Below are 57,671 nucleotides of genomic sequence, written 5' to 3'. Positions count from 1 at the left end.
CCAATACTTTGATTATTAATGATACAGCCCAAAAAATTGATCAAATTCGTAAGATGATTGATTTATTAGATGTGTCTGTTAAACAAGTGATGATTGAAGCTCGAATTGTTCGTGCAACCACGGACTTTACCAAAGAGATGGGGGTGAAGTGGGGTATTTTATCGCAAGGAATTACTCGTAATAATGATTTGTTAGTCGGTGGTAGTGAGACCACTTTATGGGATTTAAGAGAACCTGATGATAAAGGTAAATATACTATTAATCGTCCAGATAATCTGAATGTAGATTTAGGCGTGACAGGTGCAGGTGCAAGTAAAATTGCCTTTGGTCTTATTAGTCTTTCTGATTTCATGCTGGATTTAGAACTTTCAGCATTACAAGCCGATGGCTATGGTGAAGTGATTTCGACACCAAAAGTGATGACGGCGGATAAACAGCAAGCAAAAGTGGCATCAGGTCAAGAAATTCCTTACCAGAGTACGACCAATTCTGCTGCAGGCTCAACAGCAACGACTTCATTTAAACAAGCATTATTGAGTTTGGATGTGACACCAAGTATTACGCCAGATGGCAAAGTACAAATGCAGTTAAATATTACCAGCGACTCCCGTGGTGGAGTTGCACCAAATGGTGAAATCATTTTAAATAAAAATGAAATTAATACCAATGTATTGGTTGATAATGGAGAAACTGTAGTACTTGGCGGAATTTTTGAGCAGGAAACTGCAAATAAACAGACTAAAGTGCCATTCTTTGGCGATCTTCCTTACTTAGGGCGTTTATTCCGCAAAGATACTAAATTGGAAAACAAGCGTGAACTATTAATCTTTGTTACACCTAGAATTGTTAATGACACACAATCGAGAAATCATTAATATAGGTGCAATGAAAGCAATTCAATAGGTGACTCCTTGCCAAGCAAAGAGTTTAATACCCTACCAAATATATATTTGGTAGGGCCCATGGGAGCGGGGAAAACTACTGTTGGTCGGCATCTTGCTGATCTTTTGGGGCGTGAATTTTTAGACAGCGATCATGAGATTGAGCGAAAAACTGGGGCCACGATTCCTTGGATATTTGAGAAGGAAGGTGAGCAAGGTTTTCGCAGTCGTGAATCTATGGTTATCAATGAATTAACAACAAAAAAAAATTTAGTCATCGCCACGGGTGGTGGTGCTGTTACCCAAGCTTTAAATCGAGAATATTTAAAACAACGTGGTATCGTTGTTTATTTGTATACCCCTGTCGAAATTCAATTGCAACGTACCTATCGTGATAAGAATCGTCCACTATTGCAAGTTGCAAATCCAGAGCAAAAGTTGAGAGACTTATTGCAAGTGAGAGATCCTTTTTATCGTGAAGTTGCACATTATGTGATTGAAACAAATCAAGGTGCTGCACGGGATTTAGCACAACATATTTTACAACTTATCGTGTCAAAACGTGATGTTGAATAAAGGTTTTATGGATAGTTAATCAAATGCAAACATTATATGTTGAACTGGGTGATCGCCGTTATCCAATTTTTATTGGTAGTCATTTAAATCCACAACAATTACTCGAACCTTATATTCATGGTCAACAAGTGATGATTGTAACCAATACAACAGTTCAACCTTTGTATTTAGATCATTATGTTGCTGCGCTTGAAAAGCTCGGTAAAAAAGTTGCAGTATGCGTTTTACCAGATGGTGAACAATATAAAAATATTGAGCATTTAACTTTAATTTTTGATGCATTACTTGAAGCAGGCTTTAACCGAGATTGTACCGTTTTAGCACTCGGTGGTGGCGTGATTGGTGATATGGCTGGTTTCGCAGCAGCATGTTTTCAACGTGGGGTCTATTTTATTCAGGTACCGACTACACTGTTATCTCAAGTAGACTCCAGTGTTGGTGGAAAAACGGGAATTAATCATCCGTTGGGTAAAAATATGATTGGTGCATTCCAGCAACCTCAAGTGGTTTTAGCGGATATGGCACAATTAAAAAGCCTGCCAGCTCGTGAACTTTCTGCAGGTCTAGCTGAGGTAATTAAATATGCGCTATTGGCTGACATAGAGTTTTTGGTTTGGCTAGAAGAACATATGGAGGGTCTGGTTGCCGGTGATTCAGCATTATTGGCTGAGGCTGTCTATCGTTCTTGTGCGCATAAAGCGCGTATTGTAGCGAATGATGAAAAAGAGCAAGGCGAGCGTGCCTTACTGAATTTAGGCCATACCTTTGGCCATGCCATTGAATCCTATATGGGATATGGCGTGTGGCTACACGGTGAAGCCGTTGCAACAGGTATGGTGATGGCCGCAGATTTATCGCAACGTATGGGGTGGATTAGTGCAGCAGATTTGGAGCGTACAAAAAAAATTATTCAACGAGCAAATTTGCCTGTAGCATGTCCAAAAATTCCGTTGGAAGAATTTTTGGCATACATGTCGCATGATAAAAAAGTACTGAATGGTCAATTACGCTTGGTATTGATGAAGCAGTTAGGTCAGGCCATTCTTACTAAAGACTTTGATGTGGAATTGATGACGCAGACGATTCTTGCGAATCAAAATTAATTGAAATGGGTATAGGTATGACAGCAACTCAAGTAAATTGGCAAAAAATTCGACAATATATTTGGTTGATTGGTGGTCTGCTATGCCTATTTATTGCCTTAATTTTTTGGGCAATAACTGATACGAAAGATTTGGTGAGTGTTGAAAATCCGATTGAAGAAAATCAAGTACAGATTCAACCTGAAAAAGTGGCAGCAACTATACATTTAGGTAGTTTGATGGATGAGGTTCGTCCTTTAGAGTTAACCACGCGAGTGGTTACTTCCGGAAACCACGAAGCTGAATTTCGAGGCACGAAGTTTATTCAAGAAAATCAGAAAAATTGGACACTTGAATTGTTCCGAGCCAATAAAGAAGATGTGATTAAAGCATTTTTATTGAAGCAGCCAGATCAAAAAAATTTGATTTATTTTCGTTTAAGTGGCGAGAATAAATCTGAACAGTATGTGGTTGTGTACGGTGTTTTTAAAAATGAAGATGTTGCGAAAGCACAATTAACCCAGTTCAAAATTATACTGCCAGCATCTATTCAACCGAAAGCGATACAATTTGGTCAATATAGTGATTCGATTAATGATTTGGGTTCGGAGGAATTGCAAGGCAGTAATAAGCTTTATGAGGTAAAGTTGAAAGCTGCTGCATTACCGATTATTGATGAAATGCCAATTGCTCAGGCCAAACCTACTGCTAAAACAGCAACAAATAATCATGCAATAAATGCGACGACGAACACTACAATTACACGTAAAGATCAGCAAGGTAATGTGGTTGATGTACAAAAATCACACTCAACACTGAGCGTACCTGATAAAGTGAAAGAAAATAATGCAAGTCCTGAAAAGAAATCTCCACAGCGTGAAATAAGTGATCCATTTAACTAAATAATGGTTCTAAAATAGAGCGATTTAGGTTATAAAAATAAAATATCGCACAATAATGGTGCGATTAATCGGTTGTGAAGTTTTGATTAAATTTTGTTGAACGATCGAAATAACTATATTTGAATCATTTGGTGATAAAAATAAAAGATGGCATATTTTTTGCTTTAATCATGTGCTAATTGAATGTGTTGTCCTATTTTGGAGCGGCGGATTTAATTGGTGCGATTTTAATGAATCAATTTGCTTTAAATAAGTGCGAAATATCCAAATGCTTTTTGCAATTAGATTGAGCGCTAGAGCTTAATAATTCTAAAGCGATTGTCTGAGGATCTTATTAAGTTGTAATTTAGATTTCGAATGTATTTTGCCCATAAGGGCCTTTGTAGAAAGAAGGGTACGCTATGCACATGCCATCGCCTAATACTGTAGCTCCCACTCAAGGTTTATATCAACCTGATGAGTTTAAAGATAACTGTGGTTTCGGTTTAATTGCCCATATGCAGGGTGATGCCAGTCATGACTTAGTCAAGACGGCCATGCACAGTTTAAGTTGCATGACACACCGTGGTGGTATTGCGGCAGATGGTAAGACTGGAGATGGCTGTGGCTTACTTTTAGCAATGCCAAAAAAATTCTTCCGTGAAGAAGCGAAGAAACTCAGTGACATTACATTGAGCGAAATTTTTGCAGTAGGTACAGTATTTTTAAACTTAGACCCTGCCATTGCTGCGCATGCAAAACAAATTTTAACGAAAGAAATTGAAGCGGACGGTTTAAAAGTTCTCGCTTGGCGTGTGGTTCCAACCAATGTTGAAGCCTTAGGTGAGATTGCACTGCAATCTATGCCAGCTTTTGAACAAGTCATTGTAAATTGCCCAATGGGTGTCACAGAAGTTGAATTTAATCGTAAGTTATTTTTAGCACGTCGTCGTGCTGAGCAGCTTTTAATCAATGACTCATCTTTTTACGTAACCACGCTGTGTTCTACTGTGATTACCTATAAAGGCTTGATGATGCCTGAGGCGATTGCAGACTTCTACACCGATCTTGCTGATCCACGTTTAGAGTCACATATTGTGGTCTTCCATCAGCGCTTTTCAACCAATACTTTACCACGTTGGCCTTTGGCGCAACCCTTCCGTTATCTTGCACATAATGGTGAGATTAATACCATTACTGCGAATCGTAACTGGGCTATGGCACGTGCACCAAAATTCGAAAATCCACTCTTGCCTGGCTTAGCCGATTTAAAACCAATTGTGAACCGCACCGGTTCAGATTCTTCAAGTTTAGATAATATGCTTGAAATCTTGGTCGGTGGGGGTATGGATCTCTTCCGTGCGTTGCGGATGTTGGTTCCGCCTGCTTGGCAAAACGTTGAAACGATAGATGCTGATTTACGTGCATTCTATGAATTTAACTCAAAACATATGGAAGCATGGGATGGTCCTGCGGGCTTAGTGATCCAAGATGGTCGTCATGCCATTTGTATGTTGGATCGTAATGGCTTACGTCCAGCCCGTTGGGTGATTACTAAAAATGGCTACATTACACTGGCTTCTGAAATTGGTGTGTGGGGCTATGAACCTGAAGATGTGATTTCTAAAGGCCGTGTCGGTCCAGGTCAAATTTTGGTGATTGATACCTTAACGGGTAAGTTGCTCGATACTAAAGATGTTAGTAACCATTTGAAAAAAATGCGTCCTTACCGTGAATGGTTACGTGAAAATTCAATTCGCGTACAAGGTAGCCCAGAACTTGAAGAATATTTATGTGACCAAGGCTTAAAAGGTGATGACCTCAAAGCAGCACAGAAAATGTTCTTGGTGACCTTTGAAGAGCGTGATCAGTTGCTGCGTCCAATTGCAGAAAGCGGTCAGGAAGCCGTTGGTTCGATGGGTGATGATACGCCGATGGCAGTATTATCTCGCCAAGTTCGTCATGTATCCGATTTCTTCCGTCAACAGTTTGCTCAAGTGACTAATCCACCGATTGATCCATTACGTGAATCGATTGTGATGTCTTTGGAAACCTGTTTGGGACGTGAACAAAATGTCTTTGAACAAAGTGCAGAACATGCTGATCGTTTGATTATTTCAAGTCCAGTATTGTCAAATTCTAAAATGCATCAAATCCGTACTTTGGGTCGTAAAGGTTATGAAATTGCCGATATCGATTTAAACTACGTCGAAACTGAAGGTTTACAAGCGGCGATTACGCGTATTTGTGAAGAAGCTGCGCAAGCGATTCGCGATGGTAAAACGTTATTGGTGCTTTCAGATAAGAAAATTCGCCAAGGCTATTTACCAGCCAATGCATTGATGGCAACCGGTGCAATTCACCATTATTTAATCCAAGTGGGTTTACGTACCGATGCCAATATTATTGTCGAAACAGGTCTAGCACGTGATGCACATCAGTTTGCCGTAATTTTAGGTTTTGGTGCTACAGCCATTTATCCATACCTTGCTTATGATGTGATCAATGATTTGATTGCGAAGGGTGAATTGTTGGGTGATCCAATTCATGCCCAAGCCAACTTCCGTAAAGGCATTGAAAAAGGCTTACTCAAAGTTCTGTCTAAAATGGGCATTTCAACGGTTGCTTCTTATCGTGGTGGCCAGTTGTTTGAAGCAGTGGGTTTATCCAATGAAGTGGTAAATCAATGTTTCTTAGGTGTGCCAAGTCGTATTCAAGGTGCAACTTTTGTTGACCTTGAAAATGATTTGAAAAAATTGGCTGAAAATGCATGGAAAGCACGTAAACCGATTGATCAAGGTGGTTTACTGAAATTTGTATTCGATAAGGAATATCATGCATTTAACCCAGATGTGATTAATGCACTGCACAAAGCGGTACGTTCGGGTAATTATGCTGACTTTAAAGAATACGCTGAATTGGTTAATAATCGCCCTATTGCAACGATCCGTGATTTATTCAAATTAAAAACCGATCATCCAACACCAATCGAAGCAGTTGAATCAGTTGAAGAAATTCTGCCACGTTTTGACTCAGCGGGCATGTCTTTAGGTGCGCTTTCTCCAGAGGCACATGAGGCGATTGCAATCGCTATGAACACCATTGGTGGTCGTTCAAACTCCGGTGAGGGCGGTGAAGATCCAGCGCGTTATGGCACCATTCGTAACTCAAAAATCAAACAAATTGCTTCAGGTCGTTTTGGGGTAACACCAGCCTATTTAATGTCGGCTGAAGTTTTACAGATTAAAGTTGCGCAAGGTGCAAAACCAGGTGAGGGCGGTCAGTTACCGGGTGGTAAAGTGAATGGCTTAATTGCACGTTTGCGTTATTCAGTACCAGGTGTGACGCTGATTTCACCACCACCACATCATGATATTTATTCTATTGAAGATTTATCACAATTGATTTTTGACTTAAAACAAGTCAATCCTCAAGCGATGGTTTCGGTGAAACTGGTATCAGAGCCGGGTGTTGGAACCATTGCCGCGGGTGTAGCAAAAGCGTATGCCGATTTCATTACCATTTCTGGTTATGACGGCGGTACGGCGGCATCGCCATTGTCTTCAATCCATCACGCAGGTTCACCTTGGGAACTCGGTCTTGCTGAAGCGCATCAAGCCCTTCGCGTGAATGACTTACGTGGCAAAGTTCGTGTTCAAACCGACGGTGGTTTAAAAACCGGTCTTGATGTGGTGAAAGCAGCAATTCTAGGGGCAGAAAGCTTCGGTTTTGGTTCTACTCCGATGATCGCATTGGGTTGTAAATACCTACGTATTTGCCACTTAAATAACTGTGCAACCGGTGTTGCAACGCAACAAGACCATTTACGTCAAGAGCATTATATTGGCGAGCCAGAAATGCTGATTAATTTCTTCCACTTTATTGCAGAAGAAACCCGTGAATGGTTAGCGGCTTTAGGCATTGCATCATTGAAAGATTTGATCGGTCGTACCGATTTACTAGAAGTTTTACCAGGTGAAACAGATAAACATGCACATTTAGATTTAAGTGCTTTATTAACTTCACATCCTTCTGCGGAAGGTAAGGCGCAGTATTGCCAAGTTCAAGGCAATGCACCATTTGATAAAGGCATACTGGCTGAAAAAATGGTCAGCCAAATGTTACCAGCGATTGAAGCGGGTACTGGTGGTGAATATCACTTTAAAGTAGGCAACTGTGACCGCTCCATTGGTGCACGTATTTCAGGTGAAATTGCGAAACGCTATGGCAACCTCAGTATGGAAGCTCATCCAGTTGTGATGAACTTAACAGGTACTGCTGGTCAGTCATTGGGTGTTTGGAACGCGGGTGGTTTACATATTAAACTTGAAGGTGATGCTAATGATTATGTCGGTAAAGGCATGGCGGGTGGACGGCTTTCTATTTTCCCACCAAAAGGTTCACCGTTCCAAACCCAAAATACAGCCATTATTGGTAACACTTGTTTATATGGTGCAACGGGCGGTAAAGTGTTCGCTGCAGGAACTGCGGGTGAGCGTTTTGCGGTGCGTAACTCAGGTGCTTTCGCCGTGATTGAAGGTGCGGGTGACCACTGTTGTGAATATATGACCGGTGGTATTGTGACGGTCTTAGGTAAAGTTGGACACAACTTTGGTGCAGGAATGACCGGTGGTTTTGCCTATGTGCTTGACCTAGAAAATGACTTTGTCGATCACTACAACCATGAATTAATTGAGTTAAACCGTATTTCGACCGAGGCGATGGAAGAACATCAAACCTTCTTACTTCGTATCTTAGATGAACATATTCAAGAAACTGGTAGTGCTTGGGCGTATAAGATCCGCAATGAGTTTGATTATTACAGCCGTAAATTCTGGTTGGTAAAACCAAAAGCTGCGAATTTGCAGACGCTTTTGAAAACAACTCAAGCAGATCCACAATAATTCCACGACGCAAATTTTAGGCAGGTGTGGATAACTTTTGATTTATACACAGAATGTATATGCAAAAGATAATCCCCACTGACCCACGGAGAGAGACATGGCAGAACGCCTAAACAATGACTTTCAATTTTTGGATGTCGCACGCCAAGACCCAGAGAAAAAAGATCTCACTGTCCGCAAAGCAGAGTTTGTGGAAATTTATAAACCTTTTACGGCAGAAATTGCAGCGAATCAAACGCATCGCTGTTTAGGTTGTGGTAACCCTTACTGTGAATGGAAATGTCCAGTACATAACTACATTCCAAACTGGTTAAAGTTAATAGCAGAAGGTCGTATCTTCCAAGCGGCTGAACTCTGTCACCAAACCAATACATTGCCAGAAGTGTGTGGTCGTGTTTGTCCGCAAGATCGTTTATGCGAAGGTGCGTGTACCTTAAATGACGGTTTTGGTGCAGTGACCATTGGTAATGCAGAAAAATATATTAACGATACTGCCTTTGCTTTGGGCTGGCGTCCAGATATGTCCAATGTAAAATGGACAGATAAAAAAGTTGCTATTATTGGTGCAGGGCCAGCAGGATTGGGTTGTGCGGATATTTTAGTCCGTAATGGGGTTAAACCCGTTGTATTTGACAAACGTCCTGAAATTGGTGGTCTGTTAACATTCGGTATTCCAGAATTTAAAATGGAAAAAGATGTGATGAAACGCCGCCGTGAAATTTTCACTGGTATGGGTGTTGAATTCCGTTTAAATACTGAAATTGGTACAGATGTTACGATTGAGCAACTTCTAACTGACTACGACGCTGTGTTCATGGGGATGGGAACCTATACCTATATGAAAGGCGGTTTTGCAGGGGAAGAGCTGGATGGTGTTTATGATGCGCTGGATTTCCTGATTGCCAATGTCAACCGTACGCAAGGTTGGGAAAAAGATGCTGCAGAATATATCAGCGTTGAAGGTAAAAAAGTTATCGTTCTGGGTGGTGGTGATACCGCGATGGACTGTAACCGAACTTCAATTCGTCAAGGGGCAGAAGCAGTAACTTGTGCCTACCGTCGAGATGAAGAAAATATGCCAGGTTCACGTCGTGAAGTAAAAAATGCACGTGAAGAAGGTGTAGATTTTCAATTTAATCGTCAGCCTGTTGAGATTATTGGTGAAAATGGCAAAGTTACAGGTGTGAAAGTGGTTACTACGCGATTGGGTGATCCTGATAGTCGTGGTCGCCGTAGCCCAGAACCTGTGCCAGGTTCAGAAGAAATTTTAGCTACTGATGCAGTACTTTTAGCATTTGGTTTCCGTGCTAGTCCAGCAGATTGGTTTGCAGATGTGAATATTGGTCTTGATGGTTCAGGTCGAGTAGTTGCAGCTGAAAAACAAGATTATAAATTTCAAACCTCAAATCCAAAAATATTTGCAGGCGGTGATATGGTACGCGGATCAGACCTTGTTGTGACTGCAATTTGGGAAGGTCGTGAAGCAGCAGCAGGGATTTTGGATTATCTTGACGTGTAATAGAAAGTGATACGTTAAAAATTTAAAGACTTACTTTCAAAGCCTGCAAACATGCAGGCTTTGTTTTATCGGAATAGTATTGATTTATGTGACAAAAAATCTCACATAGGGTGTTTTTATAAATTAATTTAATTGCATGATATTAAACAAAAAAATATAGATAAAAATAATTTTAAATGAGGTGGTGTTTTGATGGTTTTGACAGCCTGAGCATTTTTGTCATTTGGCGATTTTTTTTGCAATATACAAATGCGTTGTATCTGTCAGTATAGATTTGATTCATTTAGAAGTAGGATGAAACCTATGACATTCATTCAAGTGGCGACAGAAAAATCATATTTAAATCGCCCAAAAGCTATGGGTATTAAAGTTCGTAAACCCAGTTTTAATCCCAAAGCCATTCGCAGACATTTTTTTGCGAACTCGCCGATTATGTCACATTTGTTAACGGCATTATCTTCAACTTTTCCAATTGGTGAGCAGTTCTTTGTGCATAGTGTGCGTAATGTGCGCGATAAAGTGAAAGATGAAAAGTTACAAGCAGAAATTGCCGCTTTTATTGGCCAAGAAGCAATGCACTCAAAAGCCCATGCTGATTTTAATGATGCTTGGCGTCGTGATGACTATAATTTGGATAATTTCCAAGATTGGTTAGCACGTCGTGAGAAGTTTATTCAGAGTGTGCATCCCAAACTTCAATTGGCGATCACCTGTGCTTTTGAGCATTTTACTGCATTATTAGGGGGTTATATTTTACGCCATCCAGAAATATTGAGTACGCTGGATGATGATGCCATTAAGCTTTGGGTTTGGCATGCGATTGAAGAAATTGAGCATCGTGCAGTTGCTTTTGATGTTTATCAGGCGGTGTATAAAGATGATAAAGTTCGTCGTAGTGTGATGCGCAATGTCACGACAGGTTTTGCCAGTTTAACCTTTTATTCTGCATCACGTTTATTGATGCAAGATTGGCGTAAAAGTTTGCCTAAGGTCACGGGGAATTTATATGGAACCTACATGATTTCGAAGATGCTGATTTCACTAATTCCAGAATATATCTCTTATTTTAAAGTGGACTTTCACCCCTCTGAAATTGATTATTCAAAAATTGTGGAATATTGGAAAGAGCGTTTGGCGGATGAGTATGCTATGGAAAGTTTCCAAGAAGAGATTCGTCATCCTTTGTATAGTTAATTTATTTCAATATTAATTAAAAACCCAATCAAAAGTGATTGGGTTTTTATATTTCATGCGTTGTTGAGTAAAATGAGTTTCTTATTTTTAAACTATTTCATACGACGATGTCTTTGCCAAGGCAATGGTCGATCTAAAGCTTCAGGAACATCTCCACCGGTAGAACGTAGGCGTAAATGAATAGCTGCTTGTGCAATTAAATTGGCAGAGACTGGAGCAGTAATAAATGCGAGTAGGGTAATCAGTAGTTCTGCGAAACCAAAACGATGATGAAAAGCCGCATAAATCATGGCTGCAATTAAAAAGCTGCCTAAACCTAAGGTACTTGATTTCGTTGGGGCATGTAGACGCATGAATAAATCGGGAAGTTTAACCATACCGATTCCGCCCACTAAAGTGAAAAATCCACCGATGATTAAGAAGAAAGAAACGATAATTTCCATAACAAGCTGCATATTATTTTCCATATTCGCTCCTAATCAACCACATGACCAGTGGTGAAGTATCGTGCTAAAGCAGCGGTTGAAACAAAGCCAAGCATAGCAACCAGTAAAGCCCCTTCGAACATCGTGGTGATTGACCAATAAATACCCAGAATAACAATTAAGCAGGTGGCATTTAAAAACAAGGTATCAAGGGCTAAAAGACGATCTACAATAGAGGGCCCAATCACTAATCTAAATAAACACAGTAACATCGAGATCGTCACTGCTATTACGCAAATCCCTAAGGCATAGGGTAAAATGGTCATGCACTTTCTCCTTGCTGTACATTAAAGATCATCATGAGTGGCGCTTCATAACGGGCTTTAATGTCTTGAATTTCGTTTTCAGGATCATCTGAGTGCAAAGCATGAACTAAAATATCACCGCGTTCTTGATCGATACCCGCACTGACTGTACCTGGTGTGGTGGTGATGATCATTGCCAGTAAAGTATTAACATGCTCATGGTCGGTATCTAAGGGCACACGGTACCATTTGGGATGTAAATTTTGAGTAGGACCCAAGACCTGTGTGGCGACCCGAATATTAGAAATAATAATGTCCCAAAGTACCACGAAGAACAATTTGACTGCATGCTTCCAGTGAATATTGGGTGTCCGAACAATAAAAGGTTGGATGAGTTTCGGAATAATTAAACCAAGAAGAATGGCCACAGTAAAATCAAAGAGTTCTGCGCTATGACCGAGCATCAACCACGTGACTGCAACCATGACGGAAACAAATGGATGGGGTAAGCAACGATCAAGTAAAGAAGAATTCTGCTTCATTTATTGCTCCATTGGTTTAAGTTCAGTTTCACCATTCACATGGTTTTGATGAATTTCTTGTTGTTTAATTTGTCGCTGTTTGTACTCAGAAATATGTTCACCTTTTAAGGTTTTTTCTGAAATAACATAGGGAATATAGTGTGCATTAGGATCTTCATTTTCACCCGAATACTTAGTTTCTGGTAAATAATCAGGATCAAATGGCTGTATGCTAATTACTTCACCGTTTACATCCGTTTTTAAAATAGCGCGCTCATATAATTTGGCATCACCAATTTGTAAGGCAGTTTGATCAATATATTTTAAAATTGGTGCAGCAGCCACCACGTATACAATTAAACCCGTCAGGAGTAGATAAATGCTTTTATCATTACGTGCAGGTGCTTGATTCGGTAATATTTGGTAAGCAGTGTAAGCAATTTCTTTCTGATCATTTTCTGGGGCTGTGGCACGCCAAAATAGAATAAAACCGACACGAGTGAAGGCAATAATACTCAGTAAACTTACAATCAGAACCGTTGCAATAATCCAGCCTTGGTAAGCTACATCCGCAGTCGCTTGTAATAATAATATTTTGCCTAAGAAACCACTAAATGGTGGTAATCCAGCCATGATTAAGGCAATCAAAAAGAATGTCGCAGCAATGGCTTTATCTTGTTTCATTTTAGGTGCAATTTTAAAATGATCTTTAAATTCGCCACGCTGTGAGGTGATCCACCCACAGAGTAAATAAAATGCTGCTGCAATAAGGGTACTGTGAACCAGATAATACAGCGCTGCAGACCATGCCATAGTGTTGGACATGGAAAGTGCAATTAAGATTGTGCCAATAGAAGACAAAATCATAAAGCCAACAAATCTACGTAAACGGTCCGCCCCAAGTGCGCCTATCACACCATATAAAGAGGTGAGGAGCCCAATGGGTAGCAGCCATGTCATCAGAATTTTTTGGCTGAGCGCATCCTGAAAAACGGTGCCATTGACTCTTAAAATCGCATAAATTCCGACTTTGGTCATAATCGTAAAAATAGCAGCTACAGGGGTTGCTGCGACGGCATAGGTTTTGGGTAGCCAAAAACCCACAGGGAGCATGGCCGCTTTAATTCCAAAGACGACAAAGAGGAGGAGTCCACCAGCCACGGCTAATTTGTGTTGATCCTGTGCTAAAGTCGGTATAAGGCGTGTGACATCTGCCATATTTAAACTACCGACACTACCATAAATCATTCCTAAACCAATCAGAAATAGTGCAGAAGCGAGTAGGTTAATAGTTACATAATGGATTCCCAACTGAAAACGTGCTTTGCCTTGTCCATGCAAGAGCAGGACATAAGAGGCAATAAGCAGAATTTCAAAGAATACAAATAAATTAAATAAGTCACCCGTTAAAAATGCACCAGAAAGTCCCATCAGTAAAAAATGAAACATGGCATGAAAATAGCGACCGCGTTCATCCCACTCTTTACTGGCAAACCAAAGTACAGGTGCCGCAAGTGCATAGGTGAGCACTAACATCAGTGCTGATAAACGATCAAGCACTAAAACAATTCCGAATGGGGCAGACCACTCACTCAGTTGATAGACAAATATTTGTCCCGAACTGGCTTGAATCAGATATGTGATTGCGGTGATTAAGCCAAGGAGTACTGAAATGAGACTGATCCCACGACGCCAAGGTTGTCGCCAATCATGAGCGAGCGATCCTGAACCTGGATTGCCCAATAAAACTAAGAGAAAGGCTGTAAATGCAGGAATGAGGATACCTAAAATAGGCGTATGAGCCAGCCAAAAGTCAAATAAATTCATGATTAAGGCTCATCCTCACGTGGGTCATAAGTACTTAGTTCCTCTTTTGAGTCGACGTGGTCATTTCCAGATTCATAGCGACTGCGTAATGCCAGCTGCACAATAAATGCAGTGGTTGCAAAACCAATCACAATTGCAGTTAAAACTAAAGCTTGCGGTAATGGATCGGTCACATTATTGGCTTCGGTTAAAATCGCTGGTGCACTCATTTGAATTCGCCCCATTGCGAAGAGAAATAAGTTCACGGCATAACCAATCATTGCGAGTCCTAGAACCACAGGAAAAGTACGTGCACGCAGGATTAAATAAATTCCTGTTGCAATCAGTAATCCAATTGCAGAAGCCATTAAAAATTCTAAGCTGATCATGACTTACTCCTTAGGTAGTGGACCCGACATGCTTGAATGTCGAGAATCGCCAAGTACAGAAATGAGCAACATGGTTGCACCCACTACAGTTGCATAGACACCTAAGTCAAAAGCGGCCGCAGAGGCTAAATGCATTTTGCCAAATATAGCTGTATCGACATAAATATGTGCACTGGTTAGGAATGGACGTCCCCAGAACCACGCAGCGACTCCAGTCAGACCTGCAATCAGTAAACCTAATCCAATCCATATTTCATACAGGCGCCCGGATTTTGCTTTAAGCATATGCTCAGCCTGATCTTGGCCCAATGCCATATACTGAATGATGAGTGCCATTGCGGTAATTAAACCTGCAATAAATCCACCACCCGGATAGTTATGTCCACGCAGGAAAATATATAAGCTGACTACCAAGGCAATTGGTAGAATCCATGATGCCGCCATACGGAACATCAGTGGAGAAGGATTGAAGCGATAGGTTAAACCTTGAGTGATACTGGTACCATGAATACGCATTCCATCCATAAGACACAGCGCACCAATCGCGGCAATACCGAGAACGGTAATTTCTCCAAAAGTATCGAAGCCACGGAAATCGACCAAAATCACATTAACGATATTTGAGCCACCACCGAGCGGTAGGGATTGCTGTACAAAGAACCACGAAATGGAATTGTGGTCACGAGTCAGCATCAACCATACGATCCAGCCAATGCCTAAACCTGCTGAAATGGCAATTATCGCATCGCGCCAACGCCGTGTACGACTGGATTCATACGGGGTCAGTTGCGGTAATAAAGATAAACTCATGAGTAATAAAACCGTAGTGACGACATCTACAGTAATTTGAGTAAGGGCTAAATCAGGGGCAGATAAGGTCACAAATACCATCGTGACAACAAGTCCAATTGCACCACTAATCAGTACCGCTTTAATGCGCTCATGATGGAACCATAACATCATCCAACAAGCGGAGAATAAAAGCAGCCATAATACAATTGCGATGAGCGGTGCATAGGTGAGTTCACGTGTACCTGTGGTTAAGCCTTGATTGAGCAGGGGTGTGGTGACCATCACGATACTGAAAATGACTATCCACAATAGATAGTTTTGCAAAGAGCCAGTTTCAGTTTTGGCTTTTATTTTTCTAGAAAGTCTTAATAGATTTTTGAGGAAACGTTCAAAAAGCAATTTACCTTGGAATTGACCTAAAATCGGATCAAGGTCGATCTCACGAATACGGTCATTTTTAGCAAGTGCAAAGTAGAAGATCACACCACCGACCAGTGCAATCGCACTCATCAATAAGGGTAAATTAAAACCATGCCAAATGGCTAAATGAACTCCTTCAAATTGTGGGAGTTGCGTGCTTGCTCGTGTACCTGCATTTACGATATTTTCAACCAGTAATGCAGGGAGAAGTCCGACTAAAATACAGAGTGTGGCTAATAAAATTGCGGGTGCACGCATTCCAATCGGAGGTTCATGTGCATTCTTATTCGGAACCTTTTTGCCGATATCACCATCGAAGAATACCCCATGTACTAAACGAGTCGAATATGCGACTGCAAAAAGTCCTGCTAAAGTCGCAATGATCGCCGCAAGAATCACGGCTCCACCAGATAAATTCGCCAGTAATTCGGTAAAGAACATCTCTTTGGATAAGAAGCCGTTGGTAAGCGGGACCCCAGCCATTGAGGCAGCAGTAATCATGGTTAAGGTTGCAGTAAATGGAAGAAGTTGCCAAATACCACTGAGTTTTCTTAAATCACGGGTCCCTGTTTCATGATCAATAATCCCTGCGATCATGAATAATGCCGCTTTAAAGGTAGCATGATTAATAATATGGAAAATTGCAGCAGCTACGGCCAGTGGCGAGCCTATTCCCAATAGACAGACAATTAAACCTAGATGGCTAATGGTGGAATAAGCCAGTAAACCTTTTAAATCCTCTTTAAAGATGGCAAAGAATGCAGCCATACATAAAGTGAATAAGCCTATTGTGGTGACTAGATTATGATACAGCGCTGAACCGACAAAGATGGGTAAGAGTCGTGCAAGTAGGAATATTCCCGCTTTTACCATAGTGGCAGAGTGTAAATAGGCAGACACAGGGGTGGGTGCTGCCATGGCATTGGGTAGCCAAAAGTGGAACGGAAATTGTGCACTTTTGGTGAATGCACCTAATAAAATCAGTAACAGAGCAGGGGTAAATAAAGGACTACTTTGAATGGTTTGCGCCATACCCGAAATTTGGTCAATTTGATAGGTGCCAGTGATTTGTCCAATCAGGATAAATCCACCCAGCATGGCCAGTCCACCCATACCGGTAATGGTGAGTGCCATACGTGCGCCACGTTGTGCTGCATCGTAGTTACTCCAGTATCCCACCAATAAAAATGAAGAAATACTGGTAAGTTCCCAGAACACCAATAAAATGATGAGGTTATTGGAGAGTGAAATTCCCAACATTGCTGCCATAAAGAGCATCAGCAAAGCATACAGTTTGCTTAAAGAGTTTTTAGGGTTGAGATAATAATAAGCGTAAATATAAATGAGTGTGCCGATCCCTGTGATCAGCAATGCGAAGATCAAACCTAAAGCGTCAAGGCGAAAACTGAAGTCGATTCCGACTTGAGGAAGCCATTGCCAATGCTGTACTAAAGCTGAACCATTTAATACAGGTTTTGCTTGAGTCAGTAACAAGATAAAACTGGTTAAACTGACCCCGATTGCCCCTAAAGCCGTAACCCCACGAGAGAATTTTTTCAGCCATGAGACAAGGGTTGTGCCAAGTATTAACGGTAACAATATAATAATCGGAAGCACACTCGTATCCATTGTCGTGAATAGGTCGAGACCTAAGATGAATCTTATCTTTCAAATATTTGAGGATAACAAAGAATTATCCAACTGCTTAAATTTTGAAAGCCGAAACTGAGTTGAAAATTTAGAAAACAAGTTGTGTTGCGCAACTTGAGAAAGCGATTGCAAAATAAATTAGATTGAAATTCAAACCTAAATGAGATTTTATCTTATTACATGACTAGGTTAACATCAATTTATTTTGTCGACTTTACGCAAACAATTTTAATTATACGCTTCATCTTAAAATAAAATGGTCTGATATTTATACAGATTATGTAAATATAGCAATCAACATCTAATGCAGGGTTTTAATCATGGAGTTTAATTTCGACCCATGATTTTATCTTTAGATTAGAGATGAGCAATTTTTTTTTAAAATCGATTGATGAGCATTTTCCCAGCCAATAAAACGGAACTGAATGGAATTTATTGAACCTGATTCAGCCGATATTAAATTAAAGCAAGGGCTCGTGCGAAGACTGATTATCCTTTTCAATCAGTAACTGTTGTAATTCTTGTTGTTGCTCAAAATTTAAAGTTTGAATCTGTTGGTAGATTTGTTGTGCCGTTAATTCATTTGTTTCAATGACAGGCAGTGGCTCTGATGCCACAGCTTTATTGATGTGTTGCAGTTGTTGATAAATTAAATCAAAGTTGTTTTGCTGCTGATTGAGGGAGATATCGAGCAGGGTTTTGTGCTCAAGTTTAAAATATTGATAATCTGCAGCATGTTCAAGAAGTTCAGTTTGCGTGCCAGAAGCAATGATTTGTATTTTAGGAAATGCTAGATGTAAGCGCTCTAAAATATGTGTGGTATGTTCAGCATCTAAATGCGCATCAATATTATCAATCAGTAAAATACCTTCACCTTCGGTGCAAGGAAAGAGGGTATTGGGGTTTAATAAACATAAGCGGCGGACAATATCACCGACTAAGCCAATCCAGCTTTTTAGCGTATGGGAAAGTTGCTGATACAGCAGAGTTTCATTGTTATACGTCACCATGAGCTGAAGTTTAGGTGCATATTCTAAATATAGGTCTGATAATTCTGGGATAACAATTTGTAGACTATTTTTTAATGCCTTTAAACAAGGGCTACGATGTTGTGTCGTTGCTTGCAGCAGTGATTTTTTGAGATCAAGCTCATAATAAATTTGTGCAGAATCTTCATGAGAACGATTTTGGTCATCAGGTAGATTTTCTTGCATAATTTTTTGAAATAATTGTGCCGTTTGCGCATTTTCAATATCACAAATTTCTCTAAACCATTCAAAAAAACGCGCATAGGTGGTATAGGTGATCGCGCTTAATTCAAAAGCTGCATGTGCTTGTAATACTGACGGATTATTTTTACTGAGTAAATTAATTTCATTTAGAAAACGATCTGAAGGATAGTACGCCAACATTGGAAAACCTTGTAAAGGATCTTTTTTACTGGCTTGGCTGTACAGTCCAACCAACGATTCCAACTGTCGTAATTCAACTTGACTTAAACCGATGCCGCTAGAATTCAGTGTTTTATACAATTGCCATGAGCAGCTTGAAACATCAACTGCTTGGTTATTCTGACTCTCAGCTAACATGCCAATTTCAGCGGGAAAAGCAATGCTAACATCAATTTTAGACTGCACGCGATTCAGCATAATGTCTTGATCAAGCATGACCACACCAGCGGTACGGATATCTTTAAAGCGAGCTGGCAGCCAAGTCAGGGCTTGATAAATATTTTTAAGTATTGCGGTTTTACCTGAAGCTTGATCGCCTAAGATCAGAGTGATGGGTTTATTCGAATAATCAAAGTTAATTTTTAAGTCTGAGAAATGATAAGTGTGTTTCAAATGAATAGACTGAAGTTTCACTGTTCACCTGCATATAAAAATTATAAATTTATGCTGTCACTTTATGTTTGAATGATGTCTTTAATTTGAGTTGTTGGACTAAATCATAAATATGATGAATATTTAAGCTTACTTTAGCACGCGTACAAGCGACGTACAATAATCGTAATTCTTCATCACTGATTTTATGTTCTAGACCATTAATTTTAAATTGATAGTCATCTTCAATATGCACACGATTCCATTCTAAACCTTTGGCCTTATGTGCTGTAGAAATGACATAATCTGCTTGCTCAATTGGTGTGATTTTAGCGAGTGCTTTTTTCAGTGGATCTGTACCATGATCATCCACCAGTTTTACTAATGGTTTGATATCACTACCATCATTGGTTTCACAATATTCATGTACATCGTGCCATGAATTAAACCATGCAAGTTCAGGCACATCTACGACGCGTTTGCCTTGTTTAAGTAGACTGGCGGCATCGACAAAACGATTCAATTTAGCCTGATCGGCTTGTAGTCCGACTTTATCACCCTGCACCAATCCAGAAAGTAGCAATTCCATAGCGCGTGCATTAGTACGACATAAAATTGCGTCGCGCATTTTGGTATGCGGTTTATTTACAACACTGGATTTTTGATCAGGATTACCCAGTAAAGGGACGGTTTCCTTCAATGCGCCTAATAGATGATTGGCAACATCGGCAATTTCATGACCAAAACGAAAAGATGTAGTTAGGCGTGACTCTGGAAGAGGCATTTGTTGCATGGCATTTACTGCACCACGCCATGCGTAAATCTGTTGATGTGCATCACCGACATAAATGACTTGGGTATGCCGTTGTTTTAATAAAATCCCCAACATCAATGGGTCGGCATCTTGCGCTTCATCAAACAGGACATAATCTGCTGGAATGAATGGGTCAGATAAAGCCCAAAGTTTCAGGTAAATATCATGCCCAATTCCAGCTTGATGGTTTTGATCTATCGATTCTAACCAGCGTTTTTCAACCGCAGGGTAAAGATGTTTTTGTAATGCTTCAATATCATCTGTATGCAACCAACTGGGCACTTGAATATGGCGCGGTGCAGGGTATTGTGAACTGGTGGAACAGAAATAACTTACCGCATTGGCAACCAAACTGGCTAAGCGACTAGGCATCATTACATATTTTTCATAACGCCCACCCATTAACCGTCGAAGGGTAATCGGTTCTAAGCGATATTCTTTCGCAATAAAACTCGGACTTAACCGTGGGAACCGTAGTTTATCGGTGACTCCACGTGGAACGCTACGAAAAGCGAGCGAGTGAAAAGTACGACAATCTACATTTTGATGAAATTTATTTTGAGCCTCAGTCGCAATGGCCTTATTAAACGCCAAATACATCCCACGACGATGTGACATTGCATCACTAATTAATTGCAATGTGGTGGTTTTACCGGTGCCAGCATAGGCAATCACTTTAAAGGATTGGCCTTTTTCTGCTTCAGCAATGGCAAAGTTTTGTTCTGGTGTTGGGGTAAAGGAATAAGGCACAGCGCTCAATAATCTTTCAATTAAAATATATATTTTGGTTGGCAAGTATAGCAAAAAATAGCCAGTGGCATGTGGCTTAATTCTATGGAGACAGATTGTTCATCTGAAAGAGTTATTGGTTTTTGATTTAGATGAGATAAATTTATTGTATGAATTTATACAAGTTTTTGTCTTAAAACTGACTTAAAACTGCAACCAAGCTGTCATATCCATTTTTTACACTGATTTGGGGAAAAATTCTAAATTCATTCTTGGATAAAACTATGACAAATTCAGCCAACCAACCCACGCGTCGTGAAGTTCTAAAATGGTTAGCCAGCATTCCTTTTTTACCACTCGGGGCAATGGCAACTTCTGCGGCACTGGTCGGTTGTAATGATGATAAAGATGTTGTCGTCGCACCACCCGTCAAAGCGGCGAAATTAAAAACTGCCACCTTTACCCCAATGGATGCACCGACTTTAGCCAATGCAGCAGCAATGGCGACCACTACGGTGGCTTCAGGTTTAGCTGTGACTTGGGATGATAATACGAAGACCGACTATAAGTTGGCATATAAAACCTTCTTCCAAACTGGTGACATGGTCAGCGATGGCAAGGGCGGAAAAGTTTTAGCGGGTGGTTACTATGATATTAATAACCAACCTATTATGGATAACTCTGTTATCGCAAAAGCACGTCAGTTTTTCTCAGATTGCCCCGATGGTACATCTTTATTAACGGTGGCTGATGCCAAAGTAGATGGTGTCAAAGGTAAACCTGTATTTGCAGTTGTGCAATTTGAATATACCACTCGTGACCAAGCAGGGAACGATATGTATGGAAAATTACCTTCTCCAATTGCAGTATTAACATTGGATCAGGATCAAAAAACAGGGCATTTATCTTTAGTGAAATATCATAATGTTGATATGTCTAAAGCCCATGGTTTATGGATCACGTGTGGTGCAAGTCTATCTCCTTGGGGTACGCATCTTTCCAGTGAGGAATATGAACCAGATGCATTTGGTCAAGGTTTAGGTACCGACATGACTACAATGAAAGCTTATAGTAAAAATGTTTATGGTGATGAGACCTCTGCAAGACCTTATAACTATGGGCACTTACCTGAAATTACCGTGAATAAAGACGGAACTGGAACTGCGAAAAAGCATTATTGCCTAGGTCGTATTTCGCATGAGCTGATTCAGATGATGCCAGATAATCGGACCGCTTTGATGGGGGATGATTATACCAATGGTGGTTTATTTATGTTTGTTGCAGATAAGGAAAAAGACTTATCGGCTGGAACACTCTATGTTGCTAAATATCTGAATGAATTGAATGAAACATCAACGGCGCAAATTCAATGGATTAATTTAGGTCATGCAACCAGCCAAGAAATTGATGATTTGGTGAATATAAAAAATATTCAACCGAACGAAATCATGGAAAGTTTGGACAAAGATCCACAAGATGCCAGTTATACCAAGGTAATTCTTGCGAAAAAAACCATTTGGGTCAAAGTTAAACCGGGTATGGAGAAAGCAGCAGCTTTCCTTGAAACGCATCGTTATGCAGCACTCAAGGGCGGTAGTATGGCTTTCACCAAGATGGAAGGGACGACCGTCAATGCGAAAGATAAAGTTGCTTATTCAGCCTTGGCGAATATTCAAGATTCAATGATTAAGGGCAATGCAGCATGGTTGCCGGAACATAATGTGTCTTTTGCCAAGAAAATTTCGGCGGGCGGGATTATGGCACATGATATGAAAGTCGCTATGAGCGATACATTGGGTACTGCAATCAAAAGTGATTGGGTGCCTTACCAAAGCCATATGCTTTTAATTGGTAAAGATATTGATGCGGCATCTGATCCACTCGCAATAGGGAATACCTGTGACCCAAGAACAATCGCCAGTGCAGATAATCTGAAATTTTCTGAAACGTTCCGTACTTTGTTTATCGGTGAAGATAGTGGTAACCACGTCAATAACTATTTATGGGCTTATAATGTTGATAGCAAAAGCTTAGATCGAATTTTATCTTGTCCAGCAGGTGCGGAATCTACGGGTTTACATGCGGTCGATTCAATTAATGGTTGGACTTATATTATGAGTAACTTCCAGCATCCTGGTGATTGGAGTTCATTGCATAAGCAAGTTGAAGCAACTTTAGATCCTTTAATTCGTGCCAATTATAATGATCGTTTTGCCGCTGCAGTTGGTTATTTGACTGCTGATCCAATCGCACCATCGGTTGAGAAAAAATCATCTTAATTGGATGATGTAATAAAAAAGCCTCTAGCAAATTAGAGGCTTTTTATTATTTAAATGAAGATTAATGACTACGCTTGGCTTTTTCAACTAAACCTGATAATCCTTGGCGACGCGCTAGTTCATTCAAAATGAGTTGAATATCGAGATCAAAATAGCCCAACATTACAATAGTATGGAACCACAGGTCAGCAACTTCATAGATCAAATCATTTTTGTTATCTTCATGCGCTGCGGTTTTAAAATCTTTTGCTGCAATGACCATTTCAAAACTTTCTTCACCAATTTTTTCTAAAATTTTATTCAGACCTTTATGGTAAAGCTTTGCCACATAAGAAGAATCTGGGTCGGCAGTTTTACGCTCCGCCATCATTTGACCTAAATAGCTCAGAACCTCGACCTGTTCTGATTGTACATTGGAAGCATTCATCGCAAGGGTATGTGGGTTTACAGATTTTTCGCCATAAATTTGCGTTGGATCTTTCAGCTGTGTATCGACGATTTCCCAGCCATTTGGTGTGAGTTTGCGATAGAAACAAGATTCACGACCCGTATGGCATGCAATACCGCCGTGTTGTTCAATTTGCAATACGATTACATCAGCATCACAATCTAAACGAATTTCATGCACTGTTTGAAAATGTCCTGATTCTTCACCTTTGTGCCATAATTTTTGACGTGAACGTGAAAAATACACGGCTTGATTTTTTTCGGCAGTTAAAGCCAGAGCCTCACGGTTCATCCATGCCACCATCAACACCCGTCCAGTTTGATGATGTTGTGCAATAGCAGGAATAAGTCCTTGTTCGTTAAATTTTACTTCATCGAGCCATTGCGCATTGTTCATGAGGATTTCACCAAAAATTGTTGTTTAAACGGATAACAGCGTAAGATTATAGTTTAGGTGATCAATAGCATTTTGTGTGAATAATCTTTCGTTGATTCCAGCATTAAAAAAGCCAATTTAGGAATAATTGGCTTTTAAAATTAGAAAGTAAAAATTATTTGGCGATGCGCCAAACGGCTAAAAAACTCACTAATATCATCAGAATAATTGAAATATACCACGGTGCAATAATTGCAATGGATAAGAAAATAGCCATACTACTGCCGAAAATCCAACTCCGTTTTTGTTGCTGCTCAACCTCTAAACGCATCATTTGTAGTTCATGTAATTGTTTTGCATGCCAAGCAGATTGATTTTTTAAGCCATTTAAACTGTCGATGAGTAAGGTTGGAAAATCCTGAGCACCTAAAAGTAAATCAGGAATTTTTTGTCCTAATTCTTTTAAATTCTTTTGCGGATTCATTTGTGCTTTGATCCATTCAGTCAGAATGGGTTTTGCCAATTTCCAAATATCGAGTTCAGGATAAAGGTCTGTTCCTAAACCTTCGACATGGACTAAGGTTTTCAGCAATAACATGAGTTGTGGTGGAATTTCTAAATGGAAGCGACGTGCAATATCCATCACTTGAATGAGAATGCCAGCGAAGTCCAATTCATGCATCGGTTTTGAAACCATTGGCCCGACTGTACGGCGCATCTCACGAGCTAAAGCATCTTGATCTGTTCCGGGTGGAATCCATCCTGCTTGATGCACAACTAGAATTAATTGCATGAAGTCGCTGTTCATGACCGCAAGGAGCATGCGGGCAACAGTCATTTGGTCATGTTTAGACAATTCACCCATAATCGCACAATCAAGCGCGATAAAACGGGGGTTACTTGGATTAATGGTTTCGACAAAAACATTACCTGGATGCATATCGGCATGGAAAAAGTTGTCACGAAATACTTGAGTGAAGAAGATGGTGAGTCCTCTTTCTGCAAGTTGTGCCCGATCCATACCGAGTTTATCAAAAGTTGCAATATCTGAAATAGGCACGCCAGTAATGCGCTCAGCGACCATGACATCGGTACTGTCCATATACACGTCAGGGACATACATCATGCTTGAGCCAGTAAAATAATGGCGCATACGGCGGGTATTATCCGCTTCTAAGCTTAGATCTAATTCATTTAAAATAACTTGACGGTAGTCTTGAATAATTTCAGAGAGATGAAATGCACGTGCCGCTTCTAAGCGTTTTTCAAGATTAGTACCGAGCCACGTTAAAATTTCAAAATCTTGTAGAATTTGTTTGCGAATATCGGGGCGAGTGACTTTTACCACCACTTCACGACCATCATGTAAAGCAGCGGTATGGACTTGTGCAATCGATGCAGCAGCCAGCGGTTGTTCATCAAAACGAGAAAATAAGGTATCTACATCTGCTTTTAAGGATTGCTGAATGCGAACTTTAGCGACATTAGAATCAAAAGGTTTGACTTTATCTTGTAATAAAACCAATTGTTGTAAAAGTTCGGGTGGCATTAAATCGCGACGCGTAGATAACAATTGTCCGAGTTTAATCGCCAGTGGTCCCATATCTTCCAAAGCTTGTTTGAGCTTCAAAGGATTTTTACGTTCCTTACTGGACCATGCAGCAGGGTGTAGGCGGATTAGGGCTAAAGTATGCCGTGCTTTTTCCGGTAATTCTTCCGCAGGAACCAGTGTGTCGAGTCTATAATGCGCGGCAATGCGCCAAAGTTCGAGTAAACGGTTAATGTGCGGAATCATATTGCGAATACCTAGTCTGGGGTCGAGTGAATTTGAGTTTGAAGTTGTTGAATTTTGGCTTCAAGACGATCTAAGTTTTGATTGAGTTGGCGGGTCGACTGGTTTAAATCATCCATTTGCCAACGTGGTGCAAACAAACCACTGTCTTCCTTTAGAAAATCTTCTGCGAAAAACCAATGACTTTGCAATGAGCGTTTGAGGTATTTCGGGGCCAGCTGAATTTTAGCAATTTCATGTGCTAAAGCTGGACTGATCCAAGGACTAAGCTTAGAGGCTAAATCTGGTTCAGTTTGTTGGATAATTCGTTGGATATCTTGTAAGAGGTGATAATCACCTTGCAATGGAATATTGCCAATCTCATCCGCTAGAAAAAGCTTAATTAATGCAACGAACGACTCGACATGCAACGTTGCCGTTGATGCTGTCATGGTCTGATTCTGATCAAAAGGACGTTGTTCGAAAATGGAAGAAACGTCACTATGACCCATTGCTGTCGGTTCTAAGCGGACTTTATTATGATCAAAAAAAACATCGACAGAGAGCTGCGGAGAGTCGATTACTACCCGCAATATTTTGCCTTGTAGATTATTCAGTTGGATGCGGGTAATCGCATCCAAGTTGATACCTTGGTTAATTAATCGCTCCACTGCTCCGAGTGCCAGAATCGACCACATAGCTAAACCTTTTTAACCAAATTCTTAGAGTTTAAAACCACGATGCACGGCAACAATACCACCCGTTAAATTGTGATAATCACAGTTTTGAAAACCGGCATTTTCCATCATCCCTTTTAAGGTACGCTGGTCTGGATGCATACGAATTGATTCAGCTAAATATTTATAACTTTCAGCATCATTTGCAATCAATTTACCCATAATCGGTAAAGCGGTAAAAGAGTAAAGATCATAAAGTTTAGAGAATGGTTCAAAGACAGGTTTAGAGAACTCTAAAATGAGTAAACGACCACCTGGCTTAAGCACACGGTACATTGCAGCAAGTGCGGCGTCTTTATCAGTGACATTCCGTAGGCCAAAACTAATGGTCAAAAGATCAAAACTATTGTCTGCAAATGGCTCTAAGGTTTCAGCATTCGCAAGAACAAAATCAACATTGGTACAACCTGCATCGATTAAACGGTCACGTCCGACATTGAGCATAGATTCGTTAATATCAGATAAAACCACATGGCCTGTTGGGCCAACTTCACGGCTAAAGACTTTGGCTAAGTCACCAGTACCGCCAGCAATATCAAGTACATGTTGACCACGGCGGACACCAGACATATTAATCGCAAAACGTTTCCAAATACGATGAATACCAAATGACATAAGGTCATTCATAATGTCGTATTTGCTTGCAACTGAATGGAATACCTCAGCAACTTTTTGTGCTTTATCTTCACTGCTTACCGTTTGATAACCAAAGTGCGTGGTTGCACCGACATTACCAGTATTCGCACCGCGGGGTAGGTTGTACTTGGGTACGGTTCCAGACACAGGCGTATCTGTCAATTGTTGTTGTAAAGATTGTTGCTGACCTTGCGGGGTACCTTGCGGTAATGGCTCAGTTAAAAATGGACTCACGTTGTCTGTGTTTTTTGCCGACTCAGCTTGAGCGTTAGGCTTTTGATTTTCGTTAGACATTCGAGTCACTCCTGAACACAAAAATAAGAAATCTTGTAGTGGTTCGCATGATGACAGATTCTTACGCTTTTTACAGCGTTGATCATGCAATTGTTATGAATAATCTACAGAAAATCTGTTGCTCAATCATTCATATGATTGGTTTGAACCTTATCATATTCTAAAAGGATTGGGTTTGCCTGCATGTACATCTGCAACAATTTGACGTTCTTGTGCCGTAAAGCTGTGAATAAATGTGGTTGCAGATTTCATTGGTTTCATAGCAATAAAGCCTTCTCCAATAAAGTCATACATTAATTCAAAGTGATATTTACTGGCAGTTCCCTTACACATTTTAAAAGCAGTATGCATAATGAATGAACGCATATATTTATCCAGTGCTGCACCGAGTTCATCTAACATATCTAATTGTTGATAACGTGCTTGCTCCTGATCGAGCTTAATTAAGCTTAAGCGCATCATTTCATCATCAATAGGTTGTTCTGCTGGATAATCTTGTAATAGTTGTGCCGCAACCTGTTCATCTAGTTGCATGGCCAATACTGCTAATCCAACCGATTTCATGCCCGTTTTTATGGCATTTTCAGGTAGTATTTTTTCTGCTTTATGTGCGTATTTGAGTAAGCGTTCAATTTGTATAGCAAGATCATCAAACTCAGGCCCGCCATATAAACGGTTGATAAAATATTGAGCCATTAACTGGTTTTCAGGGGTGCTAAAGAGCACATGATGCGTCTCTTGAATGCGTTCTTTTAACCAAGCTTGCGCTTCATGTAGGCGTTTTTTTAGAATAGGATCTTGATGATAGTTCAATGCATTATATTGTTCTAAAAGTTGATCTAGTGCGGCAAGTTTAGACATATAAAAACTCTAAATTTAAATTTTTAAAAAAGCATACGGAGAGTTTACGTGGATCTCTATGACAATAGAATAAAAAGAATCATCAATTTAGGTCAGTCGTTATGCTTTTATCATCTTCATCTATAACAGAAAAGTTATAGTCGAAATAAATGAAATAGATATACTCAATTTAAAACAGATAAAAGTGTGAATAATATGCTTGAACAACAATTACAATTTTCTTTGCGAGATGAAGACCAACTGTCACTGGATTTAATCGAAGCTCAATACACGTTAAAAAATACCCGTGATCGCAATAATGCAAAGAGTTTAGTGATCTTAGTCAGTGGGATTGAACTGGCAGGTAAAGGTGAAGCTGTTAAGCAATTACGTGAATGGGTTGATCCACGATATTTACACGTTAAAGCCGATATTCCGCGTTTATTTACAGAAAAGCAGACTTTCTGGCAACCCTATACACGGTTTATTCCTGCTGAAGGTCAAATACAGGTGATGTTTGGTAACTGGTATAGTGATTTATTAACCACGGCCATGCATGTTTCAAAACCTTTAGATGAAACCATGTTTGAAAGTTATATTGAATGTATGCGTGCTTATGAACAAGATTTAAAAAACAACCATGTTGATGTGATTAAGGTGTGGTTTGATCTACCTTGGAAAGCCTTACAAAAGCGTTTAGATGATATGGATGTTTCTGAACAAAGATGGCATAAATTACATGGTTTAGATTGGCGAAATAAAAAACAATACGATACTTTACAAAAACTGCGGCAAAAATTTACCGATGATTGGTTGGTGATTGATGGAGAAAATGAAGTTTTACGGAATCAACAATTTGCACAATATATTCTGCATGCCTTAAAACAATTACCCAAACATAAAACTACGGTTCGCACCAAGTGGAAACAAGCGGCTATTCCTGAAGCATTATTCAACCCATCGATAGAGATGATGGATGCAGCAGCTTACAAGGCTGAATTGAAAAAGCTGACGCGCAAGGTTTCTGATGCTTTGCGCACCGATAGTCGCAATGTCATTATTACTTTTGAAGGTATGGATGCCGCGGGTAAAGGGGGAGCGATCAAGCGCATTGTGAAGAAACTTGATCCACGTGAATATGAAATTCATACCATTGCGGCACCTGAAAAGTTTGAATTACGTAGACCCTATATGTGGCGGTTTTGGACAAAATTAACTGAAACGCATGAAATTACGATTTTTGATCGCACCTGGTATGGGCGGGTTTTAGTCGAGCGAGTAGAAGGCTTTGCTAAACAGATCGAGTGGCAACGTGCTTACGAAGAAATAAATCGTTTTGAAAAAGATTTAACCGACAATCAGACTATTTTGATTAAGTTTTGGCTGGCCATTTCCAAGGATGAACAAGAAACTCGTTTTAAGGCACGTGAAGCAGTACCTCATAAACGCTTTAAGATTACGGCGGATGATTGGCGTAATCGTAAGCGTTGGGATGATTATTTAAATGCCGCTGCCGATATGTTGGCACGCACCAATACTGAATATGCACCGTGGTATGTGATTGCAAACAATGATAAATATTCAGCACGGATTCAGGTATTACAAGCGATTTTAAAACAATTAAAAGTTGACTAATATTGGTTTGATTATTTTTAGATGTACTTGAGTGATTTAGGAAAACAAGCGGATTTAAAATCCGCTTGTTTGGCTTTTAGGAATAACTGAGCGTTTGAGTTTTTTGCTTTTGTTGAATACTTTTCGCTAATTTGTAGCATTCTTCGACATGCGCTTCGGCAACTTTTTTCATCACGATATAACCTAAACTTGCTGCAATGATTGAACCACCAAGCGGAATAAATTTAATGACTTGTTTGGTAATGACTTTTGCTGCGACATTATTCAAAGATGATTTAACCGCAGTTCGGGCCACGACTAAACCTGAAAATTCAAAACCACGCTTACGTAATTCATTCCAATGAATTTTTTTGGTTTCTGGATCGTAAACGCTAATTTGATCAGGTGCTAATCCAAAACGTGCATTAATTTCAGGAATTAAACAAGATAACATTCCAACATCAATCACGACATCAAAAAAAGGCACAGGCACAACTGCAGCGCCAGCTGAGACATAAGCCCGTTTCTTAACCATCTCCAAGCATTCTTCTTGAACTTGCTCTAAGCTTAAATTTGGATCAATCGAATCTGGAATTTTATCTATTTTCATAAAGGATTACCTATCTACAAGCTGATTATAATATTTCTATAGAAGCATCTTTAAGCTTGGATTTTTCAAAGTTTTTAGCGAAACAGTGCTGTAAAAATGACACAGTCAGATTAAGATGTATAGTACCGAATGTTGATGTTTTGTGCATTATCACAAAACATTGAAGAGTCAAAAATTGAGGAAATATGGCGATTCATGTGATTCAGAGCCAACGCATTGAGGTGTTGGTACAAGGCGTGTTGCAAAGTACAACCAAAGCATCTAAGAATCCATTCGCCGTTTTAAAAACTCAGCATTTTATTGTGCCTACGCCTGCTGTCGAAGAATGGCTCACGCAAAAAATTGCAGAACAGCAGGGCATTAGCGCCAATGCTCAATTTCATCAACGTATTCGTGGTTTTCAATGGTTTGCTTATCAACAAGTATTAGAAGATAAAGATAAGGTTCGTAAAGCCAATATTCCACGTTTGATTATGAAATGGCGGATTTATCAGGCACTGAAAAGTTTTATTGCAAGTGATGAAATCGCTATCAATAGCGAACATCCTTTATATTCAATTATTCAACGAATTTATGAGAGCGCTGCTCAGCTTGAAGATGGGCTAGAAAAAAAACTTAAAAAACAAAGCATGTTGTATTGGGTATCAGAACAAGTCTCGAAGCTGTTTAGTAATTACATGCTGTATCGTGGTTATTGTGTCCAAGGCTGTGGAGATCTTTGTAGTTGTTCAAGCAACTGGTTGCAGATGTGGGGGCGGAATCAGGAACTGAATGTTGAACAGCAATTCTTTAAAACCAATGCCGAAGTTTCTGCATTCAGCTTAAATCAAGCACAAGAATTAGAAAGCTGGCAACGTTGGTTATGGCAACATACATTCCATGATGACTTTGTTGAAATGCAAAGTATTGATGCTGATTTTTGGCAGATCATGGATGATGCTGAAAAACGTCAGGATGCTTTAAAAAAACTCCCATCACAACTCATTGTATTTACACTTTTAGATTTACCACCAAGCCAATTGCAATTTTTACGTCGCTTGGGGCAGTATTTAGATGTACTGATTTTACATTACAACCCATCACAAGAATATTGGGCAGACAGTGTCGATCCAAATTGGAAAAAACAATACGATTTACGCGTGAAAGAGCGGTTTATTGCTAAAAATCCCAAAGTAAATGATGAAGACATTGATAAATTCTTTCAAGAATTCACCTTAAATTTTAATGCCGAAGTACGTGAGTCTAGGCATCCATTACTGACGCGTTTGGGCAAACAGGCACGTGATCATTTTTCTATTTTATCTAACCTTTCCTCAGGTGAAGAAGGACAATGGATTGATGCTTTTGTTGATGAGTTTCCACAGCATTTATTAGGTAAATTACAGTCTGATATTTTGTACTTGGTGGAACCTGAGCAACATGCTTATCCACTTAATCCGCAGGATGATTCAATTCAAATTCATGTCTGTCATTCAACTTTAAGGCAATTAGAAGTTTTAAGAGATCAATTCACACATTGGTTAGTGCAAGGCACGCCTGAAAATCCACATCGTCCCAGTGATATTTTGGTTCTAGTGCCTGATTTAAAGCAAATTGAACCTTTAATTCGCAGTGTATTTCCACAGGCGCCCAATCATGAAGGTGTATTTTTACCTGTAAAAATAGCAGGTGTGACACAGTTGGATGCCAATAATGCATGGCGTGCTGTTTTAGGTCGCATTGAACTGGTTCAAGGGCGTTTTAGCATTGAAGATTTTGCTGATTGGCTCAGTTTAAATGCGACACAATTACGTTATGAACTGGATATTAACAATACCGAACGCATGATTGAGCTCTTGGTGCATGCTGGTTTTAAGCGTGGTCTGGATGCTGAACATTTGCAGCGCAGTTTAAGTCAAGGTGATGATGATTATCGCTTTAGTTTTAAATTTGCTTTAGATCGGCTTGCTTTGGGCGTTGCCATTCCTGAACATGCAATTTTTGCAGATACATTAAGTTATGCGCAAGTTTTACCCAGCGATTTTGAATTGATCAGTAGCTTAATTAACATTTATCAGGACTTTGCCCAGCGCCGTCATTGGATGATTGCACATGAACTGAAGTCAGCGACAGGATTAACATTAAATGTTGAAGCTTGGCTTAAATTACTAATGCAGGATATTAGTGAGTTTGAGCAAGCAGGTGTGGAATCACTGAAAAAAGTCCGTGAGATTGTCAAAAAACAAGAACGGATGCTAACTTTGGCAAGTTTTTACGATGAGCAAGATGATTCCATTCTTCGGAATATCAATTTACCTCTACCTTATTTACTCAATGAAATTCAAAACACCTTAGACAGTCAACTGGATCAGGCCGTACCTACAGGTCAAATTACCTTTAGCCAAATTGGTCAGATTCGTCCTTTGCCGTACAAATTGATGGTGATGTTGAATTTAGATGGTGGAAAATTCCCAACACGGAATAATCATTTGCCTTTTGATTTGATGCAGTTATTACGCCCACAATTGGGTGATCGTTCCCGTTTAGAAGATGATCAAGGGGCATTCTTAGATGCTTTGCTTTTGGCACAGGAAAACCTGTGGCTATTTTATAATGGCTTTGATGTCAGTGATGGTGAAGTCCGTGAGCCTTCCAGTGTTTTGCAAGAACTGATTAGCCATCTTGCCTTTATTACATATTTGACGCAAAAAAATGATGCATTAGCATCTTCCTCATCTGATGTAGTTAGCCAAGTTGATACTTTAGTTTCAATTGAATGTATTGAAGTACCTGAACAAATTCAGCAACTTTATCATGTGCATCAATTACAGCCCTTTGATCCAAGCGGTTTTGAAAAGTCTGAAATTATTCGTTATCAAGATCAATGGTTTCAAGTGGCGCAACAGATTCGTCGTGCCGATGCACAATCTAAACGTGAGGCTTGGACAAATGTGGAATACCAACGTGAACAGGATGCCATGACGGTTTTGGATGCAGGGCAGTGGATTCAAGATATCACTTTTCCTGCACGACTATATCTCAAGACTTTAGGGGTAGAAAACTTAAAACCTGAAGATATTCCCGCACAAGATGAACCTTTGGTTTTAGATGGATTGGGTCGTTACGCAATCCGAGATTTTTTACAAAAACAACAAGGTCAGTCATTAAACAGTATTGAATGTTTTAAGCCAGAACTGTTGCAGGATCAACTGCCTGTCGGAAAAGTTCAGCACAGTGCATGGCAAATGAGTTTGGCAGAGCAAGAAAATTTAAAAACTCGCTTATCTCGTTATGCCGCTGAGGTGACACAAACCACACAACGCCAATGGAGAATTCAGCCTGATTTAACCATGATTTTGACTGTTCCTAAACATGCAGGCACTAATGAAAATCAGAATTGGGTCAGTTTGGATGCGTCTAGTGCAAGAGCGAAACGCCGTGCCAAAGTGTGGCTAGAATATTTGCTCTGGCTGAGTTTTAGCAATTTAAGTGATGAACAATCGATTCCTTTAAAACGCATTGCCATTTTTAGTGATGTCACACTGATTAATACAGGGCTGAGCTCGACGCAAGCTCAAAATTATTTATGGTCTTGGTTTAAAGCCTATCAGTATGCACAAACTCAACCTTTAGTTTTACCATCAGCATTGCTGTTGCTACGCGCTGAAAAAGGCAAAGCGTTAGATTGGAGCGATGATGAATTGGATCAAGTTACACTGAATAATTTTGGCGATATTCTCAAGGAGTGGAATGCCGATTCAGCTCGATTCATGACTGCTTTTTCTGTAGAGGATAATGAAGCGACCAAATACCATCGAGATTGGCAATTCATTTTACAAGAACAGGATGCCGCCGCTTTGCTGAAACATGCTTGCGATACTTTTGCTTATGACTTGTATCAACCCATCTATCAGTATCAATGTGTGGCGGAGGAATAACACATGACTCAGCAAAAAGTGTCTATTCAACCGATTGCAGATATGCAGTTTTCAGGATTGCATTGGATTGAGGCATCTGCTGGTACAGGCAAAACCTATACACTTTCCAGTTTGATGGTTCGGATTTTTTTAGAAAAGTATTTACCCAGTCAGGTCATTGCAACGACTTTTACCCGTAAAGCATCTGCCGAACTAAAGAGTCGAATTCGGACGCGACTCGTGGAAACACATCGTTATTTTGAAAGCTGTCGAGATTTAACCGAACAACAAGTTTTAGCTAAAGCACAACAAGAAACGGATCCTTTATTTGCCAAAGTTTTACAGACTTTTGCCACTCAAATTGGTTATGCCTGTGAACGCTTGAAACTGGTCATCGATCAATTAGATGAACTTTTTGTGGGGACTTTAGATAGTTTTAGCCAAAAGTTATTACGTGAATTTGCGTTTGAAAGTGGCAAAATTGAACGTGCTGAAATTACCGATGATGCGAAAAGTTATACCTATCAACTGATTCACGATGTTTTACGGGAATGGATTCAGCACCAACCGCAAAATATTATTGATTATCTACTGCTGAATAAAAAACTAAAGTCCCAAGATAGTTATGTCTCTGTGGTCGAAAATAGTCTGAATTTTGCTTCCGCACAGTTTCAGGCTGTGCCACAACCTGAAATAGATTTAGAACAATTCACAGTAGAAATTAAAAACCTTCAGCAACTGGATTTAACTCAGCTGGAAACGTTATCTGAGTATTATTTAGCTGAAGGGCAATATCATAAAATCCTGGCTAAAAAATGGCGTGATCATGCCAAGATGCAGACACTTTTCACTGACGTTTTGCCTGCTTTCTTATTGGCTTTGCAACAACAAGGTGTCTATGCGTTATTTGCACCACAGTACGCAAATACCATCAAACAACTCACAGAATTAACCACGAAAAAACCATTAAATAAATGTCCTGACGATGTTTTACAGAATTTTGAAAATCATTCCATCATTAATTCTCTCAAGCAGTTTGTTGAGGGGCTACAAAAACTCACTGTGGATTTGGATGTCTTAGACAGCTATTTACAGTTTCATCTTGCCAGTGAAGTGAAGAAACGTTTACCGCAAGTCTTACAGCAAAAAGGTGAAACAACGTTTGCACAGCAAATTAGAACTTTGGCTGAAGCTTTGCAAGGTGAGCAGGGACAGCGCTTTGCCAGTTTTGTACATGCACGTTATCCACTAATTTTGGTCGATGAATTCCAAGACACCAACCAAGATCAGGACGATATGTTGGCGCAAATTTGGCGTCATCCCAAACGCGTGAAAAATGGTTGTATGATTATGGTGGGTGACCGTAAACAGGCGATTTACGGTTTCCGTGGTGGAGATATGCTGACCTTTTTAAAAGCACATCAGGATGTGTTTGGTAAAGAAGGACATGCTTATAATTTGGTGCAAAATCATCGTTCAGTTCAAGCTTTGGTGGAAGCTGTAGATGCCTTATTTCAGCGACAAATTGATTTTGGTGAACAGGTTGTTTATACGCCCGTACAGGCGGGGAGTCGGCCACATCCAGATTTAATAGATCAACAACACATGAATCCTGTGCCACTGCGTTGGTTGCAACTTGAAGATAAAGCGACAGAAGCTGAACAAGTGGCATGGAAAATTAGAGACTTACTCAATCAAGGGATTCAAGGTTCATTATATTTTGCTGAAAAATCAGGAAATCGAGCCGTTGATGAAAATGATATTGCGATTTTATCCAAGAATCATGATGGTTTGGATAAAGCACAATCTATGTTGGAATATTTAGGTATTCGAGTCAGTCGTCCATCGAAAAAAAGTGTCTTTGAAAGTAATGTTGCGAAGGATGTTGGTGCTGTACTGAATGCAATTATGCATCCTTATGATGAAGGTAAAATCAAACGTGCTTTACTCAGTCGCTTGCTCGGATTTAATCTACAAAAGTTGATGCAATTGGAACAACAAGCTGATGGTTTAAGTACTTATATTGAGCAGTTCGACCAGATTCGTGAAATGTGGCTGAATCAAGGCTTTTTAACGGCTTGGCAATTTTGCTTAAATCAGTTTGGTGTATGGAAAACACTGGTTGCCAAGCAAAGTCGTGACAATGAACGTGTGGTGGTGAATTTACGCCATGTCACTGAAGTATTGAGTCAATATAGTGAAGATTATCAAGGTGCGCAGAATTTACTGTATTGGTATTTAAAACAGCTAACCTCACCTATGCAACGAGAATGGGAGTTAGAGCGTAAACTATCGAATCAAGCCGGCGTACAGTTGATGACTATTCATCAATCTAAGGGTTTAGAGTTTAAATTTGTTTTTTTGTTAGGTGCCGATAAAGGCATTAAGGAAATGAATAAGACCTTAAATTTTTCGACATCTGAGAAAATAAATGCGCAAACTGGGCTGATGGAAAAGCAACGTATTGTTGCCGTCAATGCTAAAAATATTTTAGCACAAGCCGATATCGATCAGCATGATGAACGCGCTTTGGCAGAACATCATCGTTTATGGTACGTGGCATTGACCCGTGCCAGTTATCGTGTGTATGCCATGATGCAGGACAATGAAGGTAAATCGACCACGGGCTTAGCGTTTTGGCGTGGTCATGGTGTCAATATATTCCAACATGCCAATAGTGCGGTTGAGCCTTTACTTACAGAAAGACCGATTAAACTCGAAGCTAAAACTTCAGATGAGATGGTACCGATTCAAGCCCATCAATTTCCGCAACAACGTTTTTATCCTCGAGGGAAAACCAGTTTTAGTTATTTGGCACAACATTTAACGCGTCGGCAAATTCAAGATGCTTTAGCGGTTGCCAATGCCGAGATAGAAAGTGCAGAAGATGAGGTGAATCAACCGATCACTCCAGCTTTTTTTGATCAGGTGAGCCAACCGATTGCATGGATCAAAGCCAATTTTCCGATGGGAACCGTTGCGGGAAATTTCTTACATGAAATTTTTGAACATATTGATTTCCAAAATTCGCAATATTGGCATTTAGAAATTCGTCGTCGTTTTAAAAATGATTATGCAACACTATGGAATGAATTGATTGAAAAGTTCCGAAAAGCATTTCCAAGTGAAGAACAGATAGAAGACACTTTACTTGCGTGGGTATCAGAATGGTTACAGCAGGTTTTGGATACACCCGTTCAAGAAAATTTTAAACTTAAGCATTTGACATTAGATCAACATCTTGCAGAATTTCCATTCTATTTGGCTTTATCTGATCACATATTAGCAATGCAACGCATTCATCAACTATTTAATGAATACGGAATTGCTATGCCTGATTTTAAGGAAGCCAATTCGGCTCGTTATTTGAATGGTTCAATCGATTTAGTGTTTTTTGATGGTCAGCAGTATCACATTGCCGATTATAAAAGTAATTTTTTAGGCAATGATCAGCAACATTATAGTGCTGCCGCTATTCAAGAAAGCATGTCACATGCCAGTTATTGGTTGCAGGCTGCACTCTATTTGGTCGCTTTGCATCGTTATTTAAAGGTGCAATTGCTGGATTATCGAATGGAGCGAGACTTAGGTGGTGCAACTTATCTGTATTTGCGCGGTATGAATGGACAGGTGGAGCAAGGCTATTATCACTGGAAACCAAGCGCAGAATTTATACTGAGACTTGACGCAATATTGGGCTATTTTACTGAGGATAAACTCAGCGATATTGCCTGATGAATGATTTTAATGACTGTATAAACAAAAAGTTACCATGTGGATAACTATGTTGAAAACCCTGTATATAACTCTGAGGATAACTGTGTGGAAAATAAACAGTATTTAGAAGATCAGATCCCACAATGGATAGCGACTTGGAGTAAATACATTTTACAGCAGTCATCCACAGGCTTAGATTTAAATGGAAAGTTAAATCAGAGCTCACTTGAGTTGGTTCAAGATATATTGTTTGCGATAACGCGTGGAGATAGTTGTATCCACCGAGAGGGTCGGAATATTCAACCCTTACATCAGCTTGTGATTGATGAGCAGGTTGCAAAAACGCAAGTCGCACCTTTTGTTGTAGATGATCAATACCTATATTTGTATCGCTATTGGAGTTTAGAGCAACGCTTAGCAACGCAAATCATGCGTTTAAAACAACAACAGATACAGGCAATTGATGTACAGCCATTTGAGCATTTATTGCCAGATCAACATCAAAAAAATGCTTTAAATATGGTGGCTGAAAATGCCTTTAATATGATTACCGGTGGTCCAGGTACAGGTAAAACCTACACTTTGGCACGGATTATTGCAGTGTTGAGTCAGGCCATTCCTGATATTCGTATTGCGATGGCGGCACCAACAGGTAAAGCCGCACAACGGATGAAAGAAGCTTTACAGAACTCATTAAGCGATGAAAAATTAAATGCATTAGGCTTAATTTCAGATACTTTAAAACAGCAAGATACTTTAACGATTCACCGACTTTTGGGGTTGGGTACACAATACAAGGTACGTTTTAATCAAAAACAACCTTTGCCTTACGATGTTATCGTCATTGATGAAGCATCGATGTTGGATCTCAATTTGGCAACTTTACTTTTAGAGGCTGTACCAGATCATTGTCGTTTGATTTTATTAGGTGATGCCAATCAATTGGCTTCTGTTGATGTTGGTTCGGTATTGGCGGATTTACAGCAAGCCGAATTACTGAAAGAAAATCGCGTTAATTTAGTAACCAGTCGCCGCTTTAAAGAAGGAGCGCTCATTGGGAAGATGGCTGCATTTATTCAGGCGCAGAAAAATAGTTCAATTCAAAAAAATGAAGTATCTAATTCAATACAGCTATTGAACAATTTTGAACAAAACATTGTTCCTGCCAATGAATTGAAATCGATCCCGTTACATCCAGACATGGCTGATGTGATTCAACTGGAATATTTACCTGAAGTGATTGCGCAGAATGATCTCAGCCATTATTACCAAAAATTAAGTTGCGGTTATCAGGACTACTTTGCCAGTATTCAACAATATTTAAGTCATGCTGAAGCACAAAGTAACATTGCACTGGTTATTCGAGCTTTTGATCATTATCGAATTTTAACCGCTATTCATCATAGCTCTTTTGGATTAGAAGCCTTAAATAGAGCGATGGAACAAGCATTGTTTGAATATTTACCTGCATTAACTAAACAGGGAGATTGGTATGTGGGTCGCCCAGTGATGATGAGTTATAACGACTATCAATTGGGTGTTTCAAATGGTGATATTGGAATTTGTTTTAAACACCGTCAACAACCGAATCAATTTGAAGTGTATTTCCCAAGTTTAGATCAATGGATTCCTGCAACACGGTTACCTAAATCGATTCAAACGGCATTTGTATTAACCATTCACAAATCTCAAGGTTCTGAGTTTACCCATACAGCAGTCGTTCTAGATGCTGCGGCGACCAAGTTACTCAGTCAGGAGCTCATTTATACTGCAATTACCCGAGCGAAGTCGGTGGTGAGTCTTTTGGTTCACCCTGATGCTTTTGCGCAGTCACTGAGTATTGCAACGACTCGACAAAGCGGATTGATTAAAAAAATTAACAAATATCAAGTGCGGTGAAGTAAAAATTAACAATGTTAACGGTGTACGAAAATGCTTACATGAATTCGAGAAATTTGCGCATAGTGCAACTGAGTCATTTTTGAGAAGATGAATCCCATAAAGAACTCAGCAAGGATTGCCGAGTAAAATCGCACAATAATAATGACTTAAAGTCGAGAGACTGCGAACTTACAGGAATGTAAGACATAAAAGAGGAAACTTACAGCCGCTAAGCCTTGTAGTTTTGGGAGAGACTACAGGGCTTTTTTATGTCCTTAGGATTCGGTTGAATTTACATCAGTTACATTTTGTGAGAAATGACTTACATAAAGATACGTGAAATACGACTTTTGCCTTTTTTTGAACATGACATAATCCACTTATAAGGATATGTTGAAGTAAGTACAAGGAATGTCTACATAATAAAAAGTGAACGATTCACTTATAAAAGCAGACAATAAATAAAATAATCATAATTAAAAGATAAGAAACTACAGCGCAATAAAAAGCCCAAGGAGAAATTCTTGGGCTTTTTATTTGAGTTGCTTTGGCATCTAGACCAAATGTGTTTCAGTTGGATGTGTTCCAAAGACTGAGCGGCGTTGTGCTTTGGGAATTTTAGGACAGTGATTGGAAATTTGATATAAAACATTGGCTAAAGCTGGAAGGTGAGTCCCTACCACTGATTTTCCAGTATTTAACAAGGAAACACTGATATCGCGTTCAGGATCAGCCCAACATAGAATATTGGAAAAACCTAAATGACCAAAAGCCTGTCCTGACATTGGGCCAAAAATCCCCACAGGATTGCTCCCCAGCATTGGGCCAAGTGCATAACGCATTGGGGCGAGTAGCGTACGGTCAATGGAGACATTTGAGGTGGGTAAAGTTGCACGGAAAATAGTTTGTGCACTCATAATTCGTTTGCCATTGTACTCACCGCCATTGAGCAACATTTCTAAGAAACGATTGGCTTGCTCAGCACTGGTATAGATATTTCCTGCTGGGCAAACGGTATCCATAAAACGATGATCATTGGTCACATCAACAGCCAATTTTAAACCACCACCGAGTACACGATTTAAATAATGATCTGTACCTAGTTTCGGATGGATGCCAGTTGGGTAGTTTAAAGCGACTTGATCACGGAGTTCTGGCTTTAAACCATAATTGAAATAAGGCAGATCCATGGGCTTTTCAATCTGTTCATGTAAGAACTGGCGAATATCCTGTCCTGTTACACGCTCAATAAGCTCACCGAGAATATAACCTGCTGTGACTGCATGATAGGCAAGATGCGATCCAGCTGCTGAAATGGGTTTTGCTGCATAGAGATGTTTTAAAATTTGATCTTTATCAAATAAAAGTTCAGGTGTAACTTCCATTTCAACTCGAGGGATACCACCACGATGCGAGAGTAAGTGGAAAATCGTGGCATCTTGTTTACCATTTTGAGCATATTCAGGTAAATAATAACTAATGGGATCAAGTAAATTTATTTCCCCCATTTCATTCAATATATGCACCAGTATAGCGGTAATCATTTTGGATGCTGAAAATAGACATACGGGTGTATCTGTATTGCCAATTAGCGCATCTTTAGCAAGTCCTTGCGTAGAGTTTCCCTGTGCATAACCAAGACTGCGATTCAGTAAAATATGTCCCTTACGTCTTAAACAAAAATTAATGAGTGGATAATTTCCAGTTTTATAAAGGCTTTCGATGCTCGCCCAAATTTTTTGTAGTTGTTGTTCGGTCATCCCCCCGAGTTCAGCTGCAACTTCATGTTGCTGATGCATAACAGAACTTAAATCATGAGGCACATAACAGGTATTGGTTGAAAATATTTTCACGGTGTTCTCTTTATATCCTTTGTTTTTATAAACCGTAGTGTGCCTTTACTCAAGATACTTGTCAGTGTCCCAACTGACTTACAAATGATTTAAAGCGGATAACTTTGCAATCTACGGGTAGTTCCTTTAAAATAGATGGCTGCTGTAGTGATGCACGGCAGTCATCTTAGTTTTGAAGAATTAATATGATTTGTATCAAATACTTATATAAGCATCTCGGAGAAATCGAATGGCTTTAACAAACGCAGATCGCGCAGAGATCATGGCTAAATTTGCTCGTGTAGAAAACGACACGGGTTCACCAGAAGTTCAAGTTGCTTTATTGACTGCACAAATCAATGATTTACAAAGTCACTTTAAAGCACACAAACACGATCATCATAGCCGTCGTGGTTTGATTCGTATGGTTAACCAACGTCGTAAGCTTCTTGATTACCTTAAAGGTAAAGACACGACTCGTTATACTGACGTGATTGCTGCTTTAGGTTTACGTCGTTAATTCGATTTAAACTTTTATTTTCGGATGATTGCATGTTCAATGCTGTACTGATGAAAACTAAAGTCTATCTAGCTTTGACTAGATAACTGGAAGGGGCGAATGTTTCGCTCCTTCTTTGTGTTTAAAAATAGTGTATTCATAGATGTTTATTCTCTAGTGAGGTCGGCTTCTAAGCTTTGCCATTTATTCATAAACCTTTAAAATGCCAAAGCTTAGGGGTCTCCACTAGAATAAAATCAGGAAAGAAAAATATATGTCGATGTTTAATATCGTTCGTAAAGAATTCCAATTTGGTCAACACCAAGTTGTTTTAGAAACAGGTCGTGTTGCGCGTCAAGCAAACACTGTAGTCATTACAATGGGCGGTGTAACCGTACTTGTTGCTATCGTTGCTCAACCGAAAGCAAAAGCAGGTCAAGACTTTTTCCCTTTAACGGTTAACTACCAAGAAAAACAATATGCTGCGGGTCGTATTCCGGGTGGTTATGGTAAACGTGAAGGCCGTCAGACTGAATCTGAAACTTTAATTTCACGTCTGATTGACCGTCCAATTCGTCCGTTGTTCCCAGAAGGTTTCTATAACGAAATCCAAGTCACAGCGACTGTTATTTCTTCTGACAAGACTATGGATGCTGACATTGCTGCAATGTTGGGTGCTTCAGCTGCAATGTCAATTGCGGGTGTTCCATTCCGTGGTCCAATCGCAGGTGCACGTGTTGGTTTAATCAACGGCGAATACATTCTTAACCCGAACTATGAACAATTGAAAGAGAGTGATCTTGATCTTGTGGTTGCGGGTACTGAATCTGCAGTACTTATGGTTGAATCTGAAGCGAAAGAACTTTCAGAAGACCAAATGTTAGGCGCTGTATTGTTCGGTCATGACGAAATGCAAATTGCTGTTCAAGCAATTAAAGAATTTGCTGCAGCTGCTGGTGCAGTTGAATCGACTTGGGTTGCTCCAAGCAAAAACGAAGCACTTTTAGGTCAATTAAAAGATGCATTCGAAGCGAAAATTTCTGAAGCATATACGATTGCAGTTAAACAAGACCGTTATGCGGCACTTGATGCACTTTCTGCTGAAGCCGTTGCTCAGTTCGTTCCAGAAAATGATGAAACGGGTATTGCAAATGAAGTTGACGAATTATTCGAAGATTTAAAATACCGTACAGTTCGTGACAACATTTTGTCAGGTAAACCACGTATTGATGGTCGTGACACCAAAACTGTTCGCGCTATTGATGTTCAAGTTGGTGTATTAGGCCGTGCACACGGTTCAGCATTGTTCACACGTGGTGAAACTCAGGCGTTGGTTACAACGACTTTGGGTAATACACGTGATGCATTGATGGTTGATACTTTGTCAGGTACTAAAACTGATAACTTCATGTTGCATTACAATTTCCCTGCATACTCTGTAGGTGAAACAGGTCGTGAATCTGGCCCTAAACGTCGTGAAATTGGTCATGGTCGTTTAGCGCGTCGTGGTGTTCAAGCGGTACTTCCACCGGCTGATCGCTTCCCATACGTGATTCGTATCGTATCTGATATTACTGAATCTAACGGTTCATCTTCAATGGCTTCTGTATGTGGTGCTTCATTATCACTTATGGATGCAGGTGTTCCATTGAAAGCACCAGTTGCAGGTATTGCAATGGGTCTAGTGAAAGAAGGCGAGCGTTTCGCAGTTCTTTCTGACATCTTGGGTGATGAAGACCACTTAGGTGACATGGACTTTAAAGTAGCGGGTTCTGCAAACGGTATTACTGCGCTTCAAATGGATATCAAGATTGAAGGTATCACTGAAGAAATCATGGAAGCTGCATTGAACCAAGCTTATGCTGGTCGTATGCACATCCTCAATGAAATGAATCAAGTGATTTCACGTGCTCGCCCTGAAATTTCGATGCATGCACCGACGTTCCAAGTGATCAACATCAACCCTGACAAGATTCGTGATGTGATTGGTAAAGGTGGCGCGACCATCCGTGCTATTACTGAAGAAACTAAAGCAGCGATTGATATCGAAGATAACGGTACAGTGCGTGTATTTGGTGAAACGAAAGCTGCTGCTGCCGCTGCTGTTGCCAAAATTCAAGCACTGACTGCCGAAATTGAACCAGGTACGATTTACACAGGTAAAGTCATTCGTATCGTTGAATTCGGTGCGTTTGTAAACATCATGCCAGGTACAGATGGTTTACTTCATATTTCTCAAATTTCTAACGAACGTATTGCCAATGTTGCAGACGTATTGAAAGAAGGTCAGGAAATTAAAGTACAGGTTGCCGATGTTGATAACCGTGGCCGTATTAAATTAACCATGAAAGATATCGAACAAGTATAATTGTTTCGAAGTCTAAAAAAGTCCGCTTGATGCGGGCTTTTTTTATGGCATGATGTTGAGCAGGAATACCAACAATAATTGTAAATATGCAGACTTTCTATTTTTTTCAACATCCAGAAGAACCGTTTAGTTGTGTTCAGCAAGTGCCTGTGCAGGATCAAGAACAACAGTTTATCTGGGTTGATTGTGTACGTGAGGATCTTGTCAATCGTACTGAGCAATGGCAGCAAGAGATCCTAAATCAAAGCCAAATATTACTGAATGAATATCATATTAAAGATATTTTAAATTTAGAACATCCATGTACTTTCGATACGATGGATGAATATGATTTACTGATTTTCAGAAAGTTAATTACCCCTGATGATACTGTGTCTAGTGGTGAAAAAGCAGTTGAACGCCACGAAAATTTGTTTGGATTAGCGACATCGCCGATCAGTTTTATTTTTACTTCTCAAGTATTAATTACAATTCGTGAGAAAGGTAATCATGCTGTAGAACATTATCTCGAACGAATTATGCAGACACTGAACAAAGGAATAGATGAGCAAAACCGACCGCGGAAATTACCCTCGACGCCTTTAGATCTGGCTTTAAGATTATTAAATGCCATGATTGATGGCTATTTGGATATACGTAATCCATTGAGTCGACGGGTTGAGTTTTGGCAGCAAGAATTATTACAAGGTAATCGCCGATTTCAGAAATGGCAGCAACTTTTTCAAGAAAATATGACATTTCAACAAATTGAGAATCTGTGTGAAGAACAAATTGATGCACTCCAAGAATTAAGAAATGAAATTGTAGAAAATTATGCACATATTAAAGGTAAAAAACGCACCGAAAGGCAAGATATAATATTGGTTCGCGTGGATGATTTGGTCAGTCATGTGGGGCGTATTCAAAAATATATCATACGATTGGGCAGTGCCATTCAATCTGCCATTGATTTACATTTTTCTGCTGTCGCCAATCAAACCAATGAAAATATGCGAATTTTAGCCATACTGACTGCAGTATTTGCCCCATTGACTCTATTAACAGGGGTTTATGGCATGAATTTTGAGTTTATTCCTGGTTTAAAAAACCCGATTGGTTTTTGGATCATGCTTTTTGTCATGGTTGTTTGTACAGTTCTACTCATGGTTTACTTCTATCGTCGACACTTAGTTGGACGAGGGGAGCGCAGTGTGATCGATATGTTGGCACAGCAACATAAAGATCAGCACGTTAATTTATTTTGGTTCTTAGATTATGAACCGATTAAACAAACCATGAAAGAAGTCGAAAAAATGGCTAAATTCAAATAAATTTTTGACGAGCATCTTTCATCGTGGATGAATGAATCTCCTGTATTTTCATCTAGAAAATTTTGGGGATTCTATTCAAAATCAGTATTGAGGACTGTCTTGTTCTGCCTTTTTTAACAATAAATAAATCTCATCTTTATACTTTAACTTTTTGCGTTTTAGTATTTCGATATCATCATTAATGACATGGACAGGATTTAGTTCTAAATGGGTAATTCTTTTATCGAGCACGTCATGCTCTTCTAGAATTTTTGCAAAATGCGGGTTTTCTTGTTTCAGAATAGTCATTAATTCAGTATATTCTGGAAACATAGTTTTAATCTTTTTGTTCATGACCTTAATATTCATATCTTTTCGACACCTTTGACAATGTTGAGGTTGAATAGAAAGTGATCATAATGACAGGTAAGTGATTTACCTGTCAGCTCATTTAACAAAAAGTTTCGAATTAATTTGATTGATGCTGAATATGTCGCACTTGTTTGCGTAATTGCTGAACTTCATCAATTAAATCCATCATCATGGCGACTGCTGCAAGACTGGCTTCAAAGTCACGTTGTAATCGATACGCTCTACGAGCACGAGCAATGTCATCACCAAAAAATTGATGAATTCGCTCCTCTGGTCGTGCGGGTAAAATCTCATACTCCAGGAGTTGTAAGACCCAGTCAGGGCTTTGACCACATGCTTGGGCAAAATTTTTAAGGTCAAAACTGTTGTTTTCATCAACAATTTCAACTTCATGATATCCATTACAAATAATTTCACGATACTGAATAGTGGTCATAAGAATGCTCCCTTAAGATGTACGAGGATTAAAGTCCGTAAAGCTATCTGCAAAATTTTGATAAGCTTGTTGTTCTGCTTCAGAGTGTGCACTTGGAAATACAATATTAAGGACTAAGTAAAGATGCCCAGGCGTTTTATTGGGAATACCTTTATCTTTTAAGCGAAGTTGTTGTCCATTTTTTGCATTTTTAGGAATGGTGACTTTGATTTTACCTGCGGGTGTCTCTACTTTAATACTTTGACCTAAAGCAGCTTCCCATGGGGCAATATTGAGCGTGAAGTAAACATCAGCGCCTTCGACTCGAATCTTGTCGGTATCTCTATAGCGAATTTCAATATACAGATCACCATTTTCGCCGCCATTAATTCCTGCTTGACCTTGTTTAGCTAGGCGAATTTGTTGACCTTCTTTCATGCCTTTTGGAATTTTGACCTGTAAGGTTTTACGTTGAACTTCAGGTTCTCCATAAGCATTGTAACTTGGAATTTGTAGGGTAATATTTTGGGTTGAACCCTCATAGGCGATTGCAGCATCAACTTCTATACTGGCATGTTGATCTTCACCTCTATAGCTGCGTTGTTGTCCTGAACCTCTTTGTCCGAAATCTTGTTGGTGTCCTCCGCCAAAACCTCCGCCAAAGCGACCAAATAAGTCTTCAAAGCCACTAAAATCGGAACTATGCTCTTGTCCAGAACTATGCCGATAATACTTAGCATCATCAAATCCGCCGTGTCCTGCTTGTTGTCCAAAGCCAGAAAATCCTTGAGGATGGTCTAATTCAAAATCATATTCTTTTTTCTTTTCAGCATTACTTAATGTGTCATAAGCAACATTAATGGCTTGCATGCGTTCTTCTGCATCAGCTTCTTTACTAATATCCGGATGATATTTTCGCGCTAATTTACGATAGGCTTTTTTAATTTCTGCAGCAGTTGCAGCACGGGTCAATCCCAGTTCTTCGTAGTAATTTTTGGTCATATTGACAATCATTATGTATATTGATTTACCTCATTATTATTCTAGTTTTGTTGGGATGAATAGTACTTCTTGGTGTTGTTTTTGTTTCAAATCCAAATTTACAAATTCCACTTTATTTATACTTTTATTTTACGCATTAATTCCAGTACAACATTGAGCTATACATTTTGCTCAATGAGTAACTCCGTCTAAGGTCATGATCATTGTTAATAATGCGGATAATCAGAATATTTGTAAGGTTATTTACATGAGGTACTTTTAAATGGGCAATAAAAAAAGAGTGAAATTAGCTTCACTCTTTTAGGGAATAATACAATATTTTTTAAAAGTTAGTGATGAGTTAACTTAAATGGCTGCCAAATAGGCTTAAGGCTTGTTCGGCAGTGAAGCTATATCGTGTATTGCAGAATTGACAATCCATGGTAATCGGATTCTGTACTTCCAATGTTTCAAGAACGGCATCTATCCCAATTTGCTGTAAGGCAGTGGCACATTTATCTTTAGAGCAAGTACATGCAAATTGTAGTTTTTCAATCTCAGGTAAGCGTACTTCTTCTTCATTATATAAACGGTAAAGAATTTCTTGAGCATCTAATTGAATTAACTCATCTGCTTTTAAGGTTTCCGTGAGTACGGTTAAACGTGGCCAAATATCTTCATCAATTCTTTGCTGTTCTTCTTCATTATTACGCGGTAATAATTGAATGAGTAAACCTCCAGCAGATTGTGCCGTACTGGCGAGTGCAATCCGTGTAGGAATTTGCGCTGATAAATCATAATATTGCATTAAACAACCCGCCAGTGTCGGTTTGTCTAAAGCCACAATACCTTGATAACGTTCACCAAAATCAGGTTCAATATTGATAAATAGTACAGGTTTGAGTAAAGCAGATAATACCGTTTGACTGCTCTCTGCTGTCGCAAAACGGGGGTCTTCTTCATAATCTGCAAGTGCACGAACTTCACCTAAGTGATTACACTCGGCCATTGCCCATTTAAATGTACCTTGAGCTTGAATTTGTAAGCTGATACGTCCTTGAATCTTTAAAGTACTGGCAAGTAAGGCGGTTGCACTGAGCATTTCACCTAATAACACTTGCACTGCCGGGGCATAGCTTCTTTGCGCAAGAATCGTTTGCAATGCTTGTTCTAAGTGCACGACTTCACCACGCACAGGACTCTCTTCAATATAAAAACGTTGACGTAAATCAGACATAAAAATTCTCCAAATCCTTATATAGATGGTGGCTAAATCAAAAAACACAAGCGAGAGTGATTATAAATCATGGCTTAATTTTCTTTATCGCGTGTGACATTTATGCGGTTTGGGTTATGTTTCTGCATGCTAGAGCGCTCACAAGCTTCATCACTTGTCGATGAGGGATCAACTTCTGTTGACGTATTGCTCTGATCAGACGCTTGTGCATCACTTTCAAATAAATGTTCGAGTTCACCTAAGAAGTTACGATAACTTTCAAACACTTTTTGTTCGTCTGTGTAGATACGTTGTTGCTTTGCGAGTAATTGTTCATCGTAATCACGAAATAACTCAATGCTATGCTGTGCTTTATCTTGATCAACCCCCAATTCACAGAGGGTCTGATAGGCCATTCCGAGTGATGATAAGTATGTTTCACGCCAAATATGTTGGATACCTAAATCCCTTAATAAGTGCATATGATAGCGATCACGGGCACGAACCAATACACTGAGGTTGGGATAATTGAGTCGTATATGCCGTGCCACATTCATCGATGCTTCTACATCATCAATTGCAAGGACAAACACTTGAGCTGTTTCAATACCTGCCGATCTGAGCAAGTCTGGATGCGTTACATCGCCATAATACAGTGTGCCACCATAGCGGCGAACGAAATCAATGCGTTGTAAGTTGTTATCAATTGCCGTAAAAGGGAAGTGTTGCAGATGTGCTAAGCGCGCAATAATTTGCCCAAATCGGCCAAAGCCAGCAATAATTAAAGCTGGATGTTGATCTGGAATTTCATCGTATTCAGGTTCTATATTTTTATTGAAGAGTGGAACAATCCACCTTGAGACCAGCCAAAATAGAATGGGCGTAAGTACCATGGATAATGTCACAATCAGGGTAATCGGCTCTAAAATTGCGGCAGTAACGACTTTTTCACTTTTTGCGACGTTTAATACCACAAAGGCAAATTCACCACCCTGTGCAAGACAGGTCGCAATGAGTAAGCTATTGCTCCAACTGTATTTTTTAAAACGTGCAATTGCTAGCATCGTGCAGGTTTTAAGCAACATTAAAAGTAATGCACCACCGATAATCATGACTGGCATATCGGCAAGCAAAGACAGTTGCATACTCATGCCGACGGTCATGAAGAATAGACCCAGTAGTAAGCCTTTAAAAGGCGCAATACTCGCTTCGAGTTCATGTCGGAATTCTGAGTCGGCAAGTAATACGCCGGTTAAAAATGCCCCGAGTGTCGTACTGATACCGAGTGTATCCATGAGTAGAACGACACCCAAAACAATAAATAAGCCAACGGCAGTAAGAAGTTCCGTTGCACCACTTTTAGCAATAAATCGGAAGAAAGGGCGCATCACATAGCGACTAAATAAGAATAAGCCTGTGAATGTTGCAATAATGGCTGCAAAATAGGCAATACCATGGTGGGTAGATGATCCACCGGCTAATACAGGAATGACTGCAATTAATGGAACGGCAGCAATATCTTGAAAAAGTAAAATCGAAAAGGATTGTTGACCATGTGTGGTATTGAGTTGTTGTTTTTCATTCAGAAGTTGCAAGACAAATGCCGTGGATGAAAGTGCCAATGCAAAACCGATGACGAAGCTTGCAGATAAAGATTGCTGTAACAGCAGGAAAACCGTGCCCATCAGCACCACGCCCGTGGTGATGACCTGTAAACTGCCCAGCACAAAAATGGATTGACGCAGTTCCCAAAGTCGCTGTGGTCGCAGTTCAAGCCCAATGAGAAACATCAGTAGAATTACCCCAAATTCAGCTAAATGCATCATGTCAGTCGGATTACTGGCAATATTGAGCATATTGGGACCGAGTAACATTCCCGTAAACAGATAACCTAAAACCGTTGCAATTCCCAACTTTTTACCGAGGGGAACGAAGAGTAATGCTGCCCCTAAAATAATCGTCATTTCCAGTAATAGTGACATTCACTCGTCCTAAGTTATTGCATCTGTTCTCGTAAAATTGTAGCGTGAAATTTACAAACTCTACGCATTAATTAGGTTGCATGGAGCATTTTATTTATTTCAGGCACATCATATGACCTCATTGTAAGGATTAGCCTACCCAATAATTCGGGTGTCAGCAGTAAGTCGTAAGCAGCACAAGCTTTATGCTGCTTGAGCAGGCTAATTTAATTCTTGAGGGTCAACATCGATGGTAAGCTTCATCGAGGACGGTTTATTCTGCAATAGCTGTTGCCACCAATGCCGAATATAGAAATGCATTTTGGCACGATCTTGTGAAAGTAAGGCAACATGGGCTTGATAACGTCCAGCTTTGCGCTCCATCGGTGCAGGAATAGGCCCCCAAATATCAATGAGATTGGCTTCAGTATTTTGTCGGAGTTGTTGTGTCATTTCACTGAGGAACTTTTGATTTTCATCCTGACTACGCGATTCACAACGAATTAATACCGCATAACGGCAAGGTGGAAGTAACGCCAGTTGACGATCTGCTAAGGTTTGCTTGGCAAAAGTTTGGTAATCCTGCTGCATGATAATTTCGAACATCGGATGATCGGGTCGCAGCGTTTGTAGATAAACATCGCCTTTTTTCTCACCACGTCCAGAGCGACCAGCCACTTGAATAATAAGCTGCGCCGTGCGTTCGGGTGCACGGAAATCAACACTCAATAAACCCCCATCAATATCCAATATGGCCACCAAAGTCACATAAGGAAAGTGATGTCCTTTGGCTAGCATTTGCGTACCTAATAGAATCGTGGGTTGGCTTTTTTGGATTTGATCATAAATTTTCTGCCAACTCCCGACACGACTGGTCGAGTCGCGATCGACTCGCAGCACTGGGAAATCTGGAAAGAGCTCATTTAAACTTTCTTCAACTTTGGCGGTGCCCATACCAATTGGTTTCAAGGTCTGTTGGTTACATTGAGGACAGGAATCGGGCAAACGATTAATCGTGCCACAATGATGACAATGCAAATGTGAATATGGCTTCATGTGTAAGGTGAAATGTGCATCACAATGTGGACAGTTGGCTTGCCATGCACAACTTTCACAAATTAAAACAGGTGCATAGCCCCGTCGATTTAAGAAAATTAACACTTGTTCTTTTTTATCTAAGCGCTTTTTAATTTCATCAATCAATTGGGTACTCATTCCCTGTTTTTTTTGTGCTATTTTCAAATCAATTAAATGCATTTTTGGCATGACCGCAGCACCAGCACGTTGATTTAATTCGAGTCGCGTTAATTTATCTTGTTGCGCTAAATAGTAGCATTCAATACTGGGGGTGGCTGATCCTAAAATAATCGGGCAGTTTTCTAAATGGGCACGATATAAAGCAACATCACGGGCATGGTAACGAAAGCCTTCTTGTTGTTTAAATGACAGATCATGCTCTTCATCTAAAATAATTAATCCAAGATTGGGGAGTGGTGTATAAATCGCTGAACGCGTACCTAGAATAATCGAGGCTTTTCCTGTTTGTGCCGATTGCCATGCTTGCAGGCGTTTGGTGTCATTCAGGCCTGAATGTAGCAGCACAATATTACAGTGGAAGCGAGATTGAAAACGGCTGATAGTTTGCGGTGTTAGGCCAATTTCAGGCACTAAAACCAGCACTTGTTTACCTTGTTTTAAAACCTCCTGCATGACTTGCAAATACACTTCAGTTTTACCACTTCCCGTTAAACCATCCAATAAAAAAGCCTGATATTTGTTTTGCGCTTTTAAAATCGTTTGAATTGCTTTTTTTTGCTCATCATTGGCTGTTAGCGGCATTTGAGCCAACTGTACGGGTTCAGGTGTGAAGTTTTGTTGCTCTAATTCGCAGCGGATAATCCCTTTTTTTTCAATTGCTTTTAGCGTTGCTGTTTCAATGCCGCTTAAATTTAGAATATTTTCCTGCGTTCCTTGAGGATGTAGTTTTAAAATTTTATAGGCCGCTTGTTGTTTCTCCGAACGTTTCACTTTGTCTTCTGCGGCTAAATCTAAAACTTTCCAATTTCGTGCTAACAAATTATAAGGTTTACCTTGCCGTAAGAAGGTCGGTAATGCAGTGTGTATGACTTCACCAATTGGAAATTGATAATACTGCGCAGACCATGTCAATAAACTTAAAACTTTATTATTTATGATGGCTGTTTCATCAAGTAGTTCGGTAATAAATTTAAGTTGAAAGCGTGGGTCAATAGGCGCATCAGGGGCTAGTTTTTCAATGATGACCCCTGTGATATTTTGTCGACCAAAGGAGACCGCCACACGAGCGCCAACTTCAGCTTGTTGATATTGCTCAGCACTGAGTTTGTAGTCGAAACAATCGTACAGATACACAGGCACGGCAACCCGTATACGGTAAATAGCGAGGCTTGAATCTGTAGGTTTCGGCATATGCAATTATCAGTTACTCAAAGATGAAATAGTATCGTGTACGGTTTGGGCTTATGTTAGAGTGTGATCGTCATTTATAGACATGAATATGAATGATTTTTAGGGTCGGACGCAACTGCTTAGACTAAAAATTTAGGAAAACTAGAGCATTATAATGCCTGCATATCAATTTATTGCCATTGATGCTTCTGGGAAGCAGCAAAAAGGCGTGCTAGAAGGAGATTCAGCACGCCAGATTCGACAACAACTACGCGACAAAGAGTGGATTCCTGTTGCAGTAGATGCTGTGGAGCAAAAAGATAAAAATAAAACATCGGCTTGGTTTCAAAAGAAATTTTCAGCTTATGATTTAGCTTTAATGACTCGCCAGCTTGCGGTATTGGTCGCTGCGTCAATTCCTTTGGAAGAAGCCTTGCGTGCTGTGGCCAAGCAAAGCGAAAAAACGCATGTGCAAAATTTATTATTGTCTGTGCGTTCGAAAGTTTTGGAAGGTCATTCACTGGCGCAAGCAATGCAACAAATTGGCCGCTTTCCAGATTTATATATTGCAACGATTGCCGCTGGAGAGCGCTCAGGACATTTGGATTTAATTTTAGATCAATTGGCCGATTACACTGAAAACCGTTTTGCGATGCAAAAGAAAGTTCAGGGTGCCATGATTTATCCCATAATATTAATGCTGATGTCGTTTGGCATTGTTATGGGATTGATGACGTATGTCGTGCCAGACATTGTTAAAACCTTTGATCAAAGCAAACAAGCCTTGCCATGGATTACCATGGCACTGATGAAAGCCAGTGAGATTATTCGTACCGCTTGGCCCTTTATGATTGTGGCGACCATAGTCGGAATGTTCTTATTGGTACGTTTCCTCAGAACATCAGCAGGTCATTATGCTTTTGATCGCTTAACACTCAAATTGCCATTATTTGGTAAATTATCCCGTGGTATAAATGCCGCACGCTTTGCCAGTACCTTATCTATTTTGACCCAATCGGGTGTACCGCTTGTCGATGCTTTAAAAATAGGGGCAGCGGTCAGTAGTAATTGGGTAATTCGAGATGCAGTGAATCTGGCTGCAGAGAAAGTAACTGAAGGTGGAAACTTGGCAACTCAACTGGAGCGTTGTGGTTATTTCCCACCGATGATGGTACAAATGATTAAAAGTGGTGAAGCATCAGGTGAACTAGATCGTATGTTAGAACGTGCTTCTAATATGCAAGATCGTGAAGTAACGACATTCATTTCAACGCTATTGGCACTGCTTGAGCCATTAATGTTAGTTTTTATGGCGGGTATTGTACTGGTGATTGTTATTGCGGTGATGTTGCCCATTGTGAATATGAACAATATGATTTAAGTCAAATCATCACGATTATTTTATGACGAATTTGTAAGAGAGAACTTTAATGCAACGGAAAATGTATCAAGCCAAACAATCGGGTTTTACTTTAATTGAAGTCATGGTGGTGATTGTAATTTTAGGGGTACTTGCCGCTCTAATTGTTCCCAATGTAATGGGGCGTGGTGAAAAAGCAAAAGTAGATACAACAAAAATTGCCCTTAAAGGTGTTGCAGGCGCACTGGATCAATATAAATTAGATAATGGTCATTTTCCAAGCGCACAAGAAGGCGGTTTAGATGCATTGGTTAATCAACCTGCGACGGCGAAAAATTGGTTACCAGGTGGGTATGTTAAAGGTGGCTATCCAAAAGACAGTTGGGATAATGATATGCAATATGTAATCCCAGGTTCAGAAGGGCGTTCTTTTGATTTATATTCTTTTGGTGCTGATGGCAAACAAGGCGGTGAAGGAAATGATGCTGATATTTATTACCAGCCTTAATCAAGAATCATTCTAAATAAAATCAATTGAAAGCATCACTTCACTGATTCAAATCAAATAAATCGAGAGTGAAGTGATAATCTTTCTTAGTTATAAATATTAACCTAAGGTCATGAATTAAAATGTAAATTTATATTTTTTCTATTTGAGAGTTATAATAAGAATTGTTTTCATATTTAATAGTTACAAGAAAGGTAAATAATGCATAGCAATAGACTTTTTATTTAAATCAAAGCTTGCATAATAGGTCTTAGAGAGTCTGTTTGCGAGGGAGATAAGATGAAAGCATTATTGTTATCCGATGAAATAAACCAATTTCATTGGGCTATGCTCAAATCTGTTCTATTGGTTCTGAGCTTATTACCTTTGAGTCAGTTCTTTCTCAACTTATTACAAGGCATTGATGCCAGTAGCCAAATTATATTGGGCTTTTTAGCGATTAGTATATTTACTGCATTCACGATTATTAGTTTTTATAGTGCGTTAAGTGCAACTATCATACAAATAAATCAACCATCCGCATCCGTATTCGAACAGCAGATTATGAGGATTTATCGCTATCTTCCAATGCTTTGTCTTACGGTGATGGTGTCCTACTTAGCCACTCAGATTTAGATAATATTAATTGCCATAAATAAAAAAACCGAGGACTTAGCCTCGGTTTTTTTATTGGTCATTAATTTTTTAAATTATGCTGTATAAGAGCGATTTTTCTATCTGCTTAAAGCAAGATCAATAGAAATTAGCGTCGTGACTTAAAACTCACATCGACGAGTTTCGGTCGATATATCCAGCCTAAAATCAATAAAAATAATGAAAACCCTAAAATAGGCCAGTCACTAAAACGGGTATACCAAGTTTGACCTTGCATTGCGGGTAGATCACCACGCAGTACAGCTTCTTGATCTATAGGTGCTTGCTTTACAATATGACCATTATGATCAATAAATGCGGTGACACCAGTATTGGTGGCACGTATAAACCAACGGCCATTTTCTTTCGCTCGCATCTGAACCATTTGTAAGTGTTGTAATGGTCCTGCTGTTCCAGTAAACCAAGCATCATTAGAAACGGTCACCAAAAAATCACTATTTAAGGCATTGCGACGAGTAAGATTTGGATAGGCGACTTCATAGCAAATTGCTGCGGAAAGTTTACGACCTTTAATTTGAAAAGGTTTTTGATCACTTGCACCACGAGAAAATCCGCTCATGGATGGATCATTTTGTAATGCAGGCAGTACCCAACCGAGTAAGCCAGACAGTGGAATATATTCACCAAATGGCACTAAGCGTTGCTTTTTATAGAGTCCAGAAGCATCACTACCTAAAGCCATCATACTGTTGTAGAACATCGGATGGCCTTGTTGTTGTGATTCTTTTAAATCCCAATATGGAATACCTGTAACCCAAGCTGTGCCAGTCTTTTTGCCTTGTTGATCCATCATATCCAAAAATTCTTGAATATCGGTTTGGAATAAGGGAATGGATGATTCTGGCCAAACGATGACATCTCGGCCCCATTCGGTACGACTCAAATTTGCATAAATTTGTAAGGTTTTAATTTGGTATTCTGTTAACCATTTTAAATCTTGTGGAATGTTGCCTTGAATTAAAGAAACGCTCAGTGGCTTTTCTGCTTTGGGGTGGACAAATTGAATTTGTGCTACGGCCCAAGCACCCAACAATAATAATGCAGATGGAATAAGCCAAAATATACGTTTTCTTAATATTTCCACTAAAGCGCAGGCCAATAGAATGGCCACAAAGGAAACGGCAAAAACCCCAAAGAGAGGTGCATAGCCATCTAAGAAACGTTCAGTGAAGGCATAGCCTGCAAACAACCATGGAAAACCAGTAAACACCCATGTTTTAGACCATTCAAACAGTACCCAAAGCGGTGCAAATGTGAGGGGAGTCTCTGGGAAAAACCGTCGATATACCCAAGTTTGGACTGCGGTAAATAAGCCCATTAATAATGCCATTAGGGCAATCATGAGGACGCTTAAAACAGCATTGGTATCACCATACACATGGATAGAGGTATATAACCAGAATGCACCAACAAACCACAGCCCAAAACCGTAACTTAAGCCAATTGCAAAAGCTTGCTTGGGAGTGCGTTGATGTAAACATGCATAAAGCAAGGCTGGAGAAAGAATGGCTAGCCACCACCAGTAAAAAGGTGCTAGCGCTAAACTAAACACTGCACCTGAGCTCAGTGAAATAATTAAAGGATAAATCAAGGGGAGTGGTTTATTTTGAGGTGAAGAATTTAACAGTTTGTCAAAGTAGGCTCTCATTTATGTACAGCTCGAATCAGATGAATAGTGCGGGCATCTGCTTCAATAATTGTAAATTCCCAATCGCCAAGTTCAATAATTTGACCTTTTAAATCACTCACTAAGCCAATTTCTTGAAGCAATAATCCACCGACAGTTTCGACTTCATCATCAGAAAAGTCAGCATCTAAAACAGTGTTGAAATGTTCAATTGGTGTAAGTGCTTGCACGATCCATGTATTATCGGTTGTGTCAGGCGTTATAAATTGAGCTTCTTCATCGACATTGTCATGTTCATCTTCAATTTCACCAACAATTTCTTCTAGAATATCTTCTAGAGTGACTAAACCTGA

The 57,671-nt window shown here is 39.7% G+C and carries 41 protein-coding genes (2 of these 41 only partly in view); 18 read left to right on the top strand and 23 right to left on the bottom strand.

The window, feature by feature from the left end; all coding sequences use genetic code 11:
* From B9T28_RS02750 to B9T28_RS02720, 7 genes are all read left to right on the top strand, one after another.
* On the top strand, window positions 1–875 hold the 3' end of the coding sequence (locus B9T28_RS02750; RefSeq protein ID WP_171263446.1) for a type IV pilus secretin PilQ. 1,264 nt of this gene lie to the left of the window's left edge; 875 of the gene's 2,139 nt are visible here — the last part of the coding sequence; its start codon lies off the left edge, out of view; the stop codon is at window positions 873–875.
* A gap of 36 nt (window positions 876–911) precedes the next feature.
* Window positions 912–1,457 (top strand): shikimate kinase AroK, encoded by a 546-nt coding sequence (gene aroK, locus B9T28_RS02745; protein ID WP_086202410.1) that lies wholly within the window; start codon window positions 912–914, stop codon window positions 1,455–1,457.
* Window positions 1,458–1,480: 23 nt separating this feature from the next.
* The gene (aroB, locus tag B9T28_RS02740) at window positions 1,481–2,560 is read left to right on the top strand and encodes a 3-dehydroquinate synthase (protein ID WP_086202409.1); all 1,080 of its coding nucleotides are present in this window, start codon (window positions 1,481–1,483) and stop codon (window positions 2,558–2,560) included.
* 17 nt (window positions 2,561–2,577) lie between these two features.
* Window positions 2,578–3,441 carry a hypothetical protein gene (locus B9T28_RS02735; protein WP_086202408.1) on the top strand — a complete coding sequence of 288 codons (864 nt, stop codon included), beginning with the start codon at window positions 2,578–2,580 and terminating at the stop codon, window positions 3,439–3,441.
* Between the two features lie 407 nt (window positions 3,442–3,848).
* Complete coding sequence (gltB, locus tag B9T28_RS02730) at window positions 3,849–8,324, top strand: glutamate synthase large subunit (protein ID WP_086202565.1); 4,476 nt, start codon at window positions 3,849–3,851, stop codon at window positions 8,322–8,324.
* Window positions 8,325–8,421: 97 nt separating this feature from the next.
* On the top strand, window positions 8,422–9,843 hold the full coding sequence (locus tag B9T28_RS02725; protein ID WP_086202407.1) for an FAD-dependent oxidoreductase: 1,422 nt from the start codon (window positions 8,422–8,424) through the stop codon (window positions 9,841–9,843).
* A gap of 303 nt (window positions 9,844–10,146) precedes the next feature.
* Window positions 10,147–11,037: a metal-dependent hydrolase gene (locus tag B9T28_RS02720; RefSeq protein WP_086202406.1), complete on the top strand. Its 891-nt coding sequence runs from the start codon at window positions 10,147–10,149 to the stop codon at window positions 11,035–11,037.
* A 92-nt stretch (window positions 11,038–11,129) separates the two neighbouring features.
* Here B9T28_RS02720 and B9T28_RS02715 read toward each other — a convergent pair whose 3' ends face one another.
* The 8 genes from B9T28_RS02715 to B9T28_RS02680 all read right to left on the bottom strand — a co-directional run bounded on the left by B9T28_RS02715 (window position 11,130) and on the right by B9T28_RS02680 (window position 20,732).
* Entirely contained in the window at window positions 11,130–11,492 is a 363-nt protein-coding gene (locus tag B9T28_RS02715; RefSeq protein ID WP_086202564.1) for a Na+/H+ antiporter subunit G, read from the bottom strand.
* Window positions 11,493–11,512: 20 nt separating this feature from the next.
* Window positions 11,513–11,788, bottom strand: a complete 276-nt coding sequence (locus tag B9T28_RS02710; protein ID WP_086202405.1) for a monovalent cation/H+ antiporter subunit F — start codon at window positions 11,786–11,788, stop codon at window positions 11,513–11,515.
* A complete protein-coding gene (locus tag B9T28_RS02705) occupies window positions 11,785–12,309 on the bottom strand; it encodes a Na+/H+ antiporter subunit E (protein WP_086202404.1) in 525 nt (174 codons plus the stop codon). Before B9T28_RS02705 ends, B9T28_RS02710 begins: the two co-directional genes overlap by 4 nt.
* Window positions 12,310–14,115, bottom strand: coding sequence for a monovalent cation/H+ antiporter subunit D (locus tag B9T28_RS02700; protein WP_086202403.1), 1,806 nt, complete (start codon window positions 14,113–14,115; stop codon window positions 12,310–12,312). It lies immediately after the preceding gene.
* Between the two features lie 2 nt (window positions 14,116–14,117).
* Entirely contained in the window at window positions 14,118–14,483 is a 366-nt protein-coding gene (locus B9T28_RS02695) for a Na+/H+ antiporter subunit C (RefSeq protein WP_086202402.1), read from the bottom strand.
* A gap of 3 nt (window positions 14,484–14,486) precedes the next feature.
* The gene (locus B9T28_RS02690) at window positions 14,487–17,324 is read right to left on the bottom strand and encodes a monovalent cation/H+ antiporter subunit A (RefSeq protein WP_086202401.1); all 2,838 of its coding nucleotides are present in this window, start codon (window positions 17,322–17,324) and stop codon (window positions 14,487–14,489) included.
* A gap of 482 nt (window positions 17,325–17,806) precedes the next feature.
* The gene (locus B9T28_RS02685) at window positions 17,807–19,210 is read right to left on the bottom strand and encodes an ATP-binding protein (protein WP_086202400.1); all 1,404 of its coding nucleotides are present in this window, start codon (window positions 19,208–19,210) and stop codon (window positions 17,807–17,809) included.
* Between the two features lie 28 nt (window positions 19,211–19,238).
* A complete protein-coding gene (locus B9T28_RS02680) occupies window positions 19,239–20,732 on the bottom strand; it encodes a UvrD-helicase domain-containing protein (protein ID WP_086202399.1) in 1,494 nt (497 codons plus the stop codon).
* 263 nt (window positions 20,733–20,995) lie between these two features.
* Between B9T28_RS02680 and B9T28_RS02675 the strand changes: the two genes are divergently transcribed.
* Entirely contained in the window at window positions 20,996–22,990 is a 1,995-nt protein-coding gene (locus B9T28_RS02675) for a PhoX family protein (RefSeq protein ID WP_086202398.1), read from the top strand.
* 61 nt (window positions 22,991–23,051) lie between these two features.
* Here B9T28_RS02675 and hisIE read toward each other — a convergent pair whose 3' ends face one another.
* The 5 genes from hisIE to B9T28_RS02650 form a co-directional block, all read right to left on the bottom strand.
* Window positions 23,052–23,834: a bifunctional phosphoribosyl-AMP cyclohydrolase/phosphoribosyl-ATP diphosphatase HisIE gene (hisIE, locus tag B9T28_RS02670; protein WP_086202397.1), complete on the bottom strand. Its 783-nt coding sequence runs from the start codon at window positions 23,832–23,834 to the stop codon at window positions 23,052–23,054.
* A gap of 154 nt (window positions 23,835–23,988) precedes the next feature.
* Window positions 23,989–25,608: an ABC1 kinase family protein gene (locus B9T28_RS02665; protein WP_086202396.1), complete on the bottom strand. Its 1,620-nt coding sequence runs from the start codon at window positions 25,606–25,608 to the stop codon at window positions 23,989–23,991.
* Window positions 25,609–25,619: 11 nt separating this feature from the next.
* Window positions 25,620–26,282 carry a ubiquinone biosynthesis accessory factor UbiJ gene (locus B9T28_RS02660; RefSeq protein ID WP_086202395.1) on the bottom strand — a complete coding sequence of 221 codons (663 nt, stop codon included), beginning with the start codon at window positions 26,280–26,282 and terminating at the stop codon, window positions 25,620–25,622.
* A 24-nt stretch (window positions 26,283–26,306) separates the two neighbouring features.
* A complete protein-coding gene (gene ubiE, locus B9T28_RS02655; protein ID WP_086202394.1) occupies window positions 26,307–27,251 on the bottom strand; it encodes a bifunctional demethylmenaquinone methyltransferase/2-methoxy-6-polyprenyl-1,4-benzoquinol methylase UbiE in 945 nt (314 codons plus the stop codon).
* 153 nt (window positions 27,252–27,404) lie between these two features.
* Window positions 27,405–28,112 (bottom strand): DUF8198 family protein, encoded by a 708-nt coding sequence (locus tag B9T28_RS02650; protein ID WP_086202393.1) that lies wholly within the window; start codon window positions 28,110–28,112, stop codon window positions 27,405–27,407.
* Window positions 28,113–28,307: 195 nt separating this feature from the next.
* Here B9T28_RS02650 and pap point away from each other — a divergent pair, with 195 nt between their 5' ends.
* Complete coding sequence (gene pap, locus B9T28_RS02645; RefSeq protein ID WP_086202392.1) at window positions 28,308–29,726, top strand: polyphosphate:AMP phosphotransferase; 1,419 nt, start codon at window positions 28,308–28,310, stop codon at window positions 29,724–29,726.
* A 76-nt stretch (window positions 29,727–29,802) separates the two neighbouring features.
* Here the strand turns inward: pap and B9T28_RS02640 are convergent, their stop codons facing one another.
* Entirely contained in the window at window positions 29,803–30,315 is a 513-nt protein-coding gene (locus B9T28_RS02640; protein ID WP_086202391.1) for a hypothetical protein, read from the bottom strand.
* 185 nt (window positions 30,316–30,500) lie between these two features.
* Here B9T28_RS02640 and B9T28_RS02635 point away from each other — a divergent pair, with 185 nt between their 5' ends.
* The 3 genes from B9T28_RS02635 to recD all read left to right on the top strand — a co-directional run bounded on the left by B9T28_RS02635 (window position 30,501) and on the right by recD (window position 39,827).
* On the top strand, window positions 30,501–34,232 hold the full coding sequence (locus tag B9T28_RS02635) for an exodeoxyribonuclease V subunit gamma (RefSeq protein ID WP_086202390.1): 3,732 nt from the start codon (window positions 30,501–30,503) through the stop codon (window positions 34,230–34,232).
* A gap of 3 nt (window positions 34,233–34,235) precedes the next feature.
* Window positions 34,236–37,946 (top strand): UvrD-helicase domain-containing protein, encoded by a 3,711-nt coding sequence (locus B9T28_RS02630; RefSeq protein ID WP_086202389.1) that lies wholly within the window; start codon window positions 34,236–34,238, stop codon window positions 37,944–37,946.
* An 87-nt stretch (window positions 37,947–38,033) separates the two neighbouring features.
* Window positions 38,034–39,827, top strand: coding sequence for an exodeoxyribonuclease V subunit alpha (gene recD, locus B9T28_RS02625; RefSeq protein WP_213032960.1), 1,794 nt, complete (start codon window positions 38,034–38,036; stop codon window positions 39,825–39,827).
* Between the two features lie 536 nt (window positions 39,828–40,363).
* On the opposite strand, the gene B9T28_RS02620 is transcribed toward recD, so the two are convergent.
* Window positions 40,364–41,662 (bottom strand): serine hydrolase domain-containing protein, encoded by a 1,299-nt coding sequence (locus B9T28_RS02620; RefSeq protein ID WP_086202387.1) that lies wholly within the window; start codon window positions 41,660–41,662, stop codon window positions 40,364–40,366.
* Between the two features lie 229 nt (window positions 41,663–41,891).
* Here B9T28_RS02620 and rpsO point away from each other — a divergent pair, with 229 nt between their 5' ends.
* From rpsO to B9T28_RS02605, 3 genes are all read left to right on the top strand, one after another.
* A complete protein-coding gene (rpsO, locus tag B9T28_RS02615; RefSeq protein WP_086202386.1) occupies window positions 41,892–42,161 on the top strand; it encodes a 30S ribosomal protein S15 in 270 nt (89 codons plus the stop codon).
* Between the two features lie 259 nt (window positions 42,162–42,420).
* A complete protein-coding gene (gene pnp / locus B9T28_RS02610; RefSeq protein WP_171263445.1) occupies window positions 42,421–44,508 on the top strand; it encodes a polyribonucleotide nucleotidyltransferase in 2,088 nt (695 codons plus the stop codon).
* 86 nt (window positions 44,509–44,594) lie between these two features.
* Complete coding sequence (locus B9T28_RS02605; RefSeq protein WP_086202384.1) at window positions 44,595–45,818, top strand: magnesium transporter CorA family protein; 1,224 nt, start codon at window positions 44,595–44,597, stop codon at window positions 45,816–45,818.
* 81 nt (window positions 45,819–45,899) lie between these two features.
* On the opposite strand, the gene B9T28_RS02600 is transcribed toward B9T28_RS02605, so the two are convergent.
* The 6 genes from B9T28_RS02600 to B9T28_RS02575 form a co-directional block, all read right to left on the bottom strand.
* A complete protein-coding gene (locus tag B9T28_RS02600; protein ID WP_086202383.1) occupies window positions 45,900–46,166 on the bottom strand; it encodes an HP1242/YdcH family protein in 267 nt (88 codons plus the stop codon).
* A gap of 100 nt (window positions 46,167–46,266) precedes the next feature.
* Window positions 46,267–46,605 (bottom strand): chaperone modulator CbpM, encoded by a 339-nt coding sequence (locus B9T28_RS02595; RefSeq protein WP_086202382.1) that lies wholly within the window; start codon window positions 46,603–46,605, stop codon window positions 46,267–46,269.
* A gap of 12 nt (window positions 46,606–46,617) precedes the next feature.
* Window positions 46,618–47,586 (bottom strand): DnaJ C-terminal domain-containing protein, encoded by a 969-nt coding sequence (locus B9T28_RS02590; RefSeq protein ID WP_086202563.1) that lies wholly within the window; start codon window positions 47,584–47,586, stop codon window positions 46,618–46,620.
* Between the two features lie 340 nt (window positions 47,587–47,926).
* Complete coding sequence (hslO, locus tag B9T28_RS02585) at window positions 47,927–48,802, bottom strand: Hsp33 family molecular chaperone HslO (RefSeq protein ID WP_086202381.1); 876 nt, start codon at window positions 48,800–48,802, stop codon at window positions 47,927–47,929.
* A 74-nt stretch (window positions 48,803–48,876) separates the two neighbouring features.
* Entirely contained in the window at window positions 48,877–50,763 is a 1,887-nt protein-coding gene (locus B9T28_RS02580; RefSeq protein ID WP_086202380.1) for a monovalent cation:proton antiporter-2 (CPA2) family protein, read from the bottom strand.
* Between the two features lie 201 nt (window positions 50,764–50,964).
* On the bottom strand, window positions 50,965–53,190 hold the full coding sequence (locus tag B9T28_RS02575) for a primosomal protein N' (protein WP_086202379.1): 2,226 nt from the start codon (window positions 53,188–53,190) through the stop codon (window positions 50,965–50,967).
* 154 nt (window positions 53,191–53,344) lie between these two features.
* Between B9T28_RS02575 and gspF the strand changes: the two genes are divergently transcribed.
* The 3 genes from gspF to B9T28_RS02560 all read left to right on the top strand — a co-directional run bounded on the left by gspF (window position 53,345) and on the right by B9T28_RS02560 (window position 55,652).
* A complete protein-coding gene (gene gspF / locus B9T28_RS02570) occupies window positions 53,345–54,550 on the top strand; it encodes a type II secretion system inner membrane protein GspF (RefSeq protein ID WP_086202378.1) in 1,206 nt (401 codons plus the stop codon).
* 49 nt (window positions 54,551–54,599) lie between these two features.
* Complete coding sequence (gene gspG / locus B9T28_RS02565; protein ID WP_086202377.1) at window positions 54,600–55,037, top strand: type II secretion system major pseudopilin GspG; 438 nt, start codon at window positions 54,600–54,602, stop codon at window positions 55,035–55,037.
* 279 nt (window positions 55,038–55,316) lie between these two features.
* Complete coding sequence (locus tag B9T28_RS02560) at window positions 55,317–55,652, top strand: hypothetical protein (RefSeq protein ID WP_086202376.1); 336 nt, start codon at window positions 55,317–55,319, stop codon at window positions 55,650–55,652.
* A 127-nt stretch (window positions 55,653–55,779) separates the two neighbouring features.
* On the opposite strand, the gene lnt is transcribed toward B9T28_RS02560, so the two are convergent.
* Both lnt and B9T28_RS02550 read right to left on the bottom strand, forming a co-directional pair.
* Window positions 55,780–57,339, bottom strand: a complete 1,560-nt coding sequence (gene lnt / locus B9T28_RS02555; protein WP_086202375.1) for an apolipoprotein N-acyltransferase — start codon at window positions 57,337–57,339, stop codon at window positions 55,780–55,782.
* Window positions 57,336–57,671, bottom strand: partial view of a CorC family transporter gene (locus B9T28_RS02550; RefSeq protein WP_086202374.1) — the final stretch only. 495 nt of this gene lie beyond the right edge of the window; 336 of the gene's 831 nt are visible here — the last part of the coding sequence; its start codon lies off the right edge, out of view — the gene reads right to left on this strand; its stop codon occupies window positions 57,336–57,338. The genes lnt and B9T28_RS02550 overlap by 4 nt, the downstream gene beginning before the upstream one ends.

It is taken from the genome of Acinetobacter silvestris (assembly GCF_002135235.1).
GTDB classification, from domain to species: Bacteria; Pseudomonadota; Gammaproteobacteria; order Pseudomonadales; family Moraxellaceae; genus Acinetobacter; species Acinetobacter silvestris.
This window is presented reverse-complemented; position numbering and strand designations above follow the sequence as displayed.

Bases quoted from the DNA above. Each gene is read 5' to 3' on its own strand.
- aroB (WP_086202409.1), top strand. From the start codon at position 1,481: ATGCAAACATTATATGTTGAACTGGGTGATCGCCGTTATCCAATTTTT.
- B9T28_RS02735 (WP_086202408.1), top strand. From the start codon at position 2,578: ATGACAGCAACTCAAGTAAATTGGCAAAAAATTCGACAATATATTTGG.
- gltB (WP_086202565.1), top strand. From the start codon at position 3,849: ATGCCATCGCCTAATACTGTAGCTCCCACTCAAGGTTTATATCAACCT.
- B9T28_RS02725 (WP_086202407.1), top strand. From the start codon at position 8,422: ATGGCAGAACGCCTAAACAATGACTTTCAATTTTTGGATGTCGCACGC.
- B9T28_RS02720 (WP_086202406.1), top strand. From the start codon at position 10,147: ATGACATTCATTCAAGTGGCGACAGAAAAATCATATTTAAATCGCCCA.
- B9T28_RS02715 (WP_086202564.1), bottom strand. From the start codon at position 11,492: ATGCAGCTTGTTATGGAAATTATCGTTTCTTTCTTCTTAATCATCGGT.
- B9T28_RS02710 (WP_086202405.1), bottom strand. From the start codon at position 11,788: ATGACCATTTTACCCTATGCCTTAGGGATTTGCGTAATAGCAGTGACG.
- B9T28_RS02705 (WP_086202404.1), bottom strand. From the start codon at position 12,309: ATGAAGCAGAATTCTTCTTTACTTGATCGTTGCTTACCCCATCCATTT.
- B9T28_RS02700 (WP_086202403.1), bottom strand. From the start codon at position 14,115: ATGAATTTATTTGACTTTTGGCTGGCTCATACGCCTATTTTAGGTATC.
- B9T28_RS02695 (WP_086202402.1), bottom strand. From the start codon at position 14,483: ATGATCAGCTTAGAATTTTTAATGGCTTCTGCAATTGGATTACTGATT.
- B9T28_RS02690 (WP_086202401.1), bottom strand. From the start codon at position 17,324: ATGGATACGAGTGTGCTTCCGATTATTATATTGTTACCGTTAATACTT.
- B9T28_RS02675 (WP_086202398.1), top strand. From the start codon at position 20,996: ATGACAAATTCAGCCAACCAACCCACGCGTCGTGAAGTTCTAAAATGG.
- hisIE (WP_086202397.1), bottom strand. From the start codon at position 23,834: ATGAACAATGCGCAATGGCTCGATGAAGTAAAATTTAACGAACAAGGA.
- B9T28_RS02665 (WP_086202396.1), bottom strand. From the start codon at position 25,608: ATGATTCCGCACATTAACCGTTTACTCGAACTTTGGCGCATTGCCGCG.
- B9T28_RS02660 (WP_086202395.1), bottom strand. From the start codon at position 26,282: ATGTGGTCGATTCTGGCACTCGGAGCAGTGGAGCGATTAATTAACCAA.
- ubiE (WP_086202394.1), bottom strand. From the start codon at position 27,251: ATGTCTAACGAAAATCAAAAGCCTAACGCTCAAGCTGAGTCGGCAAAA.
- B9T28_RS02650 (WP_086202393.1), bottom strand. From the start codon at position 28,112: ATGTCTAAACTTGCCGCACTAGATCAACTTTTAGAACAATATAATGCA.
- pap (WP_086202392.1), top strand. From the start codon at position 28,308: ATGCTTGAACAACAATTACAATTTTCTTTGCGAGATGAAGACCAACTG.
- B9T28_RS02640 (WP_086202391.1), bottom strand. From the start codon at position 30,315: ATGAAAATAGATAAAATTCCAGATTCGATTGATCCAAATTTAAGCTTA.
- B9T28_RS02635 (WP_086202390.1), top strand. From the start codon at position 30,501: ATGGCGATTCATGTGATTCAGAGCCAACGCATTGAGGTGTTGGTACAA.
- B9T28_RS02630 (WP_086202389.1), top strand. From the start codon at position 34,236: ATGACTCAGCAAAAAGTGTCTATTCAACCGATTGCAGATATGCAGTTT.
- rpsO (WP_086202386.1), top strand. From the start codon at position 41,892: ATGGCTTTAACAAACGCAGATCGCGCAGAGATCATGGCTAAATTTGCT.
- pnp (WP_171263445.1), top strand. From the start codon at position 42,421: ATGTTTAATATCGTTCGTAAAGAATTCCAATTTGGTCAACACCAAGTT.
- B9T28_RS02605 (WP_086202384.1), top strand. From the start codon at position 44,595: ATGCAGACTTTCTATTTTTTTCAACATCCAGAAGAACCGTTTAGTTGT.
- B9T28_RS02600 (WP_086202383.1), bottom strand. From the start codon at position 46,166: ATGAATATTAAGGTCATGAACAAAAAGATTAAAACTATGTTTCCAGAA.
- B9T28_RS02595 (WP_086202382.1), bottom strand. From the start codon at position 46,605: ATGACCACTATTCAGTATCGTGAAATTATTTGTAATGGATATCATGAA.
- B9T28_RS02590 (WP_086202563.1), bottom strand. From the start codon at position 47,586: ATGACCAAAAATTACTACGAAGAACTGGGATTGACCCGTGCTGCAACT.
- hslO (WP_086202381.1), bottom strand. From the start codon at position 48,802: ATGTCTGATTTACGTCAACGTTTTTATATTGAAGAGAGTCCTGTGCGT.
- B9T28_RS02580 (WP_086202380.1), bottom strand. From the start codon at position 50,763: ATGTCACTATTACTGGAAATGACGATTATTTTAGGGGCAGCATTACTC.
- B9T28_RS02575 (WP_086202379.1), bottom strand. From the start codon at position 53,190: ATGCCGAAACCTACAGATTCAAGCCTCGCTATTTACCGTATACGGGTT.
- gspF (WP_086202378.1), top strand. From the start codon at position 53,345: ATGCCTGCATATCAATTTATTGCCATTGATGCTTCTGGGAAGCAGCAA.
- gspG (WP_086202377.1), top strand. From the start codon at position 54,600: ATGCAACGGAAAATGTATCAAGCCAAACAATCGGGTTTTACTTTAATT.
- B9T28_RS02560 (WP_086202376.1), top strand. From the start codon at position 55,317: ATGAAAGCATTATTGTTATCCGATGAAATAAACCAATTTCATTGGGCT.
- lnt (WP_086202375.1), bottom strand. From the start codon at position 57,339: ATGAGAGCCTACTTTGACAAACTGTTAAATTCTTCACCTCAAAATAAA.